The sequence below is a fragment of the Nannocystis pusilla genome, assembly GCF_020073745.1.
GTDB lineage: Bacteria > Myxococcota_A > Polyangia > Nannocystales > Nannocystaceae > Nannocystis > Nannocystis radixulma.
Genome location: NZ_JAIRAU010000001.1, coordinates 920326 through 977711, shown reverse-complemented (window position 1 = coordinate 977711; position 57386 = coordinate 920326). Strand labels below are relative to the sequence as shown.

Here is a 57386-nt window from a genome sequence, read left to right as displayed (position 1 = left end):
CGCGCGGGTCTGGTCGAGGTGGAACACCGCGTCGTACTGCTGCGGCAGGCGCGTCTCGAAGTAGTGGCTCATCCGCTCGGTGCGCGGGTGATAGATGACCCCGATCGCCCGGTGCAGCCGCGGCTCGACCAGGCCGCCGGCCGCCTCGCCGAGGTCGCGCAGGTCGAGGTAGAAGCCCGGCAGGCCCAGCTCGTGGAACAGCCGCTCGTAGCTGCCGGGCAGCGACGGCCGCACGCGCATGCGCTCGGCCGGCCCGCCCCAGTCGGACGCCGCCGTCACCGTCCCGGTGTGCGTCGTGAAGCCGATCAGCACCGTGTCCGCCGGGTGGCGCTGGCGCACCAGCTGCCCGAGCGTGTGCTCGCCTGCCGCGCCGACCTCGCTCGCGCGGGCGTCGCCGACGTGCGAGTTGTGGGCCCACACCACCAGCTTCGCCGGCTCGCCCCGCCGCTCGCCGAGGCGGACGCGCAGCGCCGCGAACGTGTCGGCCATGTGTTGGTCGCGCAGGTTCCACGACGACACCCGGCCGCCGAACATCGACCGGTAGTAGCGCTCGGCGTTCGCCACCACGCGGGCGTTCTGCTCCGCGTGGAAGAACTCGTCCGCCGCCACCAGCCCGTCCTTGCGCAGCCGCTCGTCGCGGCTGCGCTGCAGCTCGACCAGCTGGCGCACCACCGCGTCCTCGCAGCCCTCGCTGAAGCCGAACGCCACCGCGTACCCGTAGCGCTGCGGCTCCTCGGCGATGTCCTCGAAGCAGGCGTAGCGGTCGCGCGCGCGCCGGGCCGCCTCGGGGTCCTCGCGGTCGAGGTACTCGAGCACCGCGGCGATCGACCCGTGCAAGCTGTACAGGTCGAGCCCGTAGAAGCCGACCTGCGCGGCCGCCGGCAGGCCCTCGTTGTGCGCCCGCAGCCAGCCGACGAAGTCGAGCACGTCCGCGTTGCGCCACATCCACGCCGGGAAGCGCTTGAAGTCGGCCAGCGACTCGACCGCGTCGCCGTCGCCGCCGCCGCCGTGGACGTAGCGATTCACGCGATAGGCGTCCGGCCAGTCGGCCTCGGCGCTCACCGCCGCGAACCCCTTCTCTTCGATGAGGCGCCGCGTCAGCAACGCGCGCAGGCGGTAGAACTCGTGCGTCCCGTGGCTGGCCTCGCCGATCAGGACGCAGCTCGCGTCGCCGATCCGCTCGAGGACGCGGTCGAAGTCGGTCGGTGCGCCGGTCAGGGGCTGGGCGATCGCAGAGACCGCGCGGCGCAGGCGTTCGTCGTTCCCGATGGCCATGGCATCCACTCCCATCCGTGCCAACCCCTCGCGCGAGGCAGCCGCGCACGCGATGCCCCTCAAACCTGGCCGCCGTCCGCCCGCCACGCAACCAGCCCCGGCCGCTCGTTCGAATCATCAATCCACACACCCGACGGCCTCGGCCGCGCGCGAGAGACCGACGACCGTGCTCGCGCCGCGCGTGCGCTTCCATGGCGAATGCACCGCCTGTCCGCGCGGACGAACCGCAACTGCCCCGCTTGCTCGTGCGCCCCGGGCGTCGCCTTGACAGCGAGCAGACCCGGCGACATGACCCGCCGGCATGTCGTTCGCACGCACGACCGCGCTCGTGATCGGTCTCGCCGTCTCGCTCGCGCCGGTCGGCTGCGAGAAGCCCGTCGGCGCCGAGGAGACGATCCCGCGCGAGATCGACATCCGCGCCGACGATCACGCCTTCTCCCCCTCACACATCGTCGCCGGGCCGGCCGAGCCGCTGGCGATCGCGCTGACGAACGACGGCACCGAACCTCACGCCATCGCGTTCGACCTGCCCGCCGGCCAGCAGCGCCTCTCCGAGCTGGCGCCCGGCCGCGCCGCGACGCTGACGTTCCGCGCGCCGGAGCAGCCCGGCGACTATGCCTATTACTGTCCGATCAACGATCACCGCCACCGCGGCATGGCCGGCACCCTCGCCGTGCTCGCCCGGCCGCAGGTGACGCTCGTCGAAACGGTGAGCGGCCTGTCGGCGCCGCTCGCCCTCGCGTTCCCCGACGACGGCAGCGATCGCTGGTTCGTCGTCGACCAGATCGGTCTCGTCTTCGTGATCCGCGGCGGCGAGCGCGAGCCGGCGCCGCTGCTCGACCTGCGCGACCGGATGGTCGAGCTCAACGACGTCTACGACGAGCGCGGCCTCCTCGGCCTGGCGCTCCACCCCGAATTCGCCGACAACGGCCGCCTCTACGTCTTCTACAACGCGCCGCTGCGCGAGGGCGGGCCCGAAGGCTACAATAGCACGCTGACGCTGTCCGAGCTCCGGATCTCCCACGAGGACCCCGATCGCGTCGACCCGGCGTCCGAGCGCGTCCTGTTGACCATCGACAAGCCGCAGTTCAATCACAACGGCGGCGCCCTGGCGTTCGGGCCCGACGACCTGCTCTACATCTCGGTGGGCGACGGCGGCGGTTCGGGCGACAAGGGCATGGGCCACCCCGACATCGGCAATGGGCAGTCGCGCGACACGCTGCTCGGCAAGCTCCTCCGCATCGACGTCGACGGGGCCCGGCCCTACGCCGTGCCGGACGACAACCCCTTCGTCGGCAAGGCCGGCGCCGACGAGATCTACGCCTACGGCTTCCGCAACCCCTACCGCTTCTCGTTCGACCAGGGCGAGGGTCACCGGCTGTTCGTCGGCGACGCCGGCGAGCACCGCTGGGAAGAGGTGAGCATCGTCGAGCGCGGGCAGAACATGGGCTGGAACATCCGCGAGGGCGCCCATTGCTTCGACCGCGACCACCCGCTGAAGGAGCCCGCCAAATGTCCCCGCGTCGGTGCCGACGGCGAACCGCTGGTGCCGCCCGTCGTCGAATTCGCCAACGCCAAGAACGGCGGCCCGGGCGTGGCGATCGTCGGCGGCCACGTCTATCGCGGCTCGGCGCTGCCGGAGCTGGCGGGGCGCTACGTGTTCGGCGCCTGGACTGCCCTCGAGGCCACGCCGAGCGGCGTCCTGTTCTATGCGGTGCCGCACGCCGGGGGCGAATTGTGGTCGATACAACGGATCGACGCGGCCGGGCGCGACGACGGTGATATCGGCCACTTCCTGCGGGGCCTCGCGCAAGATCCCGCCGGCGAGCTCTACCTCCTCGCCAGCGATCGGCCCGGGCCGACCGGCGACACCGGACGGGTGTTCAAGCTGCGGGCTCAACCCTGACTCGAGCGAATCTTTCGGCCGGGACCGGTATGATGATTGGCGGACGCTGCGCACCCCCGATGGGCCCGGCGTCGCTCGTCGATGTCTGGCACGAAAGGTTGGCGTTTCTGCGGTGTCGCCAGTGGCCCGCCGCCGATCCGCTCTCATGCTCTGCGCGCCACGGGCGGCCCTGAAGGCCGCCCATTCCGTCATTCACATCACACAGATCGAGGAGACAATCCCATGAGACCCAGCGAACGTCGCCACATGCAAGAAGAGCAGACCCACGGCCGCAGGCGGCCCCAGGAGCGAGAGGGCCGCGAGCGCGGCGAGGAGATGCGCTCGTGGTCGGGCCGCGACGAGCCCCGCCGTCATCGCTTCGAAGAAGAGGAGGGCATGGAGTACGAGGAGCGCCGCGCCGGAGAATTCGGCGAACAGGGCGGTTATGGCCGCTATGAGGGCCAGCAGGGCTATTACGGCGGCCAGGGCCAGCAGGGCATGTACGGCGGCCAGGGCCAGCAGGGCATGTACGGCGGCCAGGGCCAGCAGGGCATGTACGGCGGCCAGGGCCAGCAGGGTTTCGGCGGCCAGGGTTATTACGGCGGCCAGGGCCAGCAGGGCTTCGGCGGCCAGGGTTATTACGGCGGCCAGGGCCAGCAGGGCTTCGGCGGCCAGGGCTATTACGAGGGCCGCGGTCGTCAGTCGTACGGCCAGGGCCAGTACGGCGGCCCGCAGACCTCGTGGCAGGGCATGCAGGGCCAGCGCTCCGGCTTCGGCGGCTACGGTGGTTCGTTCGGCCGCGAGGGCTACGGCGGTCGCGGCTACGAAGGCATGGGCGAGGAAGGCGGCGGCTTCCGCGGCGGCATGGAAGAAGGCCGCGGCTACCGCGGCGGCATGGGCATGGAAGAGGGCCGCGGCTACCGCGGCGGCATGGGCATGGAAGAGGGCCGCGGCTACCGCGGCGGCATGGGCATGGAAGAGGGCCGCGGCTACCGCGGCGGCATGCACGAGCGCGAGCGCTTCGCGGGCCGCGGACCGAAGGGCTACCGCCGCGCCGATGACCGCATCAACGAGGAGATCTGCGAGACCTTGACCCGGCACCCCGCGGTGGACGCGAGCGAGATCGAGGTCAAGGTCGTCCAGGGCGTCGTCACCCTGAGCGGCACGGTCGACGACCGGCAGGCCAAGCGACTCGTCGAAGATCTGTGCGAGGACATCTCGGGCGTCCGCGAGGTCCAGAACCAGGTCCGGGTCAGCCAGGGCGGACAGGAGACGCGAGGTCAGGGCGAAAGGGCCACGCAGGGCCAGACCACGACCGGCCGCGGCCAGACCGAGCCGTCCATCACTTCCGGCGGTCGCACCCGCGAGGCGTGACCTCGCCTCCACCTCGCCGCCGAGATCGACGATCTCGGCGGCGCGGCCATGCGATGACCCTGCGATGCAGCGTCGCCTACGCCGCGGCGTGCGAATCGACGCTCTCGCCGGGCTCGACCAACGACAACGACAAATAACCCGTCGGCGCCAGGGTGGTCGCCAGCATGACCTCGTTGATGTCGTGATGCGCCAGCCAATTGTCGGCGCGCCGGTGCTCCGGCCGCGACCAGAACGCCTCGATGACCCCGCGCTGCGGCAGGTGCTCGGCCAGCTGCTCGAGGTGTCGCCGGACCGCCGGCATCGCCTCGTAGGGCCGTGGGTCCTCGCGGACCGCCGCGTCGAGCCGCGCCACGGCGTGCAGGCCGATCGCCAGCCCGAGCTCGCGGAACGCCAGGCGGTCGTGGAGCGGCCGCTCGAGCTGTCGCTGGCGCAGATACGCCGCCGCCCCCCGGCTCGCCGCCGCCAGCACCGGGACCAGCAGCGCCTCGCCCCCGGCCCCGCGGCGGATCAAGCGGTCGAGGCGCCACGCGTCCGTCATCAGCCCGCCGAGCCCCAGCGGATCGTCGGTGACCCAGTCGCGCCGATCGGCGATCGCGGCCATCTCGGCGACCTCCCGCGCCAGCGCGGGGCCGTCGCCCGGGTCACCACCGCCGGCGCGCAGCTGCAGGTACGTGACGAGCCCGTCGAGCGGGTCGTGATGACCCATCGACGGCACCAGCGGACGCCGCAGATCGATGCTCATCTTCCAGTACATCCGCCGCGTCCCGCCCGCCCTCGGCGCATACGTGAACGCGGCGTGCGCGGCGACGGCCAGCTCGCGCGCCTGGCGATTGCCGCTCGGGTCTCCGGTGAAGCGGCTCCACTGATCGAGCGCGTGCATCCACTTCGTCAAATAATGGTAGTATTGCCCGTCGCGTTCCCACTCGAGCTCCGGGTCGAACGGCTCGTCGGGCCCGCGTTCGGGCAGCGGCTTGCCGATCCGCAGGCCGCCGCGGGTCGGGTGCGCCTCACCTGCCTCTTCGGACAGACCGCTGATCCACCCCGTGCGCGGATCGTCGGGCCGGTGGCGGCCGAGCACGTGGTGGACCTGCTCGACCAGGCGCACCGCGAGCCCGCGCAGCGACGCCGACCCGCCGCCGCCGCCGAGCCCGAGCAGGTTGCAGACCGCGAACGCATCGGTCCACAAGTACCGCCGCGCCGGCTGGTCGCCCGTGAGCCCGGTCCGCGCGGCGAAATCCAGCATCAGCCTGGTGGCCGCCTCGTCTCTGCCGGGTTCGCTCATCGTCCTCCTCCTCGGACCGCGAAGACATAGCAGCGACAGCGGACCGACTCGCTCGATCGCCAGCGATTCGCACGGGTTCGTAACCACCGTCGGCGTATCGTCCAAGTCGTGCTCGCCGGGGCGGACCCCGCGCCCTTGCTGCCAGTTCACGCCCGGCGAGCGCAGCCGATCGTCGGCCATGCACGACTACCCCGGCACGCGGCGCGGTTCGTTCACCCCCGTCACGCTCCGCGCACACCGATCGCCGTCGCGCCCCCATCACCTTGCGAACAGCCGGTTCGCTTCACGATGTTGCGCCCGCGCGTTCGCCGAACGCCACCACCACCTCGCGTTCGTGCGCGCTTCGCAGCGTCGCGCGGAAGCGCACCCTCGCTGCGACCGCGGCCCCGGGCCGCGGTGTTACCCTCGCGCGCATGGTCCGTGCCGCCCTCGCGCTCGTCCTGCTCCTCGTCGCGTGCAAGCAGACAGGTGGCGCTGCCTCGCCGCCGCCCGAGGTACCGCCCGCCTTCTTCGCCGCCGGCTCGAACATCCTCACCTTCGACGACCGCCCCGTCGTCCAGCAGGCCGCGCAGGAGCTGGAGAAGAACCCCGCGCTGCACGTCCTCTTGATCGGCCGCACCGACTCGCGCGGCAAGGTCGACCAGAACATGGAGCTCGGCCTCCAGCGCGCCCGCGAGATGCGCGAGGCGATCCTCCTCAAGGCGGCGGGCAAGGTCGACCCCACCCGCGTCCACATCGGCTCGCGCGGTCAGGCCGAACCGACCGGCGACAACAACACCGAGGAAGGCCGCGCCGCCAACCGCCGCGTCGAGTTCTTCTTCTACTACCCCGACGGCACCCCGCTGAAGTCGCGCTTCACCGGCCCGATCGTCATCGAGGGCGAGGACCCCGAGCCCGCCCCCTCCCCGGCGCCGCCGAAGTGACTCTCAGGACATGTCCTTTTAAACATCCGAGTCGACGGCCCCCACGGCGCCCCTCGCGCCGCCGACGCCGACGCGGAACTTCCTGCCCGGCGCGGGAACACGCAGGTCGGCACAGGCGTTCGGGCGCAGCCCATGCACCGAAGAGACGTCCTGACCACCCTCCTCCTCCCCGTCGCCGCCGGCGCCTGCGACCGGGCCGGCGACGCTTCGCATGAATCGCCCGGGATCCGGCTGCTCACCGAGTTCTGGGCCAGGGTGTACAACCCGCCGCAGGACCTCGACACCATCGATCGCCTGTGCACCGAGGACTTCATCCTCACCACCGCCGGTACGGACGTCGTCGGGCGCGCCGCCTTTAAAAATTGGGTGCGCTCGTTCAGCGCGAAGATCCGTGACCTCCGGCTGACGAGCCGCGACATGTTCAGCAGCGCCGACGGCACCCGCGTCGTCTCGCGCTGGGTCGTCACCGGCTTCAATCAGGGCATCCTGAACACGCCTGCCGACGACCGGCCGATCGAGTTCACCGGCATCGCCGTGTGGGAGGTGCGGGACGGCAAGCTGGCGCACAACTGGGTCGAGCGCAGCGCCCACGAGCTGGCCCAGCGGCTGGCCCAGCCCGGCCCGATGTGACCGGCGGCCGCGCACACGACGTCGTGCGACAGATGTCCCTCGGGACATCTGTAGTCACTGCGGCAACATGCAGAGCCCCACGTTCTCGAGCCCGGGCGGCGCCGCCCCTTCCTCGAACCACGGGATGCACTCCAGCCCTTGCCCCGGGCAAGTGTTCGCCAGCGAGGTGTCGCAGAACGGCAGGCAGCAGCCGATCACCTGCGGGTCGCACTCGTCGGCCAGCGTCGCGTCCGCGCAGATGAGCCCCGGGTCGCACGCGTTGACGTACTCGCACGGGTCGAACACCTGGCCCGCCTCGCCGCTGGCGTCGAGGACGCAGACGAATTCGCCCGTGTTCGGGCTGGAGATGCACGTGTCGCCCTCGGGGCAGTCCTGCAGCAGCGGATCGCAGTTCGGGATGCACAGGATCAGCACTCCATCGCCGGACAGCGCGCAGGTGGTGTTGGGGGGCTCGCACGCCGGCGCCTCGGGCGAGCCGACGCACATGGCAGTGCACGTTCCCTGCAGCGTGTCCAGGTCGATGTCCCAGCACATCAGGTGCTTGTCGCACGTGTCCTCGCCGCTCACGCCCGAGCCGATCGCCTGGCACGGCTCGCCGAACTGATCGGGGTCGGGCACGATCTGCACGCACTTGGTGGCGTTCCACGCGCTGCCGCCATCGTTGGCGTACGGCATGCATTTATGTCCCTCGGGACAGTCCTCGGTCCACAGGTCGCACTCCTTGATGCCGCCTTGGTCCCCCTCGACGATGAACAGCGACGTCGTGTCGCTGCCCGTCGCCGTCGGGTCGGGCACACCGCTCGTCGGCCCCACGCCCGTCGTCGGCTCCGCCGGCGTCGTCGCGGTGAACGTGCCCGGGTAGGTCCCCCCACCGCTCGTCGTCTCCGGCTCCGCGCTCGTCCCGGGCGGCCCGGCTGACGTGGTCGCGTCGTCGGTGGCGCTGGCCTGAAAGTCACCCGGCTCGCGCAGCGCGCAACCGGCGAGGAGGAGGAGCGGGAGCAGACGGATCGACATGGCGGGTATCACCTTCTGTGTCTGAGAGAACATGTCCGAAAAGTCATGGTTGAAAGCATGGCCCGACGTCATCACGGCAGCCCGCACGTCCCGACGTTCTCGAACCCGGGCGGCGCCTCGCCGTCCTCGTACCACGGCAAACACTCCTGCCCCTGCCCCGGGCACGCGTTCGCCAGCGAGGTGTCGCAGAACGGCAGGCAGCAGCCTGAAGCCTGCAGATCGCACTCGACCGCGCTCCCGGGGCTCTGACAAAACAAGCCCTTGGCGCACTCGTCGACGAACTGGCACGGATCGAACACCTGCCCCTGCTCCTCCCCCTCGAAGACACACAGGAATCTGCTCGAGTCCTGCGGATTGGGAACGCAGTCATCGCCGCCGGGGCAGTCCTGCAGCAGCGGGCTGCACATCGGCAAGCACAGCGTCAGCACGCCGTCACCCGCGACGTGGCAGGACGCCAGCGGATCGACGCAGCCGGGCGCGTCGGGGCTGCCGGTGCATTGTCCCACGCACCCCCCCACGCCGTCGACGACGTCCCAGCAAATCATCCCCACATCGCAGCTGTCCTCGCCGCTCACGCCGGAGCCGACCACCGTGCACTGCTCATACAGCCCGTCGGGCTCCGACACGACCTCGACGCACTTCAGGCTCTCCCACGAGAAGTCGCCGTCGCCCGAGTACGGCATGCACTTCTGTCCCGACGGACAGTCCTGCACCCAGGGGTCGCACTCCTTGACGCAGCCGCCGCCGTCCGGGATCACGATGAACGACCCCGTCGTCTCACCGCCGCTCGTGGACGCGTCCACGCCCGAGGTCGTGGCGCTGGACCCCGGCCCCGTGGTCAATTCCCCCGCCGTGGTGAGCCCCGGCCCGGACACCTCCGGCTCCGACGACGACGACGTCGCGGCCGTCCAGCCACCGACCGCGCTCGACGTCCCGTCCCCCTCGCTGTCCGCGACATCCCCCGGCCGCCGCAACACGCACGCGGCGAGCAGGACCAGCGGGAGCAGGCGGTGAGATGAAATGTTCATGAGGACATGTCCCTTCAAACAAGTCATGGCAACCCGCAGCTCCCGACGTTCTCGAACCCGGGCGGCGCCACGCCGTCCTCGTACCACGGCAAACACTCCTGCCCCTGCCCCGGGCACGTGTTCGCCAAGGAGGTGTCGCAGAACGGCACGCAGCAGCCAGAGGCCCGCGGATCGCACTCGGCCGCCACCTCGGGGCTCCGGCAATACAGGCCCTCGTCGCACGAATTGGCGTACTCGCACGGATCGAACACCTGCCCCTCCTCCCCGCTGGCATCGAGGACGCACAAGAACCGGTTTGGGTCCTGCGGATTGGGGATGCACAGTTGGTCACCGAAGCAATCCTGCAACAAAGGGCTACACATCGGCAAGCACAGCGTCAACACGCCGTCGCCGCCGATATGGCAGTCCGCCCCCGGATCGGCACAGTCCGGCGCGTCCGGGCTGCCGATGCACATGCCCACGCAATGGCCCACGCCGTCGATGAAGTCCCAGCACATCAGCCCCACGTCGCAGCTGTCCTCGCCGCTGACCCCCGAACCGAACACCTCGCACGGCTCATAAAGGCCGTCAGGCTCCGGCACCACGTCGACGCACTTCAGGCTCTCCCACGAATAGTCGCCGTCGCCCGAGTACGGCATGCACTTCTGTCCCGGCGGACAGTCCTGCACCCACTGGTCGCAGTGCGGAGTCCCATGACCGCCGTCCGGCGGCACGATGAACAACGAGCTCGTCTCGCTCCCGGTGACCGCCGACGTCGCGTCGATCCCACCCGTCGTCGTCGGCCCGGGCGCTGCCGTCGTCGTCCCCGGCCCACCGCCGCTCGCCGAAGCCTCGCCGCCGCTCGTCGTCCCCCCGTCGGTCTCCCCGCCCGTGGAGCCCCCCGGCTGCCGCAGCACGCAGCCCACGAGCACGAGCGGGAGCAAGAAGACGAATGTCCTGTTCATGTGAGCATGTCCCTTCATTCATCCCCTACGGCAGCCCGCACACCCCGACGTCCTCGAACCCCTGCAGCGCCTCGCCGTCCTCGTACCACGGCAAACACTCCTGCCCCTGCCCCGGGCACGTGTTCGCCAGCGAGGTGTCGCAGAACGGCGAGCAACAGCCCGCGATCCGCGGGTCGCACTCGCTCGCCAGCTCCGACTCCAAACAATACAGCCCCGGGTCGCACGCGTTGGCATACTCGCACGGGTCGAACACCTGCCCCTCGTCCCCGCTGGCGTCGAGGGCGCACAAAAAGTCCTTCGGCTCGTCCGGGTTGGGAACGCAGACATCGCCCGGCTGGCAGTCCTGCAGCAGCGGGTTGCACATCCGCAGGCACAGCGTGATGATCCCGCTGGCCGTCTCGACGCAGCCAGCCCCCGGATCGGCGCAGTCCGGCGCGTCCGGGCTGCCGATGCAGAAGCCGATGCACGTGCCGATCCCGTCGTCCACGCCCCAGCAGATCATCCCGACGTCGCAGCTATCCTCGCCGCTCGCCGCCGAGCCGAACACCTCGCACGGCTCGTACAACCCGTCGGGATCGCGGACGACGTCGACGCACTTGAGGCTCTCCCAGTGGTTTTGGCCGTCACCCGCGTACGCGTTGCACTTCTGGCCTTCGGGACAGTCTTGCACCCACTGGTCGCATCGCTCCTTGTCGCCGGCATCCGGCAGCTCGATGAACACCGAGCCGGTCGTACCGCCGCTGCTGGTGCTCCCGCTCGTGGTCGGCTCATCGACCGCTCCGCCCGCCGTCGCCGACCCCCCCGTGGTGCTGCCTGCTCCCGTCGTCGTCGTCGCCGCGCTCCCGCCCCCTCCGAGATCGTCCGGCCCGGCGCACCCGCCGAGCCACGCGAGCGCCAGCAAGCGCCCTGATCGTCCGGACATGTCCCGAAGAACCTGCATGAAAGCGCAGAACCGCTGGCCCGCCCGCCGCGCGCCTCAAAACCAACATACATGATGATCCTCCACAGCAACGGCCGTTAAGGAAATAAAACACAGGTTAGTTTTACCAGACTATCGCGCGGAACCGCGCCTTAAGCCGACGTTTTCACGACATAAACAACATGTCTCAAAGGCCATCTTACGAGCCCGCCGCGCTCAGGGCCGCGCGTCCAGCTCCCGCAAGAACCCCGCGGCGACCGCCGCAGGCGCCAGCCCGTCGCGATCGACCGCCGCGTTGAGCCTCCGCATCTGCGCCGCATCGATGCGCCCGGCCAGCGCCTGCAACGCCTGCAGCGCCGCAGGATATTCGTGCACGAGGCGCGGCCCCGCCAGCACCAGCGCGTCGTACGGCGGCAGCGCCGCGCGGTCGTCGACGAGCGGCACCAGCTCGTACGCGTCGAGGCGGCCGTCGGTCGAGTAGCCCAGGATCACCTGCACCTCGCCGGAGCGGGTCGCCTCGAACAGCAGCGACGGGTCCATGCTGCGCTCGCTGGCGAACCGCAGCCCGTACGTCGCCACGACCGCCTGCCACTCCGGGCGGTGGAACAATTCGTAGTCGCCGCCGACCGTCCACCCCGGGGCGTGCCGTGCGAGATCGCCGATCTGCTCGAGCCCCAGCGCCTCCGCCTGCGCGCGCGGCAGCGCCACCACGTACGTGTTCTCGAACCCGAGCTCGGCCGCCACCGCGATCCCCTCGCGCGCCAGCGCCTCACGCACCTCGCGGGTCGCCGCCGCGCGGTCGCGGGGCACGTCGGTGCGCCCGAGGATCACCGCCCGCAGCGTCCCCACGTAATCGACGTACGCGTCGATCTCCCCGCTGCGCAGCCCGTCGAACACCACCGTCGACCCCAGCGAATCGAGCGTCGTCGCCGGCAGCCCCGTCGCGCGCTCCAGCACCCCGGCGACGATCCGGCTCAGCACGTACTGCTCGGTGAACGGCTTGGCCCCGACCACCAGCGGCCGCGGCCCGCCGCGCGCCGCCTGTCGCAGCGTCGGGAGCGACGCCGCGATCGCCAGCCCCACGAGTCCCACCAACCCCGCGACCACCAGTCCTCGCCGGCGCCGCCGCGCCCCGAGCTCGAGCAGGTGCACCAGCCCGTCGAGCAGCAGCGCCAGCGCCGCCGCGGCCGCGCAGCCGACCAGGATCGCCGCGTAGTTGCGCGTCTGCAGCCCGCCGAAGATGAAGTACCCCAGGCTCTTCGCCCCGACCGGCGTCGCCAGCGTCGCCGTCCCGACCGTCCACACCGCCGCGGTGCGGATCCCCGCGATGATCAGCGGCAGCGCCAGCGGCAGCTCGACCCGGCGCAGGCGCTCCCGCGCGTCCATGCCCACCCCGTCGGCCGCCTCGAGGATCGCCGGATCGATCGTCGAGAGCCCCACCGTCGTATTGTGCAAGATCGGCAGCAAGCTGTACACGAACAGCCCGAGCACCGCCGGCAACCAGCCGATGCTCGGCGCCCCGACTGCCGCCAATGCCGGCACCATGAATGCCAGCAGCGCCAGGCTCGGCACCGTCTGCAGCGCGCTCGCGACTGCCAACAATGGCCGCCCCGCTCGCGGCCGGCGCGTCGCCAGCACCCCGAGCGGCACGCTGACGACCACCCCGCCCGCCAGCGCCGCCAGGCTGAGCTGCAGGTGCGCCGCCAGGTACGTCGGCAACGCCGCCAGCAGCTCGTTCACGGCCCCTCCGCCAGGCGCGCGCGCGCGGCCGCGGCCTGCTCGAGCGGCTCCGTCAAGAGCGCCCGCACCTCGTCATCCGCCGGCGCCTGCGCCAATTCACGTCCGCGGCCGACCTGAATGATTCGCCCCGCGCGCATCACCGCGATCCGGTCGCCGAGCAGCAACGCCTCGACCACGTCGTGCGTCACGAACACGATCGTCAATCCGAGTCGGCGGTGGATCTTCGCCAGCGCCGCCTGCAGGCGCGCGCGCGTGCGCGAGTCGAGCGCGCCGAACGGCTCGTCGAGCAGCATCACCCGCGGCTCGGCCGCCAGCGCCCGCGCCACCGCCACCCGCTGGGCCTGCCCGCCCGACAGCGCCGCCGGCGAGCGCCCGCGGAAGCTCGCCGGCTCGAGCTCGACCAGCTCGAGCAGCTCGTCCACCCGCGCCTCGATCCGCGCCCTCGGCCAGCCCAGCAGCGCCGGCGTCACCCCGATGTTCTCCGCCACCGTCATGTGCGGGAACAGCCCCAGGCGCTGGAACACGTAGCCCACCCGGCGGCGCAGCAGCGGCGCCGGCATCGAGCGCACGTCCTCGCCCGCCAGCGACACCCGCCCCGACGTCGGCTCCACCAGTCGATTGATCGTCTTGAGCGCCGTCGTCTTGCCCGACCCCGACCCGCCGAGCAGCACCAGCAGCTCGCCCTCCGCCACCGCGAGCGACACCTCGTCGATCGCCACCACCTCGCCGTGGACCTTGCGCACCCGCTCGAGCGCGATCATCGACCGCGCGGTCACGCCGCTCTCCGCAGCACGTTCGCCAGGTAGGTCCTCGCCTCGCGGGCCCCGGCCACCAACCTCGGCCCGATGCGCTCGCGGATCTCGCAAGGAATCGCGGAGTGCTCGAGGTCGACGTCGACGTGGCGCTCGACCAGCGCGAGCAGCTCCGCCGCGTCCGGCAGCCTCGCGTTGGCCGGCCCGCGCAGCCCGCGAGCCGCACACGCCGCCAGCAAGATCGTCGCCTCCTCCGGCCCGCCGATGCACTCGAACGGCTGCCGCCCCTCCGTCGCCCGCAGCGCCGCAAACTCGGCCGCCAGCCGCGGGTTTGCCAGCAGCGAGTCGTCGCCGAACGTCCGCCGCACCACCTCGCGCGGCAAGAACGCCGCGCAGCCCAGCCACACGTACAGGCACTTCGGGCAGCGCAGACACCACGGCTTGCGCAGGTTGCACGAGTGCGTGAACGCCACGTCGTCCGCGTCGCCGCGCAGCAGCCCGAAGATCACCAGATCGTCGATCGGCTTCAGCACGCTGTGGTACGAGAACCCGCGCAGCAGGTGCCGCCGGATATACGCATTCAGCAGCGACTCCGCCGCCGCCGACTTGCCCCATTGATGATTGATCTCCTCCCCCGTGCGCTCCCAATAAAGCTGCCCGTGGTCCGCGCTGCGCTCGTGTCCGAGAGAGATCGCCCGATGCCCGTGCTGCAGCGCGATCGGCAGCGCCGCGAAGATCGAAGTCGGCGTCTCGGCCGCGCACAGCGTGCCGACCGCGAGCTCGGGGTGGAGCCGCAGCACCGGCGAATCGAGGAAGTCCTCGAGGATCCACTGGCGGAAGTGTCGGCGCGGCCGACAGCGGGCCACCAGGCCGTCGAGCAGCGCGTGCTGGACCGCCGCCGGCCCGTAGATCGACGACGAGTAGCCGAGGCTGTCGTAGCTCACGCCCGCCCGCTCGAGCAGCCGCATCGCCACCAGGCTGTCCTTGCCGCCGCCGCAGAACAGCAGCGTGTCCACCGGCGCCTCCACCCCCGCCACCAGCGGCTCGCCGTCCTCCGTCGCACCCCCCGCGACCTCCGGCCCGAAGTACGCCGGGTCGTCGTTCTCGTAGCGCCACTGCGCCCACACCTCGCGGAAGAACACCCGCCACAACCTCGACAATGCCGGCGTCCAGAAGCGAGCGTACGCCCCGAGCTCGAGCCGGTCCGGCCGCAGGCTGCACAGCTTGGCCGCCTCGAACGCCGCCACGTGGAACAGCAAGCGGCGCAGCGACTCCTCCGAGTGACTCGCCGCCAGCGCGTGGAGGTCGACGTCCGCGTACCAGTACGTGCTCGCGAACTCGAGCTCCGCGAACACGAAGCTGAAGCGGACCGCGTGGCGGGCGACCGCGAGGCCCCGCAAGCTGAGCACGCGCGCGCCCGGCATGAGCGTTCGTCGTAGCGACCCCGCGCGTCCCCGTCCACTGGCCGTGCGTTCAGAGCCGCACGACTGTAGCGATCGACCGCACCGGCGCCCGTCCGCCGCGCTGTCAGCATTCGCCCGTCTGTTCGCCGCCGCAGCGCGCCCGCGACGGCGCCCCCGCCACGCCCGCGACGAGCGCGTCGAACAGCGCCGGGACCACCGGCAAGCTCGGGTCGGTGTACGCCGCCCACTGCGACGCCGGCTCGAGCGTCGCCGCCTTGAGCACGTGGTTCATCCCCTCGATGATCGTCAACTGCGCGTCCGGAGCCGCCGCCGCCAGCAACTTTGCGTCCTTGACGCTCGTCTGAATGTCGGTCGTGCCCTGAACGATCGCCGTCGGGATCGCCAGCGACGCCACCTCGACCGACGGATCGTACTTGAGATACGAGATGAGATACGGCTGCACGCTGGGCCGGAACGCCTCGTAGAGCGCGGGCGACACCTCGTCGACCTCGACGCCGGCCTCGAGCGCGTCGAGGATCGCATCGGCCTCGGCGAACAGCACCGCGGACAGCTGCGCGCTTAGCTGCTCGCGGATGACCTCGCCCGCGGGCCGGCCCAGCCCGGCGATCGCCACGAACGCCGCCGCCGGGCTCTGCTTCGCCGCCAGCATCCCGATCAGCGAGCCCTCGCTGTGCCCGGCGATCGTCACGCCCGTGAAGCGCTCGTCGGCGGCGAGCTTCTCCACCCACGCGGCTGCATCGTCGACGAGCATCTCGAACCGCAGCCCCTCCTCCGACACCGGGGTCTGGCTCGCCCCCACTCCGCGCTTGTCGAAGCGCACGCTCGCAACGCCGCGCTCGGCCAGCCCCGCGGCGACCTGCTTCAACGAATCATTGGCCCCCGGCAGCAGCGGGCTGTTCCCGTCGCGATCGGTCGGCCCCGAGCCCGCGTGGATCAGCACGACCGCGAAGGGCCCGCAGCCCGCCGGCAGCTGCAGCGTCCCGTCGAGGTCGCCCGTGGCCGTCTCGAGCACGATCGGCGACGCGCTCGCCCCCGGACAGTCCTCGCCCTTCGCGTCGCACGCCCCGGCCACCAGCGCCCAACCGATCAGCCTTGTTCGCACACCTGCTGCCATCGACGCGAAGTCCTGAACCCGACCCGCGCGCGCGTCAACGCGACCCGTCACTCCTCGCGCGTGATCGTCCACTCCGCCCGCGACTGCACCGTCAGCGCACCGTCGTCGCCGCGGCCCATCACCGTCTGCGTCACCGTCACCGCGGCGGGCAGCGTCGGGTCGCGGCGCAGCGCCCAGCGGACCGCGCGCCGCACCTCCGCCGCGCTCGCCACCTCGCCGAGCACGTGCGCGCTGGCCGGTCGACGGCGGCCGTAGCCGTCGCGCCCGAGCGTCTGGACGGGCGGGTCGTGCCACTCCGGCACGTGCAGTCGCAGCCGCTCGAGCGGCACCGGCGCCCCGCGCGGATCTCGCGCCTCGTAGTGGGCAAGACGAGCGATCGCCCGCGAGAACATCGAAGGCAGCGAGAACGGGTACAGCTCGCGTACGATCGGTGGCACCACCACCAGCAGCGACGCAAGCCCGGCCACGAACCACCGCTCCCAGCCCGCCCCGTGCTCCGTCGGCGCTCCCGACATCGCCAACTTCTCCGCCAAATGATTTTGATTTTCAATGCTGAGAAACATCACGGCGCGCGCCCTTGACGCCCTCGGCGTCGCCGCCGATCAATTTGAAATCAGTTTTCAATATCCATCGGCGCTGCTCGTCCTCCTCATGCTGCTGACCGCGACCACTGCCCAGGGTGCTCCGCCGCGCGCGGCGAGGGTCGTCGTGCGTCCGCCGAAGGAGAGCAAGACGGTGGTCGTCACCTCGGCGCGGACCGAGCAGGCCATCGGCGACGTCGCCGTCTCGACGCGGGTCGTCGACCGGGCCGCGATCGAGGCCTCGGGCGCCGAGACCCTCGCGGGCGTGCTCGAGGAGCAGCCCGGCCTGCAGATCCTCCGCAGCTTCGCCGGCGCCGGCGGCGTCGGCGTCCAGATGCAGGGCCTCGACTCGAAGTACGTCCTGATCCTCGTCGACGGCCAGCGGGCCACCGGCAGGGTCGGCGGCGTCATCGACCTCTCGCGATTTCCGGCCGAGGACATCGCCCAGGTCGAGATCGTCAAGGGCCCCGGCAGCTCGCTGTACGGCGCCGACGCGATCGCCGGCGTCATCAACATCATCACGCGTCGGGCCGCGCGGAAGTTCGAGCTCGACGCGCGGGCCCGCTACGGCAGCTTTCACACCTCCGACCTCAGCACCACCATCGGCGGCGCGCGGGGCCGCTGGAGCACCCGCTGGAGCGCCGGCTGGCACTACACCGCCGGCTTCGACCGCGACCGCAGCACCCCCTCGACCACCGGCAGCGCCGGTCACTCGATCAACGCCTCGCAGCGCACCGACGTGCGGGTGCGCCGCGACGTCACGATCGGCCTCATGGCCGACTACCAGCGGCGCGACCTCCACGGCATCGACAGCAACGCCGCCGGCGCCGTCTTCGATCGCAACAACCTGACCCAAACGACATCCGTCACCCTGATGCCGGAGATCACCTGGGACGCGCCCGCGCGGCTCAAGCTCGTCGCCCACCTGGCCCACTTCGACGACAACTACGTCCTCGACCAGCGCAAGTCCGACGCCCTCGACCAGCGCCAGCACACCAAGGACACCCTCGGCCAGTTCGGCGCCCAGTACGACCACATGATCGCCGGCCGGCACCTCTTCAGCGCCGGCATCGAGACCCAGCTCGAGCACCTCTCGACCCCGCGCCTCGCCACCGCCGCCAGCGACCGCCAGCGCTTCGCCCTCTACGCCCAGGACGAGTGGAAGGTCGCCCTGAAGCCGCTCGTCGTCGTCGTCCCCGGCGCGCGCCTCGACCTCGACTCGCAGTTCGGCGGCTACGGCTCGCCGCGCCTGGCCGTGCGCATCGACCCCGCCGAGGCCCTCACCTTGCGCGCCAGCGCCGGCCTCGGCTTCCGCGCCCCGGCCTTCCGCGAGCTCTACCTCGCCTTCGCCAACCCGGCCGCCGGCTATCGCGTCACCGGCAACCCCGACCTCAAGGCCGAGACCGCCCGCAGCGCCACCGCCGGCGTCGCCTGGCGGCTCTCCCCCGGCCGCACCCTGACCGTCGATTACTTCCACCACCGCCTCAAGGACCTCATCGCCCTCGACGCCAACACCCTGACTCTCGGGTCAGACAACGCCTTCCAGTACATCAACGTCGGCGCCGCCCGCAGCCAGGGCGTCGAGGCCGCGCTCGCGCTCAAGTTCACCGACGTCGTCGACGCCGAGGTCAGCTACACCTTCACCGACGCCCGGGACCTCGAGCTCAAGCGGCGCCTGCCCGGGCGGCCGATGCACCACTCGAGCGCGCGCGTGCGCTGGAAGCACCCGCGCTCCGGCACCTCCGCCCAGCTGCGGGCCGCCGTGTTCGGCAAGCAGTTCTTCTACGCCGACAACGACGGCGACGGCGTCGAGGAGCCGCTGCGCATCGCCCCCTACGCCAACGTCGACCTGCGCGTCGGCCAGGAGATCCTCGGCGGCCGCATGACCTTCTTCCTCGGCGTCGACAACCTGCTGAACGCCGGCGACGCCGCCTATCTCCCGCTCGTACCCCGCCTGTTCTACGGCGGGATCTCGGCCCGGATCCGCTCCGACCTGCCCAAAAGGACACGCAAGCCATGACCCGCCATTTGCTGCTCCTCTCGCTGTCGCTCGCCGCCACCCTGCCCGCCTGCACCACCGATTCGCCGTCCGACACCACGGGCGGCGACGAGCTGCCGCAGGACGGCCCCGTCGTCACCGAGGACCTCGGCGACGGCAGCTACGAGACGATCGTCGAGGCGACCAGCGAGGACGAATGGACGTACTTCGACTTCGAGTCGAAGCGCCACGTCGAGCCCGCCGACCCGACCGACGACGCGGTGTGGGACCTCGCCGCGCTGCGCTTCAACGTCAAGTCGAACGGCGGCACCAGCGGCAAGGGCGGCGTCGAGGTCGCGATCCTCGACGGCACCAGCTTCGACGCCGTCACCGCCGTCCCGCAGGGCGGCTGGATCAGCGACGACGCCAGCGCCCCCGGCATGGGCGGCGAGATGGCCAACGTCGAGCCCGGCTACGCCTTCGACAACTGGTTCGACTACAACATCATGGACCACACGCTGTCGCCCAAGGCCGATCGCGTGTACGTCGTCCGCACCCCCGAAGGCAATCACTACAAGCTCGAGATGCTCGGCTTCTACGACGACGCCGGCACCCCCGGCTTCGTCAGCTTCCACTGGGCCGCCCTGCCCGCCTCGTGAATCCGATCCAAGCTTCCCCACGCCCCGGACGAAATCGCCCATGCACCCCGCCACCTCGCCCCAGACGCCCTCCCTCGCCCAATCCTGGCGTGACCTCCGCGCCAGCGAACCGAAGCTGCGGATCCGCGACGCCGCGACCCGCCTCGGCGTCAGCGAGGCCGAGCTCCGCGCCACCGAATGCGGCGCCACCACGGTCCGGCTCGTCGACGACTGGCCGGCGATCTTGCGCCGCCTGCCGCTGCTCGGCGAGGTCATGGCGCTGACCCGCAACGAGAGCGCCGTGCACGAGAAGATCGGCGAGTACCCCGAGCCGGAGATCAGCGGCCCGCACTGCCTCGTCCACGGCACCGGCCCGATCGACCTGCGGATCTTCCTGTCGAAGTGGGCCCACGGGTTCGCCGTCGAGGAGGACGGCAAGCTGAGCCTGCACTTCTTCGACGCCCACGGCGACGCCGTGCACAAGATCTACGCCAAGGAGAAGACCGAGCTGGCCGAGTACCGCATGCTCGTCGACATCTTCCGCTCGGAGGATCAGCGCCCCGGCATCGCCCTGACCCCGCGGCCCGCGCGAAAGGCCGACACCCCCGACGCCGAGCTCGACGTTTCCGCGTTTCAGGCCGGTTGGCGCGGCCTGCGCGACACCCACGATTTCTTCGGCCTGCTGCGCAAGCACGGCGTCTCGCGACTGCAAGCGATGCGCCTCGCCCCCGCGGGCTTCGTCCGCCCCGTCGCCAGGGACAGCATCGACACCGTCCTCAACGCCGCCGCCGCCAGCGAGCTGCCGATCATGATCTTCGTCGGCAACCCCGGCTGCCTGCAGATCCACACCGGCCCGGTCCGCAAGATCGTGCCGATGGGCCCGTGGATCAACGTCCTCGACCCGGGCTTCAACCTCCACCTGCGCCGCGACCACGTCGCCAGCGCCTTCGTCGTCGACAAGCCCACCGACGACGGCACCGTCACCTCGCTCGAGCTGTTCGACGCCCACGGCGACAACATCGCCCTCCTGTTCGGCGAGCGCAAACCCGGCCGCCCCGAGCTGCCCGCCTGGCGCGAACTGCTGAATACGCTGGGCTGTGCCTCCGAGGACATGTCCTGAGAGACATATCCTGAGAAACATTCAGTCGATTCGCCCGCGCCGACGTGCATCATCCGCGCGGGCGAGTTCGTCCAACGACATGACGACGACATCGACGCGACGGCCGGCTACCACTCGTGGGTCCGCGCCTCGGTCTCGTCGCAGAAGCCGCAGGAACGGTGACCGCGGTAATCGTCGTCGCGGACATACTCGAGGGTGTAGTCGACCTCGGTCACGGCCGCGCCGTCGCGAGTGATGGCGATCGTCACCTCCCTCGGCCCACGCGTCTCGCTGTAGCTGCCGTCGGCCTCGCTCCCGGACGTATCGGCGGCCCGCAGGTAGAACGCGCCGATCGGGCTCTTCGGGTTCCAGTCGCCGTCGTCCGCCTGCACGAGGCTCAGCTCGAGCTGCCACGCGATCGTCCCGCTGACGTGGGTCGGTTCGCCGCACTCGCTGTCCTCGTAGGTCGCGCCGACCTGGCACTCGACCGTGAAGCTGTCGTCCTCGAGCGCGATGGAGACCACGTAATTGCCCGCCGTCACGGTCGCGTCGCCGGCGGGGCGACCGGTCCATTCGAAGCCGCCGCCGCAGGCGATCTCGTCGCAGGCATGAACGCACGCGGTGGTCGCCGTGGTGAGACCGACGGCAGCGGCACAAGCAAATCCAAGCAGACGCCAGAACATGAGCGATCCATAGCACGTCGCCCGCGAAGGCGCCGCCCGATCCGCCGGGCGGCGCGGCCTCGGCCCCATGTCCCCATGACCGCCCCCGCCCCGCCTACTCGAACGCGACCACGAACCAGTCGTACTGCCCGTTTTGAACTCGTAGCCGGTGTTGTCGACGAGATCCTGGCGGAGGTGCCGCCGGCCCGAAAGACCGAGGCAATCGCGCGGCTGCAGGCCGAGCGACGGCGCAGGGCTCAAGATGACCGCTCGCCCGCTGGCGGACGCCGCGTTCGCGGCCACGCTTTCACCTGCGGCCGTGAGGGGACGAGCATCCGATGCAGCGAATGACCGGACTCGACGCCAGCTTCCTGTACATGGAGTCTCCGTCCGTGTCGATGCACGCCGTCAGCGTCATGCTCGTCGACGTGTCGAACATGCGCGGCGGTTACGCCTTCGAGCGCGTGAGGGGCCTGTTCGAGCGCCACCTCGTGCCGGGGCTCCGACGGCGCATGGTCGAGGTCCCGTGGAACCTCCATCACCCGGTGTGGATCGACGATCCGGACTTCGACCTCTCGCGTCACCTGCGACGGGCGACCCTCGCCCCCCCGGGCGACCAGCGGGCCCTCGAGTCCCTGGTCGGCGAGGTCCTCTCGACGCACATGAATCGCGCGCACCCGCTCTGGGAGATCACCGTCGTCGAGGGCCTGCGAGGCGGCCGGGTGGCGCTCATCTGCAAGGTGCACCACGCGGTCATCGACGGCGCGGCCATGGCCACGGTGCTCGAGCGGGTGATGAGCAGCGAATACGACGCGCCGGACATCACGCCGGCGTCCAGGGCATCGGCCTCCGAGCCGATCCCGGGCGCTCGCCGGTTGATCGTCGACGCGCTCCGCGATCGCCTGCGCGGCCTGCTCCGGCTGCCGCGCCTCGTCGCGCAAACCGCCCGCGCCGGTGTGCGCCTGCTTCAGCGCACGCGGGGTCAGGGGCTCTCGCTCCCCTTCACGGCCCCGCGCGCCTCGTTCAACGCCCGGCTCACGCCGCGACGCAGCTTCGCCGCCGTCGACCTGCCGCTCGCCGACGTGAAGGCGCTCAAGGCCGCGCTTGGTTGCACGCTCAACGACGTGGTCCTCGGCATCGCCGCCGCCGGGCTGCGACGCTGTCTGGATCGCCGCGGTGAGGTCCATCGCCGGCCCTTGCTCGCCTGCATCCCGGTGGCCACGGGTGGACCGGAGGACGCCCGGCTCGGGGGGAACAAGGTGTCGAGCCTCCTCGTCTCGCTGCGCACGGATCTCGCCGATCCGCTGGTCCGCCTGCGGGAGATCCACGCGCTCACGGAGTCGGCCAAGCACGCGCACGACCTCGAGATCGGCGGCTTGCTCGAGCAATGGACCGAGTACGCTCACCCATGGCTGGCTCGTCTGCTCATGAGCCGCGTGCTCCCCCGTCTCCCGCGACCGCCGGTCAACCTCGTGATCTCCAACCTCCGCGGGCCCACGGACACCCGGTACCTCATCGGGGCCTCGCTCGAGCGCCTGTACCTCGGCGGACCGCTGGTCGAGCAGCTCGGGCTCAACCTCACGCTCTGGAGCTACCGCGAGACGGTACATCTCGCCGCGGTGACCTGCCCGGACGTCGGCCTCGATCCGCACGAGCTCCTCCGCGACTGCGAGCACGCGCTCGCCGAGCTCATCGCTGCCGTCCGCCCCGACCCCGCTGCGAACCCGCGGAACCCGAGGCGGGTGCATTCACCGCGGCGCCCCGCCGGACGTGCTCACGGCCAGGCTCGCCGGTCCGCGAAGTCGACGACGAGCGGCCCGAGGCGAACCATCGGGTGAGCACGAACGCAAGCCGGTGACGGAGCCGTCGGAGACCGAACGGCGAGCGACGCGCCCGGCGACCTCACGGGAATCGGCGCCGCCCGTGGCGAGCTCGACCTCGCAAACAGCCGCGCACCCTTCCATCGGGCCGCTTCCGCGTCCTCACCGGCCTCGTCGTCGGCTCCTCCGGGATGTCCGAGCCCGGGGCGGACGACTCCCGGCCTCCCGCGGCGACATCGCCCGCAGTCCGACAGCGGCTGACCTGCTCGCGCAGCAGCCGCCTGCCGGCGCGGGGGTGGCTCGGCCCCTCGCACGAGGCGATCCGATCCATGCCTGGTGTCGCATGGAAACGAACACGGATCGTCGAGAACAGGCTCGCAGACTCATCCTGGCCGCTGCGGTCGTGGCCGCGTTCTATCTCTGTTGGTTGATGCTGAGGCCCTTCGTCGACGTGCTCCTCTGGGCGGGAGTCTTGACGCTCACCTTCAACCCCGTGCATCGGCGGCTCCTCGCGCGCACGAACCGGCCCAACCTGAGCGCGGGGTTGACGACCCTGTTCGTGATCGTCGCCATCGGCGTGCCGATGGGTCTCGTGACCTGGGCGGTCGTCCGCGAGATCACGCCGACGGTCGGGCTGCTGCAGACGGCCATCGGTCAGCTCCTCGACCCCGAGTCCGAGCTCACCGGGCCGACGATGCGGTGGTTGGGCCAACACGTCGACCTCGAGCAGATCCGGCATCAGATCAGCGAACAGCTGCAGGCGCTCGGCCTGCAGCTCGCCAACACGACTCTCGGCGTCCTCGGCGACGTGCTCGGCCTGGTGGTTCGGGCGCTGTTCGTCGTGTTCGTCATGTTCTACCTGTTCCGCGACGGGCGGACGGTGCGCGACGCCCTGGCGGGCGCGATCCCGCTGCAGGATCTGCAGACCCGGGAGGTCCTGCGACGGATCGGCGAGGTCGTGGACGCCAGCGTCAACGGCGTGCTCGTCATCGCCACCCTGCAGGGCGTCCTCGGCGGCCTGGCCTTCGCGGTGCTCGGCGTGCCCTCGGCCGTCATCTGGGGCGTGGCGATGATCTTCCTGTCGTTGATCCCGCTCGCCGGCGCGTTCGTGGTGTGGATCCCGGCCGCGATCTACCTCGTCGTGTCCGGCGCGTGGATCAAGGCCATCCTGCTCGCGCTGTGGGGCATCTTCGTCATCAGTTTGGTCGACAATTTCCTGCGGCCCCGGCTCGTCGGCAAGCGGGCCAAGCTGCACGAGCTCTTCATCTTCTTCGCGGTGCTCGGCGGCCTGCAGGTGTTCGGGCTCATCGGCCTGGTGCTCGGGCCGGTGGTGCTGGCGATCGCCCTCTCGCTCTTCGAAGCCTTTCGCCACCCCGCCGACGCCCCGGCCCCTGCAGTCGGCCGATGAATGTCCGTAAGGACATGTCTAAAAGAACATCTGCAGCCCGAGGCTCCAGCCGATCGTGTAGTCGCGGATCGGCGTGAACGGCAATTGAATCGAGCCGACCAGCGAGCCGCGGGGGTGGAAGTTGTAGGCCACCGCCGTCAGGGCGGTGGCGCGGAACGTCCCGATCTCGCGGAACAGCTCGCCCGCGCGGTTGCCCGGGCAGAACTCGCGCCCGCCCTCCGGGGCCGCGCACCAGGCCGCCAGGCGCGTGTCGAGCAGCAGGCCGAAGCCGAGGTTGACCTTGCCGCCGGCCAGGCGCGCGCCGACCTGGCCGCTGACGCCGAAGTCGAGCGCCACCCCGGCGCGGCGGATGTCGACCGCCGAGATCGCCAGCGTCTGCCAGTACCACGTCATGTACGTGCGCGTGAACACGGCGTACGGCGCGATCGCCACGATCGGCCCCGGGTCGACGGTGAAGCGGACCGTGCGGGTCGGGATCGACCCGTTGAGCCCGACCGTGAAGACGCGGTGGATCAGCTTGCTCGCGTGCGGCGTGAACCGCAGCTGCACCCGCGTGTCGCCGTAGCCGACCCGCGTCTCGCCGTTCGTGTCGGCGGCGCGGAACATCAACAGCGGCGCCTGCAACGCCATCGACAGCCACGGCCGCGGCGCGTACTCGCCGACGATCGACAGCGAATCCATGGTGCCCGGATTGAGGCCGAAGCCGGTGTACACGAATTCATTGATCAGCAGGAGGCGCGTGTTGGCCCGCCCGCCGGCGCCGTTGAGGCTGTTGATCGTGCGCACCCCCTCGGACGCGCCGTGGCCCGGCACGTGGTGCGCGCGCGCCAGCGCCGGCGCGAGCAGCAGCGCCGCCGCCAGCGGGCGCAGCAGCCACGCCGCGGCCGCGCGAGCGATCACCGCCCCCCCTTGATCGCGTGGCACTCGACGCACCCGCGGCGGTCCTTCGCCATCCAGTCGGCGACCAGCGGCGGGCGGATCACCTTGTTCATCTCGACCATGTGGCGCTCGAGCGTCGCCGGGTCCATCCCCACCATGCGCTTCGCCATGTGCGACTCGAGCTCATGGCACTTGAGACAGGCGCCGCGGGTCGACTGCGACGTCATCGCCCCGTGGTGCTCCTCGGCGCGGATGTTGGGGGCGAACGCCGTGATGCAGCCGGAGTTCGCGCCCGCCAGCGCCGCCGCCACGAGCACGGCCGCGGCCACTCCGCCGGAGGCGAACCTGGCCGGCCTCGGCCGTGCGGCGCTGCGGGACACCATCTCTGCCGTGTAACCGATCGCGCTGCCTCCTGCGCCGCAGCGGCCGGCAAACCCCGCTCCTGCGACATCGGGTCGCATCGCCGCGACCGGCGCCGCGTGCGACAGCCCGACGCATGTACACCGTCGCCGCGCCGCGCCTATCTTGTCGGTCCCTGCCATGATCCGCGCCGCCCGCTCGCTCCCCGTCCTGCTGTCCACCGCGTTCCTCGTGGCCTTCGCGGCCGGATGTCACGGTCACGACGACATCGGCAAGCCGTGCGACAACGCCGAGCAGTGCGCCGAGGGTCAGGTCTGCGACTTCCACGACGGCAAGGGCACCTGCCAGGAGCCGCACGGCCACGGCAGCGAGGGCGAGACCCACTCGACCGACGACCACGCGACCGACCACGAGCACGCGACCGACGACGAGCACACGAGCACGGGCGGCGACCCGACCGAGACCACCAGCACCACCGGCCACGAGCACGGCGAGACCGAGCACGAGCACACCAGCACCGGCGACACCTCGACCGGCTAGCGCCGCGACCAGGTCACGGACATGTCCTTCAAGACATGTCCCGAACCGCAGCCCGCGCCCGCGCTCCCGCGCCGTCGCCGACTTTCTTTGTCTCCCCGCCGGACCGGGTATCCTGCGCGGCGTGTCCGCTCGCCCGCTCGTCCTCGGCCTCCTCGTCGCGTTCGCCGTCGTCCCGGCCGCCCGGGCCCACGACTACTGGCTCGAGTTCTCGCCGCTCGCGCCCGCGGCCGGCGGCCCGATCGCGCTGAGCCTGTGGGTCGGCGAGGACTTCGCGGCCGAGGCGCAGAAGGCGATGGAGCTGCGGCGGCTCGTCTCGCTGCGGCAGATCACCGCGCTGGGCGAGCTCGACCTCCTGAGCCAGGCGCGCGACGGCGACCGCCCCTTCATGGGCCTGCGCCTCGGCGGCCCCGGCGGCTACCTGTTCGGGCTCGAGCGCGACGCCTCGCACGTCGAGCTGAAGCCGCTCAAGTTCAACCGCTACCTCCGCCACGAGGGCATGGGCGCCGCGTTGGCCGAACGCAAGCGCGCCGGCGAGCGCTTCGAGCCCGGGCGCGAGCGCTACACCCGGTACCTCAAGGCCTTCGTCCGCGTCGGCGACCCGGTCGACGGCGTCTCGACGCGCGTGCTCGGCCATCGCCTCGAGCTCGTGCCCGAGCGCGACCTCGCCGGCGTGCACCCGGGCGACCGCCTCGGCGCGCAGCTCCTCTTCGCCGGCGAGCCGCTGGCCGGCGCCCGCGTCGAGGCCTTCTCGCGCGGCCCCGACGGCCGCGTCGCCGCCCAGGAGGCCACCACCGACGGCGACGGCCGCGTCACCTTCCGCCTCGACCGCGGCGGCGCGTGGCTGCTGCGCGCGGCCCACATCCGGCGCTGCGCCAACTGCGAGGGCGCCGACTGGGAGAGCTTCTGGACGTCCTACAGCTTCGCCGTGCGCTGAGGCGAATCATCGCATGTCCCGCAGGACATGCCCCGACGGTCATGCGATGATTCGCGCCCTCAGCCGGTCGCGCGCCAGCCGCGGAGCACCGGCGGGTGGCCGCAGCTCGCGCGCGAGCGGTAGCGCAGCTTCCCGGCCACCCCGGCGATCGCCGACTTGTGCGCCTCGTAGTCGTCGGCCGCCAGCAGCAGCCCGACCTGGCGCTCGCCCTGCGAGCGCACCTCGGCCAGCAGCAGCGGCGCCAGCGGGCCGGTCAGCGCCTCCCGCAGCTCGGGCGTGCCGACCTCCGGGCTGTCCTCGGAGACAGTGTACAATTGGACATAAACTTGCGGACAGCTGGTGTCCCCGGCCCGCGGGCTGCGGCGCGGCAGCAGATCCTGCTGGGCCGCGTGGATCTGGCCGTCGTCGTGGAGCGCCAGCGGGGCCGCGGCCGCGCGGGTGCGCAGCGCCGCGTGGTGCGGCGAGGCTGTCCCATCGGCCAGGAGCAGCTGGGCGCTGACCCACAGCTCGCCGGCGGCGTCGAGGCCGATCGCGCGCGGCGACGGCGTGAGCTCCTCCGCCGGCGCCGGCTCGGACGCCCACGCGCCGGCGGCCGCGTCCCAGAACCACGTCGCGCCGGCCAGCTGCACCGGCGCCAGCTCGACGCGCTCCCACATGTCCCAGTCGCCGCCGGCGTGGATCCGCCACAGGCTGTCCCTGGGGCCCTCCTCGTCGATGACGGCCCAGATCAGCGGCTCGGCGGTCTCGGCCAGCGCCACGACCGCGCCGCGCACCGGCGGGGCGTCGAGCAGGCGCCACGACGTGCCGTCGAAGCGGGCCACGTAGGGCACGAGCACGTCGTCGATCTCGACCCCGTCGCCGATGAGCACCTGGCCGCCGCTCTCGACCAGCGCCTCGATCTGCCGCGGCGCCCGCGACTCGATCGCCGGCAGCGGCGCGAAGATCCCCAGCGCGTCCTCCGGGCCCCAGCGCAGCACCCCGCTCGACGGCGCCGCCGCGCCCGCGCTCACCGACGCGAACAGCTCGCCGCTGGCGAGGCCGGCGACCCGGCTCGGCCGCAGCACCTCGCTCAGGCCCGGGACCTCGAGCCGCGGCCGGGCCGGGCGCGCCCCCTCGTCGTCGAGCACCACCAGCGCCGCGTCGCCGGCGGCGCTGCTGCGCAACGCGATCGCATGACCCTCGGGCCATGTTGCATAGTCCAGGTAGTACGCCCCCGGAGCGTCGGGCTCGGGCTCGTGCGGTGCCCACGAATTCTCACGCCGGCGATACACCCGGTGCGCGGGATCGTCCCCCTCGCGGCTGGTCGTCAGCCACAGCGCGTCGTCGCGGCCGCCGATCGCCCGCACGTGCCAGCCCGCCTGCGGCTCGGCCGGCTCGAGGCCCTGCAACCAGGCTGTCTCTTGGACCAGGTTACCATCGGCCCCGGCGCGCGCCAGCATCACCCCGCCGGCCGCCACCATCTCGCCGTCGCTGAGGCGGTGGAGCGAGATCGGGCCGCGACGGGTCGCCACGGGGTGCAGCTCGACCCTCACGGTACGGGGCGCGCTCGGGCCGTCGTCCACGACCTCGGCGGGGGCGGCCGCCGGCTTGGTGAGGACCTGCGCCGCCGCGGCCTCCTTGGCCGGCAAGGGAGCGTGGCTGTCGCAAGCGCCCAGGGCGACGGCGGCGAGCAGGGCGAGGCGCGAGGAGGAGAGGGCCATATGATCGCTCCCCCCCATCGTACCGAAAAACGCCCGCGGACGGGCGGCTGATCGGCTCTGTCCGCCCCGCCGCGGCCCTGGCGCCCGGGGCCTGCGAATGAAGCGCGCCCACGCTCAATCGGCGTGGAGGATCACGCGCTCCCAGGTCAGGTCGCTGTTGAGATACTGCGCCGCCCCGCAGCGGAAGCCGCCGCTCAGGTTACCGGCGCTGGAGTGGAAGCACAGCCGCCGCTCCCCGTTGTCGCCGTTGAGGTCGCAGCTGGTGCGGTTGAGCAGGTCGCCCTCGCCGGCGAAGCCCCACGAGTACGCGTCGCTGTAGTACCAGGCCGACCCGTTGGCGTTGGTCGGCGTGTTGCTCATCCCCGTGTCGGCGGTGACCGAGGCGCGCGGTCCGTGGGCCAGCAGCGTGTACGTCCCGCTGCCGACCGGGCGGCACGCCAGCATCAGGTTGGCCTTCGAGCACTGCTGCAAGATCTGCGTGAACGACGTGCCGCTGTGGCCGAACAGGTCGATGTGGCACACGTCCCAGCCGACCAGCGCCCCGGTCGGCACGTTCTGCTGCGGCCCGAACGCGGTGTACTTGTTGATCACCGTCTTCGTGCAGTCGGGCTCACAGCCGTCGCCCGCGATCTGATTGCCGTCCTCGCACTCCTCGACGCCGATCCACAGGATGCCGTCGCCGCACACCGCGTTCTTGCAGCTCGCGGTGCACGCGTCGGTGTTCTCGGCGTTGGCGTCGTCGCACTCCTCGACGCCCATCATGACGATGCCGTCGCCGCAGCCGGCCAGCGTGCACTGGCTGGTGCACGCGTCGGCGTCGTCGGGGTTGCCGTCGTCGCACGCCTCGATGCCGAGGTGGACCACGCCGTCGCCGCACTCGGCGATCGTGCACGCGTTGGTGCAGTCGTCGCCGTCGGACTGGTTGCCGTCGTCGCACTCCTCGACGGCGGCCAGCACGAAGCCGTCGCCGCAGGTGGCGAACACGCACGAGTTGGTGCACGCGTCGTTGTTGAGGATGTTGCCGTCGTCGCACGCCTCGCCGGGGTCGAGGTTGCCGTCGCCGCACCTGGGCCCGTCGGTGGTGTTCTGGCTCCCGGTGCCCGCGGTCGCGTCGTCGGTGGTGGTGCCGTCGTCGGTCGTGGTCGCGTCGCCGCTCGTGGTCGTGGTCGCGGGCGCGGTCGTCGTCAACTCGGTCGTCGTCGTCGTCGCCGGAGCGGTCGTCTCGGTCACCACCGCGCCGGTGTCGAGCTCACTCCCCTTGGCGCAGCCGACGGCAACCAGCAGCACCCCGAACCATGCGCTTCGCATGGCCCAACTAGACCACTCGAGCCGCGAGTTGACAACGTTCGCGGCCGCGCAGACCGGGCGCGCAGGCGCGCGAGCACATGTCCGCAAGGACAGACGCCCCCCCTGCGTCTACCACAACCCGACCGCGCGCAGGTGTTGCAGCGCCCGCTGCAGCACCTCCTCGCGCGAGCCCTCGCTCGCGATCTCCGCGGCGATCGCCGCGTGCTCCGGCCGCAGCGGTTGCCACGCGCGACGCGCGTGCTGATACACCGACACGTCGGCATCGGAGACGTCGCCTGTCCTGCGGGACAGGCGCGCGACGACCGTGGCCTCGTCGGCGGTGCACACCAGGATCTGCGCCTGCACGCCGAGCGCCGCCGCCAGCGCGACGAACGGCGCGCGCTGAGCGTCGAGCTTGAAGTTGGCGTCGACGACCACGCGCTCGCCCTCCGACAGGCGCGCCTCGGCCAGCTCGCGGCACACCTCGTAGGTGCGCTCGGTCCAGGCCGGCGTGTACACCGAGGCGTCGGCCGGCGCCTCGGTCGGCAGGCCGGCGAGCTGCTTGCGCACCGCGTCGGAGCGGACCCACACGAAGCCCTCCTCGGCCAGCGCGCGCGCCAGCGTCGACTTGCCGGTCCCCGGCAGCCCCATCACCAGCAGCAGGCACGGCGCCAGCGCCGGCGCCTGCAGCTCGCGCAGCGCCAGCAGCAAGTACCGCCGCGCGCGCCCCCGCGCCGCCGCGGCCTGCTCCTCCGGCACCTCCGGCTCGCACGCCTTGAACGCCTCGACCTTGGCCCGCACCGTCGCGCGGTAGGCCACGTACAGCGGCAGCAGCGCGCGCCCCTCGCTCACCTCGTCCTCGGGCGCCGCCGCGAAGTACCCGTCGCACAGCGCCTCGGCCAGGTCGCGCCGGCCCGCGTCGCGCAGGTCCATCACCAGGAACGCCAGGTCGGCCACCGGGTCGGCGCAGCGGAACTGCTCGCCGAACTCGATGCAGTCGATCACCACGATGTCGTCCGGCGCCTCGCGCTCGGGGAACCAGTACACGTGCTCGAGCCGCAGGTCGCCGTGGGTGTCGCGCGGCACGTGCCGCCGCGCCCGCGCGTCGATCGCCGCGTGCACCCGCCCGAGCGCCTCCTCGGTCGCGCGCTCGACCCGCGTCAGCAGCAGCTCCGGCACCACCCCGAGCGGCGCCAGCTGCACGAAGTTCTGCCGGCAATTGCCGGCCACCGCCGCGAACGTCGCCCACGCCGAGACCGCCGGCCCGCGCCGCGCCCGCGCGTGGAAGCCCGCGATCGTGGCCCCCAGCCGCTGCAGGAGCGCCGCGTCGGCCTCGCCGGCGGCGATCCGGCTGCCGAGCCGGGCCGCGTCGGGCAGGCGGCGCATGTGCACCACCCAGTCGATCACCTCGAGGTCGCCGCCCTCGTCGAGCTCGCGGCCGACCCGCAGCTCGTCGCCCACCTGAACGATGGGCAATGTCCCCAAGTACACGTCCGGGGCGAGCCGCCGGTTGAGCTCCACCTCGAGCTGGCAGAAGTGCCGCCGGCGCGACAGCGTCGAGTAGTCGAGGAACTCGAGGTCGACCGGCTTCTTCAGCTTGAAGACCTCGTCCTCGATCAGGAACACCACCGACACGTGCGTCTGCACCACCTCGACCCGGACCCCCGCGTCGCGCCCGAAGGCGCGGGGGTCCGAGAGGGCGGCGATCAGCGCGGTGAGCTCCATGGCGTGCTCGAAGGCTGCCACGGCGAGGCCCCGCCCGTCCACGTGCGACTGTCACGATCGCCCGAGCACCGCCGATCGGATCACAGCGAGCGCTGCGCGCCGCGGACACCTGTCGCGGCGCACGGACTCACGCGGCCCGCGGACACCTGTCGCTCGCGTCACGCTACGGCAGCAGGCGCAGCGCCTGGACCCGCCGCACCACGCGTTGGTTGACGTCGGGCACGAAGCAGGTCGAGTGCTCGTGCGCCCCGACGTCCTCCGCCAGCGCCAACCGCGGCGGCGCCGCGCCGGCCCACTGCGCGCCGACCCCGGCGTCGAGCCCCTGGGCGCTAGCGATCGGCACCGTCCCGTCGCCGCCGCCGGCCGCAGGCACCGCGCGACGGCCGGCCGGCAGGTCCCAGCGGTACGCGGTCTCGGTCGCCATCCCCGCCGCGTACAGCATGAACGTGCGCGGATGCGCGTAGCCGCCGAGGACCTGGTGAAACGCCTGCGCCGTGGCGACCCCGGCCCGCAGCGTCGCGCGGTAGGCGTCCCACCGCGCCAGCGCCCGGGCCGCGCGCGCGCGGTCCGCCCTGAGCCGCAGCTCGTGAAACTCCGGGAAGCGCCCGTCCCACTCGTCGTCGAGCTCGATCAGCCGCGCCTCCGACGCCCGCGTGATCGCGTCCGGCGCGTCGCCGAGGCCCTCCTCGAGCAGCCTCGCCAGCTCGGCCGCCGGCAGCTCGGGCACCACGCTGCGCGGCCCGCCGCTGAGGTAGTCGGCGTAGATCTGCGCCGCCGGCACCACCTGTCCCGAAGGACCGGTGAGCCAGCCCTCGTACGCGTGGTTCGGCATCAGCTGCAGCGGCCCTCGGTGCCGCTCATGATCATCGTGTAGCCCCACCAGGTCCCGCCGAGGATCCCGGCGAAGATCTTGCCCTCGAGCCCGGTCGCCCTCTCGTTGGCGAGGCCCTCGACGAACCGGCGGTAGACCACCACCGCGCCGTTGCACGGCTGGACCACGTGGACCACCCCCTTGACCAGGTTCGCCACCCCGCAGCCGGCCGGCGCGCAGGCGTAGCGGGCCACCAGGCCGCCCATGCTGTGCGTCACCAGCACCACCTTGTCGACCCCGCCCGTGCTTGTCGAGCACGTGGCGGATCCGCCGCGCCAGCAGCGTCGCCCCGTTCGAGACCGTGCGCCGCCTCAGCGGCCCGATCTCGTGGGCCAGGGACCTCGAGAAGATATGGCGCGCGGTCGACCCGAACGGCGACCCGAACTTCTACGGCCGCCAGCGCGGCTGGGGCGGGGTGTCGCAGAGCTATTATTACGAGATCCTCAAGGCGCTCGAGGTCGCGTTCAACAGCGGGTCGTACGCGGCCGGCGAGCACCCGGTGTACGCAGGACATGAACACCGACGTCGTCCGCGACACCTCGCGCAAGAGCGGTCGCGACGACACGAGCACGATCGGCCGCCACCAGACCGACGACGTCGGCGTCGACCGCAAGGCGAGCGTCGGCAACAACGAGACGCTGTCCGTCGGCGTCGACCAGTCGCTGACCGTCGGCAACGACCAGACCATCTCCGTCGGCACCAGCCAGAGCCTCAGCGTCGGCGTCGATCAGAGCGAGACGGTCGGCGCCAACCAGACCGTCTCCGTCGGCGCCAATCAGTCGACCACCGTCGGCGGCAGCGACGACGCGCCGCGAGGGCGCCGGCGTCCCGCGACCTCCCTCGCGGGGCTATCGCAGGGCCGTCCACCCCTGAGCGACCGCCATCAGCCGGCGCGCCGGCCCGCGGCCTTCTTCGCGCTCGCCTTCGCCTGCTTCTTCGCGCCCGTCTTCGCCGCCTTCTTCGCTCCGGCCTTCGCGCTCGCCGCCTTCGCCTGCTTCTTCACCCCCGCCTTCGCCGTCTTCTTCGCCCCGGCCTTCGCGCTCGCCGCCTTCGCCGCCTTCTTCGCCCCGGCCGAACCTGCCTCTTTCGCCATGCCCTTCGAGCCCTGTCTCTTTGTCTCTGTCCCTTCCGCCATGCCCTTCGGGCCACCCTGCCCGACCAGCGCGCCGAGCCTCTTCGGCGCCACCGCGCGGTAGCTCTCGTCGATCCACTCCGCCAGCAGCGCGATCGGCAGCGCCGCCGCGATCGGGAACACCGCCGTCACCCAGCCGCTCTTGCCGAGCCCGTAGCCGGTCGGCGACGCGAACGGCAGCAGCAGCGCCGCCCCGTGCGAGGCCGGCAGCTTGCAGGACAGGCTGAGCGTGCCGGGCTCGCCGCCCATGAACAGGAACGCCTTGCCGCGGACCTTCACGGCCGTGTGGCCCCACGGGAACTCCTCGACCGCCTCGGGATAGGCGAGCGCCAGCGCACGCAGCTGTTCTCCGCCGGCTCCGATCGCTTGCTTCGTCATGACGACCTCACGCGCGTTTTCAACCGTTGCAGTCTCACGCGCCGCGCGGCCTGTCAAGCGCCCGCGTTTCGCTACCATCGCCTCGCCGACGCCGCCATGAAGCACAAGTTCTATATCGACACCCACAAGGGCGCCAACGCCCTCGCCGTGCTCGCGCTCATCGCCTGGTTCGACGCCTGGCACAACGAGACCGCGTGGATCTACCTCGCCCTCCACGGCACCTACGGCCTGCTGTGGATCTGGAAGAGCCGGCGCTTCCCCGACAAGCAATGGGAGCAGGAGGTCGGCCTCGGCTACGGCCTGCTCACGTGGGCCACGCTGACCCTCTACTGGGTCGGCCCGTGGATCATCGTCCGCGACGACCTCCACACCGCCCCGTGGCTGCTCGCCCTGTGCGTGGCGATGTGGGGCCTCGGCGTGTTCCTCCACTTCGCCTCGGACATGCAGAAGCACATGCACCTCGAGCTCACCCCGGGCACCCTGCTCACCCGCGGCCTGTGGGCCCGCTCGCGCAACCCCAACTACCTCGGCGAGCTGCTGATCTACACCAGCTTCTGCCTGGTCTCGCGCCACTGGGCGCCGATGCTGGTGCTCGGCGTCATGTTCTTCGGCGTGTGGCTGCCCAACATGCTCAAGAAGGACGCCTCGCTGGCCCGCTACCCCGAGTTCGCGGCGTGGAAGGAGCGCACGAGCCTCATCATCCCGGGCCTGCTGTGAGCGCACGGACGCGCGCGCCGGGCCGCCTTCATCGCCGGCCCGGCTCCGTGTCACCGGTGAATCACGGATCGACGGGCAGCCCGCTCGGCACGCGGAGCGGGATCAGGTGCGAGAAGTCGGCCCCGTTGTCGTCGCTGAGCGCGTGCAGGAAGCTGACCAGATTGTCGAGCGCGAGCGGCCCGCCGATGTTCACGGTGTAGAGCAGCGGGTCGACCCCCTCGGCGATGATCGCCTGCCGGTTCTCGAGGAACTGCGAGTGCATCGCCACCTCGTCCACGCTCTCGGTGATGTCGTAGCCGAGCAGCGCCAGCACCGGGAATCGGTAGTGGCGGAGGAAGTCCTTGATGTCGTTGTAGTGGCTCTGCCGGCCCCACGGCCCGGTCAGCATCACGTTGCGCAGCGGCGGCGTGCGCCAGGCGTACTTGTCGGCCGGGTCGCCGGAGATCCGCATGCGCCCGAAGTCGTCGAGCCCGCCCGGACCGTCGCCCCCGGGCACCGTGCCGCCGGGCCCGAACTGCGGCTGCAGCGTCTTGTGAAAGTCCTCGTCGGTAAACGCGTTGCCCGCGTGGCACGACGTGCAGTTGCCGAGATCGGAGTCGAGGAAGCGCCGCGCGCCGGCCAGCTGCGCCAGCGTCAACGCGTCGTCGTCGGCCTCGACCACCCCGGTGGCGGGGTCGATGCGGCCGACGAAGCGGTCCCACGGCGTATCGTTGGAGAAGAACGCGCGGAACTCGTACGCCGCGATCGCGTTGCCCGCGTACGCGAAATGCATATCCGCGAAATCCACGCCCGGGTAGGCCGCCTCGAACATGTCGACGTACTCGGGGATCTCGCCGAGCCGCTCCATCATCTTGCCCCACGCGCACACGACCAGCCCGAACGGCGGGTTGTCCTGCGGACATTCGGTGGTGAACTCGTTCTCGCCGGGGAAGCCGAGCATCTCCTGGTCGGTCACCTCGGGCATCATCGCCTGCCCCGCGGCCACCAGCATGTTCGGGTCGAACGCGTCGTCCTGCCACTCGAACGGGATGAACGGCCCGCCGAGCGGGGTCACGTACCCCTCGGCGTTGAGCGGCACCTTGTGGTCGACCGTCAGCCCCAGCTGCAGCTTGTGGAGATTCCACAGCGGCTGAGTGGTGCGCCCGCCCACCGCCGCGCCGACGCGCTCCGGCCCGATCCCGACCCCGTGGACGCCGCGGTTCATCGTCAGGCGATCGGTGGTGCCGAGCCGCGGGTGATGGCACGTCGAACAGGAGACGTCCATGTTGCCGCTGAGGATCTTGTCATAGAAGAGCGCCTCGCCGAGCTCGAACAGCTCGTCGGACACCGGCGGCGGCAGCTCGAGCGGCTCGATCCCGTTCTCCTCGATCAAGTCGCGCACCTCGTCGACGAGCCAGCTCCGCAGCAGCTGCCCGGGCGCGAGCACGCCCGTGAGCCCCTCGGCCCCGATCAGCTCCTGATTCGTCGTCCCCGCCGCGCGCGCGGTCGCTTCCCCGGCGACGCACACGAAGGCCGTGATGACCGACATCGACAAAACCGCCACAATACGATGCTTCAGCATGATACTCCCAAGCAGGATTCCGACGCGCCGCCCCGATACCGCCGGGCTGCGCGCCAGGGTTCTCTTGTCTGGCAATGTGCCACCTGTTCGTGAGACTTCGAACGCGCGTGCCCCACGCGCGAGGATTCGCCCGCGAACGCCTCGCGGCTCAAAAGAGTGATTCTTCGATCATCTCACGGCCTCGCTCCTCGCGTCAAGCCGCGTCCCGGGTGCCCACAATCGAGGTTCGCCCCACGGGCCCTGAAGTTCGCCCCACGGGCCCTGAGTTTGCCGGATCTTCGTCAGATGCATTTCCCGGCGGGCATCTGCTCGGGCGTGCGTACGCAGGTCTTCACGCACGATTCCTCACGCACGAGCCTCCGTCTTCGAAAGGCTACCCGTCCGTCCGCAAGCGCTGTCTTCACGGCCGACGCTGCCCACATTCGCGAGCCGGCTCGACAGCGATCTCTCCGGTATTTCCGCAACAAGCTCCGTGGGGCCGGCGTGCACGTTCGCCGGCGTGCGCGTGCACGCCGTGCGATCGTGACGACATGGCGGGGCCACGCACCGTGCCCATCGCCTGCGCGTGGCCCTCGACGTTCGCAACACCTGATATGCGTAACGAATCGCCGAACGGATCTCGAAAAGTTTCTCGCCCCTTCGACTCGCCCGCGTGAGCCGTCTTCCTCCCGCGCGCACGCTCCGGCCTCACTCGCATCTCGCGCGGATCTGCGACCGACGACGCTCCTCCTCTTCTGTAATTGCGGTCGTGATTCTCGGCTCGCCTTCGCGCTCCACCGCGGGCTGTGGCGTCAGCAACATGTCTCGCCGCGACCGACGGCGCCGCGGCGAATCATCGCCGTCGGCGGCGCTTCGCGGGCGAACATGGTTCGACGCCCAGCTCCTCGGCTCCGCCCCTCGCCTGCGCGGCCCGCGTCGACGTCTGCGTTCACTCGCGGCCGCGCCCGCTCAGGGCTCGAGCTTGCGGTGCGTGAAGCGTCGCTTGCCGGGTCCGTAGTCGGACGCGACTTGCCCGCGGCCGCGCAACAGCCAGCGATATGTCAGCAGGCCCTCGGCGCCGACCGGCCCGCGGGCATGCAGTTTGCCCGTCGAGATCCCGACCTCGGCCCCGAGCCCGAAGCGATAGCCGTCGGCGAATCGCGTGCTCGCGTTCCAGAACACGTCGGCGGCGTCGACCGCGGCGAGGAAGCGCTCGGCCGCCGCCGCGTCGGCGGCGACGATCGCCTCGGTGTGCCTCGAGCCGTATCGGTCGATGTGGGCGAGCGCGTCCGCTTCGCCGTCGACGTGGCGGATCGCCAGCACCAGCGCCCCGTACTCGTGGCCCCAATCGGCCTCCGTCGCCGCCACCAGCTCCGGGTGGCGCGCCCGCGTCCGGTCGCACCCGCGCAGCTCCACCCCGCGCCCTTTCAGCGCCGTCACGCACGCGGCGAGGGCCGCCTCGGCCCCGTCCTCCCACAGCAGCGCCTCGATCGCGTTGCACGCCGCCGGGTAGCCGCACTTGGCGTCGACCGCGATCGTGGCCGCCATCGCCGGCTCCGCCGAGGCGTGGAGGAACAGGTGGCACACGCCCTCGGCGTGACCCATCACCGCGATCCTGGTGCTGCGCTGGACGTGGCGCACGAACTCGTGCCCGCCGCGGGCGATCACCAGGTCGAGCACGTCGTCGAGCGCCAGCATCGCCGTGATGTCCTCGCGCTGCTCGAGCAACGTGATCGCCGCCGCGCCGACGCCGTGGCGCTGCAGGGCCCGCTGCATCAGCTCGACCAGCGCGCGGTTGCTCTCGCGCGCCTCGCTGCCGCCCTTGAGCAGCGCCGCGTTGCCGCTCTTGAGGCACAGCCCGCCGATCTGCGGCGCCGCGTCGGGCCGGGCCTCGAACACCACGCCGACCAGCCCCAGCGGGCACGGTACCTGCTCGAGCACCAGCCCGTCGTCGAGCTCGCGGCGCAGCCGCGCCTGCCCGAGCAGCTCCGGCATCGCCGCCAGCTGGCCGAGCCCGTCGGCCACGCTGTCGAGCTTGGCGACGTCGAGCCCGAGCCGCTTGAGCCGCGCCGGGTCGAGCTCGCCCGCCGCGGCCGCCGCCCTGGCTGCCGCCACGTCGCGGGCGTTGGCCGCCAGCAGCCGCTCGCGCTCGCGCGGCTCGGCGAGCGCCGCCGCCACGTCGCGCAGCAGCGCCGCGCGGGCCGGACCGGACAGCGCGGCCAGCTGCCGACCGGCCGCCCGGGCCGCCAGCGCCAGCGCGCGCACCCGCTCCGGCTGTCCCTCGTGACCTGTCGCCTGCGTCATGTCCCTCTCACCCTGTCCTTTTGAGCATGTCCCGATCGACCTGTCCGCGCGGGCATCTGCTCACACCTCGGTCAGCGCCAGGTTGTCGCGGGTGACCACCGCGTCGTAGCCGCAGAAGCCGAGCACCCCGGCGATCTCGCTGCTGTGGCGGCCCGCCAGGCGGCGGCACTCCTCGGCCGCGTAGTTGACGAGCCCGCGCCCGTGCACGCGCCCGCTGCCGTCGCGGATCTCGACCAGGTCGCCGCGCGCGAACTCGCCGTCGACGCGGACCAGCCCGATCGGCAGCAGCGACGCCTTGCGCTGGTGCAGCGCCGCGATCGCGCCCTCGTTGACGACGAGCCCGCCGCGGGCCTGCCCGCCCGAGGCGATCTGGCGCCGGTGGGCCGAGCGGCGCTGCTGCGGCGGCACGTAGGTCCCGCGGTCTTCGCCGGCCAGCGCGGCCACCAGCGCCCCCGGCAGGTGGCCGCTCGTGATCAGCACCCCGATCCCCGCCTTGCTGGCCAGGCGGGCCGCCTCGAGCTTGCTCGTCATCCCGCCGGTGCCGCCGGCCGACGTCCCGGCCGTGCGCGCCAGCGCCTCCTCGCTGACGTCGGCGAGCTCGGCGATCCGCCGGGCCTCCGGGTCGGTGCGCGGGTTGGCGGTGTAGAGCCCGTCGACGTCGGTGAGGATGACCAGGAGGTCGGCGTCGACCGCCACCGCCACGCGGGCCGACAGCCCGTCGTTGTCGCCGAACTCGAGCCCCGGCCCGGCCGCGCCTTGATTGCGGCGGTACTCGATCAGCTCGCGCACGCTGACGCTGTCGTTCTCGTTGAGGATCGGCACCACCCCGAGCTCGAGCAATCGCATCAGCGTGGTGCGCACGCACAGCGCCCGGTCGCGGTCGGCCAGGTCCTCCTGGATCAGCAGCACCTGCGCCGCCTTGACCCCGAGCTGGCCGAACAGCTGGGTGTACAGCGCCATCAGATGGCCCTGCCCGACCGCCGCGCAGGCCTGGCGCAGCCCCAGGGAATCTGGCCGCTTGCTCAGGCCGAGGACCCGCTGGCCCATCCCGACGGCGCCGCTGCTGACCACGATCACCTCGCGGCCCTGGCGGTGCAGGTCGCACGCGCCCTCGACCAGGCTCGACAGGCGCCCGAGCGCCAGCCCGGCCTCCGGGTGGGTCACGACCCCGGTCCCGAGCTTGATCACGATCCGCCGCGCCCCCGCCACCTCTCGCCGATTCATCGCACCGCCCTCTCGGGCCCCGCGCCGACAATGATCATAGCGCCGGCGCGCGTGCGGCGGCGGCGACGACCAGGTCCGCGTGCGGATCGCCGGCTCGTTCGACGCACCGTCGTCCATCGACGCTCGTGAGACCGTCGCCGTCACCGCCGGCACCTCCTTTATTGTCGCAGTCACCGAGCTCCTGCTGTCGAGCGAGGTCGTCACCGTCGACCCGCCCGACATGATCCTCGTGCCGCCGCCGGCGCGGTACCAGGATCACTGCTGCCGTCCGCCCCGGCGACGCCGGCGGCAGCGGCGTCGAGTGCATCAGCATTGTCCCGATCCCCCCTGCCGCAATGAATGTGACAGCGGGCGAGCGGCCGGCTCGATGGCGGGTGAATGTCAGGTCGAACGGCCTCTGGTTGTTGGGGCCCGGCGTTCCCTGCACATACAGGCTGCTGCACATTAGCATCCCTGTGCATGCAATCAGCATCGGCCCTTCGGGTTGTGAACGCTGGCACACCCTCTCGGGTCGTGACACGCGTCATCACCGACTGTAAATCCTGTTAGCTACTTCACAATACAACAGCGTAAACCCAGCCCAGCCCCGCCGATTTCAGACCTTGAGGCGGGCGGCAGGAGTTTCACGGTTTGTGTTGACATGCAGCGGATGGGCAGGCTATGTGCGTGCTCATGCACCGACTTGGGTGTACGTACAAACGTAGCATCTGAGGAACGCTGTCAACCCGTCGTCACGGGCCCCCATCGGGCCTGAATGGGATGACGTCCGTATACCGCGGCGGGGGCGATTCGCGGCGAACCCGCAAGAGGGCAACATGCGCAGGAGTGCTTGGATCACCATTTTGGGTGCCGTGGCTGCACAGGCGGCGATCGTCTCCACGGCCGAGGCCGGTCCGAGTGACGCGGTATTGGTCGGAGTCATCCGCGACGCGAGCACCGGCGAGGGCATCGAGGGGGCGCTCGTCATCGTCACGGGCGAGAAGATCCAGGGCGAGCGCACGATGACGACCAACGTCAGCGGCCTCTACCGTATTCCCAACCTCCCGCCCGGCACCTACGACATCGCCGTGTTCGCCAAGGACTACGGCGCCGGCAACAAGCGGACGGGCCTGCAGCTGCGCGCCGGCACCACCATCCGCGTCGACATGACGCTGGTGCGGTCGGGCACGCGCGAGGTGATCGAGGTCGCCGTGCCGGCGCCGACGGTCGACGTCGGCAGCAGCGCCACCGGCCTGTCGGTCGACCGCGAGATGGCGCAGCGGGTGCCGATCGCCATCCCGACCGGCAAGGGCGCCGCCAATCGTTCGTTCGAGGCCATCGCCGAGGCCACCCCCGGCGCGCGCAACGACACGTACGGCACGAGCATCGCCGGCACCACCTCGCCGGAGAACAAGTACTACGTCGACGGCCTGTCGGTGAACGACCCCGGCTTCGGTCTCAACGGCACCGGTCTCTCGATGGAGTTCCTCGAGGAGGTGCGCATCGAGGCCGGCGGATACATGCCGGAGCACGGGCGGTCGACCGGCGGTGTCATCAACGCGGTCACCAAGAGCGGCTCCAACGAGTTCCATGGCAACGTTTGGGCCTACTACACGCCCGGCCAGCTCGAGGGTCGGCGCGAGATCGCCCGCCGCGAGGGTGACGCGATCGTCACCGAGCGCAACCTCAATTGGATCGGCGACGCCGGCTTCGACCTCGGCGGGCGCATCATCAAGGACAAGCTGTGGTTCTACGGCGGCGTCAGCCTCGCGCGCACCGTCTACGACCTGACCAGCTCGTGGAACCGGGTGGTCGTCGACCCTGACGGCAACGCGCTGATCGACCCCGACACCAAGTTCACCGCCACCGAGCGCATCGCCGGCACCACCCAGCGCTTCAAGGCCCAGGGGACCACCGTCCAGGCGCTGGGCAAGCTGACCTACTCGCCCAACAAGCGCAACACGCTCGAGCTGCTGGCGATCTACGCCCCGAGCCTGTCGGGCGGCAACGGCACGTTCGGCATGAACGCCCAGACCGGCCAGCCGGAGGTCTTGAACCTCGTCGGCGACTACGGCGCGCTGGCCCGCAAGTACCGCGACAACGCGACCGACCTGCAGTTCAAGTGGAACTGGCGCGACGACGAGGGCAAGTGGAACTTCGACACGATCCTCGGCTGGCACCACCAGCTCAACCAGCGCAACGCCGTCGACGGCACCGGCGTCGGTGACACCACCGGCCTGGCCGGCACGCCGAGCGTCGTCTATCGCCGGAGCAACAACTTCTACGACCCTGACGGCAACCTGCTCGCCGTCGACGATCCGCGTTATCGCCAGGTGCACTCGCTGACCGACCTCACGCCGCTGCCGTCGGGGGCACCGGGGGGCGCGTGCGACCCGATGACCTACACCTTCGTCGATCCGACGTCGATGGACGCGCAGACGCGCAGCGTCATCTGCCCGATCCGCCAGTGGACCTCGGGCGGCCCCGGTCTCCTTTACGATCGGCGGCTCGACCGCTTGCAGGCGCGCGAGATCGTCACCCGGCTCGCCCGCGGCGCCGGTCACCACGTCATCAAGTTCGGCGTCGACTTCGAGTACACGCAGTACAACAGCAACCGCGGCTACAGCGGCAACCAGATCTACCGCGAGTCGACGAGCGGCACCAACTTCGCCGACTTCCGCATGTACTCGTTCCTCAGCGCGCCTGACGAGGCCAACGTCATCCGCAACCTGAACTGGAACGTCATGTCGACCACGATCGGCGGCTTCCTTCAGGACAGCTGGTCGATCATGGACAAGGTCACGTTGAACGCGGGCCTCCGCTACGACGCCCAGCATTTGTTCAGCGGCGACCGCACGCTGGCGATGGCGCTGCCGAACCAGTTCTCGCCGCGCGTCGGCCTGATCTGGGACCCGACCTACGCCGGCAAGGCCAAGCTGTTCGTCAATTACGCCCGCTTCTTCCAGAGCGTCCCGCTCAACCTCGCCGACCGCGCCGGCACCGGCGAGCCCGGCCTGCAGTCGTTCCACAACGCCGTCGGCCCCGGCGCGTGCAACGACCCGTTGGCCCCCGGCGCCAACGACCCCGGAGGCGCGTGCACCACGGACGCCAATCGTCTCCCGATCGGCGGGCCCACCGACCCTGACCAGCGGTGGGCGCTGGCGAGCGCCGGCAAGACCCCGATCGACCCGCGGCTGCGGCCGCAGTCGAGCGACGAGATCGTCGGCGGCGGCGAGTACGAGATCATCACCGACACGCGCCTCGGCGTGCAGTACACCCACCGGTGGCTGCACCGCGCGATCGAGGACATGAGCCGCGACGAGGCGGCCACCTACTTCATCGGCAACCCCGGCTACGGCATCGCCAAGGACTTCCCCAAGGCCAAGCGCGTCTACGACGCCGCCACGATCTTCATCGAGAAGCGGTTCTCCAAGCACTGGATGATCACCGGCAGCTACACGCTGTCGTGGCTGCGCGGCAACCTCGCCGGCCTGTTCCGCCCGGAGACCGGCCAGCTCGACCCCAACACCACCTCCGACTTCGACCTCATCTCGCTGCTCGAGAACCGGTCGGGCTACCTGCCGGGCGACACCCGCCACTCCTTCAAGATCTTCGCCGCCGGCGAGATCGTGCTCGGCAACGGCCAGTTCCTGCGGCTCGGCGGCGCGTTCCGGGCCCGTTCGGGCGGTCCCACCAACTTCCTGGCCTCGCACGTCCTCTACGGCTTCGACGAGTCGTTCATCCTCCCGCGCGGCAGCGGCGAGCGGTTGCCGTGGAACTTCTCGATCGATCCGACGATCGGCTACACCAAGATCCTGCGCAAGGACCTGCGCATCACCGTCTCGATGGACGTGTTCAACGTCGCCAACTTCCAGCAGGCCCTGGCCATCGACGAGCGCTACACCTTCGACGAGGTCAACCCCGTCAAGGGCGGCACCATGGAGGACCTGAAGATGCTCACCACCACCTCCGGCGCCCCGGTCACGGTGAACCCGAACTTCGGCAACCCGACCATCTACCAGCAGCCGCGGCAGTTCCGCTTCGGCATTCGTCTGTCCTTCTGATCGATGAGGTCTCCGATGCGCAATCAACTCCGAGTCCTCGCCACCGGCGCTCTCCTCGTCGTCGTCGGGGGCAGCTGCACGCAGCCGACGATGAACTGCACCACCGCGCACCTCTACTACGCGGCGAAGTACGAGCTCACCTCCGGCGACAAGGACTCGCCGTGCGCCCAGCAGAAGGGCGACATCCTCGGCATGCAGACCTACTTCGCCACCGGCGGCATCAACGGCACGGCGAAGTTCAGCGAGCCCTCGGCGGCGATCCGCCCGCAGTACGCCGGGCTGCTGGTCGTCGAGGCGCAGGAGTACCCCGTCGACGTGCCCGGCTTCACCGGCGAGAAGGGCGTCGAGCACTGGCCCAACGCGGTCGGCGACTTCGAGAGCGGCAACCCCGACGGCGACGACCTGTGCCACGTCGAGGACCTCGTCTCGGCGTTCGAGCGCCCCGAGCTGCCGGCCTACACCATCGAGGACGACCCGGCGACCGAGGATGTCGACGAGACGACGATGGTCCCGGCCACCCCGGCGATCTCCGTCCGCTACGAGTGGAGCAACGCCCGCTGGCTCAACACGCCCGACGCCCAGGGCACGCAATTCGAGGCCGACCTGAAGTTCACCCAGGACGGCTGCACCGCTGAATTCCACGTCACCGCCGTCTCGCCCAACGTCGCCTGCGTCACCGACGAGGACTGCACCCTCGACGGCAACGGCATCAACCCCGACTTCGCGGTCGAGTGCGACAACAGCATCAACGACCCGCTGAACCCGGACGTCGTCGACGACCCCATGACCCCCGAGGACGAGACCACCGACTTCGGCCTGTGCGTCCTCGCCCGACCGATCCCCTCCTACGAATAGCGAACGCGGAGCGACCACCCATGCGACGCCCGAATCACAGCACGCTGCGCAGCCTTCCGATCGCCGCCTGCGCCATCGCCTTCCTGTTCGCCCAGGCGCCCGCGTTCGCTCAGGCCCCGCCGGCCCCCGCGCCCGCCAGCCCTGCGCCTCCGGCTGCGCCCGCCTCTCCCGGCCCTGCGCCCGCCTCTCCCGGCCCTGCGCCCGCCTCTCCCGGCCCTGCGCCCGCCTCTCCCGGCCCCGCGCCCGCCTCTCCCGGCCCTGCGCCCGCACCGGTCACCAGCCCGGCCCCGCCCGCGCCGGAGCCCGCGCCGGAGCCCTCCGCCGATCCCGGCGCGTGGAACCCCGCCGCCACGCAGCCCGTCGAGGCCGCCCCGCCGACCGAGCCGGCCCCGCCGACCGAGCCGGCCCCGCCCGCCGAGCCCGAGGTCGCTGGCCCGCCGCCCGGTCCGACCCCGCCGCCCGCGGCGCCCCCGGTCGACACCGCCCAGGCCAAGAAGATGCGCGCAGCCGGCGTGGGCACGATGATCGCCGGCGGCGTCGTCTCGCTGGCGGGCTTCGCGGTCACCCTCGGCTTCACGGTCCGCGGCAACAAGCTCGAGCGCGACCTGATCGGCGCCGAGGACAGCTTTCAGCTGTCGGACTGCAGCCGCGTCGACTCGAACGAATGCAAGGGGCTGACCGCGGAGCGCGACGAGATCCGCGAAGGCATCCTCAACGCCGATCGCATGACGGCGGTGGGCGGAGGGATCCTCGTCGGCGGCATCCTGGTCACCGCGATCGGCGGAATCATCTATCGCGTCGGCGTCAGGCGCCTGACCAACGCCGACGTGGCCCGCGTGCGCGTCAACCCGACCTTCGGCGGCCTGTCGATCTCCGGCCGCTTCTGAGGCCGCTCCGGTTCGAATTCGAGCGTCCTCACACCGGGGCGAGCGCCGCGGCGGCTCCGCGGCGGCGCGGCGCGGGCATACTCGCCCCGTGCAGTTCGCCATCCTTTGCTACAACGACGAGAAGGTCGTCACCTCCTGGACCCAGGCGGAGGACGACGCGGTCATGGCTCGACTCGCGGTGGTGCACGACCGGCTCACCGCCGAGGGCAAGCTCGGGCCCGCGATTCGCCTGCGACCGACCACCAGCGCGAGGACCCTGCGCAAGACCCAACCGCCGGTGGTGCTCGACGGCCCGTTCGCCGAGACCAAGGAGCAGCTGCTCGGCTTCTACATCGTCCATTGCGAGACCCACGACGAGGCCCTCGACATCGCCCGCGAGCTGGCGATCGCCAACCCCGGCGGTTCGTACGAGGTGCGCCCGATCTCCCTGTTCCTCCCGGGCCACATGACCTGAACGCAGCGCCGTCATTTCACTGACGGCACCCGCTGCCGCGCCGCCGACATTCGTCGCGCACGGCCGCGCACGGCCGCGCGGGCCCGCGTGGGCCGAGATCGCCGCGACGCGTGACCTGCAGCGCGACAAGCTACCTGGTGGTGCGCAAGCTCGGCCAGGGCGGCATGGCGAACGACAATCCGTCATGGCGCGGCGAGCCCGACGTCCGATGATTCGCACGAACACGATCGATTCGTCGATCGCGGCGAGAGCAAGCGCGATATTTGCGCCACATTGCGCGCGTGTTTTCGCGCCCCTCGCCGGCGATGCCCGCAGCTCGTGACTCGGGCGCCCACTTCCTTTACACGGGGAATTGTCCGCCATGCCGCGCTACCTCGTCACCGCCGATCCGGTCGCCACGTTCCAGCCGCGCTTCGACACCAGCCTGCGGCTGATGGCGGAGCTGCTGGCGCGCGGCGTCGAGGTCGACTACTGCGACCTGACGCTCACTGACATGTCCCTCAGGACAGACGCGTGGCTGGCCGCGCTGCCGGTCCAGCGGGTGCAGTGGAGCGATCCGACGCGGCCGCCGTACGTCGGGCTCGGCGAGGCGCGCAGGGCCGCCGCCGCCGACTACGACGTCCTGGTCCACCGCAAGGACCCGCCGGTCGACGCGCGCTACCGCGGCTGGGCCGCCCGCTTCGCCGCGCTCGCCGGGCGGATCTTGCAGATCAACGAGCCGGCCGAGGTGCTGCGGCACTCCGAGCACCTGCTGCCGGTGCGCTTCCCGGAGCACGCGATCCCCACCGTGCACTGCCGCGATTTCGCGGCGCTGCGCGAGGCGGTGCGCGCCCAGCCGGGCGAGGCCGTGGTCAAGCCGATGGGCGAGTGCAGCGGGATCGGCATCGGCTTCTTCCGCCCGGACACGCCTGAATCTGTCCTTTGGGGCTGGTGGCAACAATACGGCGAGGCCGTGGTCCAGCCGTATCAGGACGCGGTGACCACCCGCGGCGACCTGCGGATCTTGACGATCGGCCGCCACGTCCTCGGCAGCGTCACGCGGCTGCCCCGCCCCGGCTCGCGCCTGGCCAACCTGCACCAGGGCGCCTCGTTCCACGCGTTCGAGCCGACCCCGCGCCAGCTCGCGGCCGTCGCCGCCGTCACCGCGGAGCTGGTGCCGCGCGGCCTCTACCTGCTCGGCCTCGACTTCATCGGCGACCTGCTGTCGGAGATCAACTTCACCAGCCCGTCGGCGATGGTCCAGATCGGCGAGGTCATGCACAAGCGCCCCGAGGTCGAGCTCGTCGACGAGATCGAGGCGCTGCGCCGCGGCTTCACCGCCCGCGCCTGAGCGGCACGGGCGAGCTCGACGGAGCCGCGTCGATCCGCCCGCGAGCTCGACAGCTCGCTCGCGTCGGCGAACCAGTCGGCTCAGGACTCGTCGATGAGCGCCTCGAGCACCGGAACGTGGGTCTCGCTGCGGCGGAGCAGGTCGCTGCGGATCAGCGCACGGATCTGGGGCGTCAGCTCGTGGTCGGCCAGGGCCCGGCGGTAGGCCTCGACCTGTCGCGCCTCGTCCTCACGGAGCGCCCGCACGGTGACCGCCAGCTCGACGCCCGCGTCCGCCGGCTCGCGCGCGGCGGTCGAGGCCGGCGCGGCGTCGCCGTGGCGCAGCAGCAGGCCGCGCAGGACCTGGACGGAGCGGCTGTGATCGACGCAGAGCTGCCGCAATTGCGGGCCGGCGGCCTGGCCGTCGAGTCGGGCCAGCGCGCCGCGGTATGTCTCCACCGCGGACAGCTCGGCCCGCAACAGACTGGTCAAGGTCTCGGGCGTATGTCCGGGGTGCGGTATCATCGACGTCGTCACGACGATGCATTAGCGCGCGCGGCCGCAATGTCAAGACCACGGCGACGGCTCGGGGCGGACGCGACGGTCTCGCGGCTGCGTCCGCCGGCGCTCGCTGTGTCGCTCACTCGAGGTCGACGCCGAGCGAGGCACAGCGTTCACGGCTGACGAGGATGAGCCCTTCCTCATCATCGGGCTGGTTGCCCGGCGTGACCCCGCTGCCGCCCTCGGGGTTCGTCGGCTCGGTGGGAGTGGTCGGCTGACCACCGCCGGGTTCGGTCGGCCCGGTGTCGGGCTTGGCCGGCTTCTTGCCCGGCTTTTTGCCCGGCTTGTAGCGCGCCGTGTCGCAGACGACCGCGCCGTTGCTCATGAGCCGGCACGCGCGGCCCTCGGCCATGGCCTCGACCATCAGACAGAGGTCGAGCTCGATGTCGATCGCCGCGTCGCGACCCCCGTCGCCGGGCGTCGTCGGCTCGGGTGTCGTCCCGGGCGTCGTCTCCGGCGTCTCCGGCGTCGTCTCGGGCTTCGCGGGCTTCTTGCCCGGCTTCTTGCCGGGCTTGTGCGAAGCCTCCTCGGCCGGCGAGGCCAGCGGCCCCGCGGAGGCGGCGATCGGCATTGCGAACGCGACCGCAGGCAACAACACGAGAAGATTGCGCAACATGAGAGGTTCCTTTCTTGCGAGGCGCACCGACGGGCCAATTCCCGCGGGGCGCTTCGTGTGCAATCATGTGTAGTCCGCCGGAGTACGCAATGACTCGTAGCGACGATATTCGACGCGCACGAATCCATCCGGCCGAGAGCGCCGGGCGAGCAACATGTGCGCGGGTGAATACCGCGACCAGGAGCCGCGCGCGAATGATCGCGTCGACGCCGCCCGGCGGGGCACGCGAGGACTGCGGCGACGTCCTATGGTCATTCCGCGCCGCGGCCGTCGCCGCCGTTCGACCGGCCGGCGGGCGTGCGCCGGCAGCTGGCCGTTCGCATGGCGCCGGCGACCGCTGCGCGATCGGGCGGGCACGCTCCGCGAGCTCGCCGCGGCGCCCGGGCGGCCGCCGGGCGGCGATTTTCGGCCCGGCGCGACGGGGTGTCGTCATTTCGTCCGCGCCGCAGTCGCCGCGTATCGAGCGAGCCGCCGGGCGAGTCCACGGGCGCGATCCATCCCCCCGGGCCGGCCGCAGCGCCCGATCGATCGCGCGACTGCGCCTCTCGCCGATCCGCGCCGCGATCGCCACGCGCCGCCGGCGAGCCGGCGAGCGTGCGCCCGGTCGATCGCGCGACTGCGCCTCTCGCCGATCCGCGCCGCGATCGCCACGCGGCGGGCCGGCGAACGTGCGGCCGCTCTGCTCATCGCGGTGAGGTTCGATCGCCGGACCGGCGAGCGTGCATGTCCGCCGGCGGTCCGCCGCGTCGGTCATCGCCGCGGCTCGATCGCCGGGCCGGCGAGCGTGCATACCCGCTGCGGGGTCCGCCGCGCCGATCGGCGCGGTTCATCCGGCCGGGCGTGCGAGCGTGCATGCCCGCGCCTCGTCGTCGCTCGCGCCGGAGTCACCCGCGCACGCTGGTTCGGCGACGGCGGACGAATCGACGGCAGTCCGCGCTGCGATCGTCGCGGAGGCGGTCGAGACTTGCGGGCCCGCAGCATCGCCGTCATAGCATGGACGTGTCGGATGCTCGCCTCCAGCCGTCGACCCACGACCTCCTCGGCCGACACGGCGGCGCGCTCACGACATATGCAATGATGATCGACCGCGCCGACTCTCGGCGGCGCGTCTCTCGCCCGGCGGGGCGGCAAACAAGCGTCTCCGCCGCCTGCTCCCTGACACACCCTCCCAAGACGGCCAGGAGAGACAGGCGGCGGAGACGTCCCTTTCAATTCCGGCGGGCCCATGCACACGCCCCTCGATCACCTCGATCGCGCAGGGGCCGGCTCGCCGCGGTCGGAGCGGTGGCTCGCCGCTCTCGACCTCTTGTTCGCAGCTCGCGGCCTCGATTGGTGTGGTCTCCGCCCGGCGCGGCAACGCCGGTCGCAGTAGCTCCAATCAGGCCCGGGCGCCATCACACGTCGCTGGCCAGGTTGAGCTCGAGGCAGGTCTGGGTGTCGACGAACAGCATCTCGTCCTCGTTGAAGTTGTGGTCGTCGTCGTCCCAGTTGCCCCAGCCCGGACCGAACCCCTGGTTGCCCCACGGGCCCCAGCCGCCCCAGCGGGTCTTCTGGGCGGGCGAGCAGAACAGGGCGCCGGAGCCGTCGCACTGGCTGCGGCAGGTCGCGTCGTCGTCGGCGACGGCGCAGTTGGCGAGACAGGTCGGGCCCGTCAGGGTGTCACAGTCGTAGGCGCGGTTGCTCTCGCCGGTCTGGACGAAGATCTGGGTCTGGACGCAGACCGCGAGCAGCAGGTCGTCATCGATGCCCTGGTTCCACTGGTCGCCCCAGCCGACCGGGTTCGGCTCGATGGTGAGGGGGCGCGCCATCGACGGCGAGGACGCGATGATCGGCAGGGCGAACGCCAGGGCGGGGCACAGCATCAGGATCTTGCGAAACATGGGGAGTTCCTTTCTTCTCTCGGAGAGCACCGCGGGCTGATTCCGGCGGCGCGTCGGTTCGGAATATTCAGTGGGCCCAGAGCGGGCGCAATGCCGAGTTGTGGCGAATCGCATGGTCGAGCCCGCGCCGAACAGCCGCAGATCGCCGGCAAACCGCTTCAGCTCGCCCGAATTCGCGGTTTCTCCTGCTCCGCGCCGGATCCCGGCGGTGGCGGCGTCCGCGGCGTCTCACCGCCGATATTCGCGACATTCTTCGCCGCCGCCCGCCGCGCTGACGATTGTGCATAGCGCGGCGAATCGCCGCCGCCGTCGCGACGTCCGCTCGCCCGCCGGCGCAAGTGCAGGGCATCATTGATGTTGCGGCGCGGCCGCGGCGGACCGCACGGAGGGCTCCGCGCACCGACGCGGCGACGAACGCCGGGACCGCCGTTTCGCTATGTACATATGTCATTTCATCACACACGTCGTCGCGGGTGCCACATTATTCATAGTACCCGGCGGCGCCGGCCCTCGTCGCGGCCGGCCCGCCCGCCCGCGCGAGCCGGCCGATCGGCCCCGGATCGCCTGGACATGTCCCTCGGGACACTGTGTTGATTCGCCTCGCGCGCTCTCTCGCGGCTCGCCGGCGCCGCCGCGGCGATCGAGCCCCACGCCGGCTGCGTTGCTCGCCGGCCACACATTCGCTCGATATGCTCCCTCCTCGCGCCTTCCAGCGCGTCGAAGCCCGGCGCGAGGACTGCTCGAAATGACCCAGTCGCGGCACTGAGCGCCGCACATGCCTCTTCAGGCATGTCTTTAAAACCATGCGCGACCGGCGCGACGACCTCGACAGGGGCCGCCTCGCCGGTCACGGCGCTCGCAGGGGTTGACGATTGCGGCGTCCGGCCCCCGGTTGATTCGCCGGCGCCCGGCTGCTTCACGCGCCTGGGTCCGGTGTCAGGGCCGCCGCGATCGCAGATCGGGGGTGATGACCCACTGGCGCGCGCCCGCGACCGCGCCCATAGTTCCGCCCGCTCTCACCAAGGACGAACACGATGTACGCCAGCCCGAGCCACCTGCCCCAAGAAGCACGTCAGAAGATCACCGCGGCCCTCCAGAACGTGCTCGCCGACGGCCTCGACCTGCACAGCCAGATCAAGGTCGCCCACTGGAACATCAAGGGCATGCACTTCGCCGCGCTGCACCCGCTGTTCGAGACGTTCGCGGTCAGCCTCGCCGCCCACAACGACACCGTGGCCGAGCGCGCGGTGACCCTCGGCGCGCAGATCCACGGCACCGCGCGCCACGTGGCCAAGACCTCGCGCCTGCCCGAGTACCCGCAGGACACCACCCGCGACCTCGATCACGTGCGGCTGCTCGCCGAGCGCATCGAGTCGTACCTGGTCGGGCTGCAGGACGGGCGCAAGGTCGCCGAGCAGCAGGGCGACGTCGACACCGTCGACATGTTCACGGCGATCATCACCGAGTTCGAGAAGCACGGCTGGTTCCTCCGCGCCCACCTCGACCGCTGAGCCGCCGCCGCCGCGCTAGTCGGTGCCGCCGATCTCGATGTTGTACTTCACCGTCATCGGCGGGCCGTTGTAGGTCGGGAACTGGTGGTCGGCGATCGCCTTGCGCACGCAGGGCACGATGCCGAACACCGTCAGGTCCGACGACGCGGTCACCGATACGGCGTCGGCCTTGCCTGTCTTTCCGACCAGGCTGATCATGAGGTCGAGGCGGCCGCCCTTGAGGCTGCCGTTGTTGTAACAGGCGGCGACCGCCAGGCACTCGTTGATCGCGTACTCGACCTCGCGCATGTTGGCGTTGAGCACCGGCTCGTTGAGCTGCTCCTCGCCGGCGCTCCAGTCCATCACGCGGGGGCGGTTGGGGTCGAACTGGGCGATCTGGCTGTCGTCGACCGGACGGAACTTCTTCGGCAGCTGATTGCGGTCGAGGGTGCACTCGCCCCACGAGGTGATCGGCGGCCGCATCGGCACCTCCTCCTGCACGACCGCCTGCGAGGTACAGATGTCCTGCGAGTAGTCGACCACGCAGGCGTTCCCGTCGCAGCGGGTGCCGCGGCCGCACATGCCGCCGCATTCGCCCGTCGGCGCATTCGAATCGCTGGTTCGTTTGCAAGCGGTCGGGGATATCGCGAGCCCCACGAGACCGGCCAGGATCAGGGTCGTTCGCATCACCGCCCAGCCTATCACCGTCGGCCGCGCCTCGCGTGCCGCCGGCGTCACCGACTATTTTCGCGCTGCGAGACGGTCTGCTCGTTCGGACAGGTCCGCCGCCCGCGACGCGGACACTCGACCGCGCCGCGCGAGCCTCTCGCGTCGCGTCGGGAGAAAGGCCGGACGCCGGGCGAGTCCGCCGGCGAAAACCAGCCGACGCGCCCGCAGTCGCGGGGCCTGGTGTGTCCCACACGGGCGCACCGGCGCAGCGTTTGCGACGGGTCAGGCGGCGCTCTGCCGCGCGATGCGGGTGCGCAGGCTGGTCGGCAGGGCTGTGATCGCCTGCACCAATTCTTGGAGCTGCGGGTCGCCGTGGCCGAGCGGGACGTCGACGAGCAGCAGGCCGATCGAGGCGATGGTCGCCAGGCTCTGGCCGGTGATGTTGACCGACGAGTCGCCGAGCACCCGGTTGATCTTCGACAGCACGCCCGGGACGTTGCGGTGGAGGTTGACGATCCGGCAGCCCGCGCGCACCGGGCCGGCGTCGAGCGCCGGCAGGGTGACGCCGCCGAGCGTGGCGCCGGTGTCGAGGTAGTGCGACAGCGCGACGGCGACCTCGCGGCCGATGCTGGCCTGCGCCTCCTCGGTGCTGCCGCCGATGTGCGGGGTGAGGATCACGCCGTCGAGGCCGCGCAGCGGGCTGTCGAAGACGTCTCCCGCGCGCGCGGGCTCGCTCGGGAACACGTCGATGGCGGCGCCGCCGAGGTGGCCGGCGACCAGCGCGTCGCGCAGCGCGTCGATGTCGACGACGCCGCCGCGCGAGGCGTTGATGAGGGCCGCGCCGCGCCGCATCGCCGCGATCTCGTCGGCGCCGATCATGCCGCGGGTGTGCTCGGTGTCGGGCACGTGCAGGCTGACGAAGTCGCTGAGCGACAGCAGCTCGATCAGGCTGACGCACGGCTGGGCGTTGCCGAGCGGCAACTTCGAGAGGACGTCGTAGTAGCGGACCTTCATGCCCAGCGCCTCGGCGAGCACGCTGAGCTGGCTGCCGATGTGCCCGTAGCCGACGATCCCCAGCGTCTTGCCGCGCACCTCGTGGCTGCCCTCGGCGCTCTTGTGCCACAGCCCGCGGTGGCAGGCCGCGCTGCGCGCGAAGATCTGGCGCGCCAGCATGATCACCTCGCCGAGCACCAGCTCCGCGACCGAGCGGGTGTTGCTGAACGGCGCGTTGAACACCGCGACGCCGCCCGTCTGCGCGGCCGCGAGGTCGATCTGATCGGTGCCGATACAAAAAGCGCCGACGGCCTCGAGCTGCGGCACCTCGGCGAACACCCGCGCCGACACCCGCGTCTTGCTGCGGATCCCCAGGATCAGCGGCCCGTCGTGCGGCAGCCCTCGCAACGCCTCGATCAGCTGCGCCTCCGCCAGCGCCCCCGGCACGGGGTGGACGACGACGCCGCGGCGGGCGAACTCCTCGTGCGCGGTCGGGTGGATGTTCTCGAGCAGCAGGGCGTGCGGGCTGTTCACGGCGCGAACGATGCCCGAGGCCCGCGGTCGCCGCAACTCGCCCTCGGCCCCGGCGGAGACCGCGGCGGGGCATGACGGAGGCGAGCCGCGCGTCCCGAGTCCACCTCGTCGCGGCGGCGTACGAGTCGAGGGCGATCTCCCACGCCGCGTGTGTCGCGATACCTCTTCACGATCGACGGGGGCGACTCGAGGGCGATCTCCCGCGCCGCGTCTGTCCGAGCCGACCTCGTCGGAGCGGCATGCGAGTCGAGGGCGATCTCCCGCGCCGCGTGTGTCGCGATACTTCTTCACGATCGACCGGCGGCGACTCGAGGGCGATCTCCCGCGCCGCGTGTGTCGCGATACTTCTTCACGATCGACCGGCGGCGACTCGAGGGCGATCTCCCGCGCCGCGTGTGTCGCGATACTTCTTCACGATCGGCGGGGGCGACTCGAGGGCGATCTCCGGTGCGAGTCGACCGCGCTGCATCGACAGCAGCGGTACGAGATCCCGCCGCGGCGCTCGAAGTCAGCGCGATCTCTGCGGCGCAAACTCGCGGGCGAGCGGGCGCGCCAGCCTGGCGCGGCCACACGGTCTTTGCTAGGCCTGTCCGCCTCTTGCTCGACAAAGGCAAGCTTCAGCGGCTGCAGCGGGCGCTACGGCCTCACCTCGCGCACGGATGGGAGCGAGCGGTGTTCGCCGCGCCGCAGACCGGCGACGGCGAGGCGGGCGAGCGCGCCGAGCGGGTCCTCGCCGGGCCGGGCGCCGGCGTCGCGCCGACCGCCGCGCAGGTCGACGCGCTGCTGGCCGCCGCGGGCGAGGCCGCCGCGGCCGGGTTGTGGAAGCAGACGCTGGTGCTCGACCCGCGCCGGCGCGTGCAGGTCGACGCTCGCCACGGCCGCGCCACCACGCGCACGCTCGACGAGAGCGCCGCGCTCAAGGTGATGGGCGGCAAGGAGCGCTCGCTGCGGCCCGACACCAGCGCGGCGCTGCTGCGCGAGATCGGGATCATGAACGCCGACGGCAGCATCTCGGCGACGCATGCCCGCAAGTACAAGCAGATCTGCCACCTGGCCACGCTGTGCGAGCCGGTGATCGATCGCCTCGCCGGCGTGCGGTCGATCGATCCGGCCGCGCCGCTGCGCGCGCTCGACCTCGCGTGCGGCAACGCCTACCTGAGCTTCGTGCTGGCCGAGGTGCTGCGACTCCGCGGAGTGCCGCTGCGCCTCCACGGCGTCGACGTGCGCGCCGACGTGGTCGCCCGCAGCCGCGAGAGGGCCCGCGCCCTCGGCCTCGCGGCAGACGACGATGCCGCTCCGACCGGGGTTGCGAAGGACGCGGCGACGCCAACCGAAGCGACGGCGAGCACGCCGGGCGAGCGGTCCGCGACGGCCGAGGCGACGCGAGCCGCGGCGGGCGAGGCGACGCCGACCGGGGCCGCGTCCGCGGCAGGACGCGCCGGCCTGTCGTTCGCCCAGGCCGACATCGCCGGGGCCGCGCGGACGGCCCCCGCGCAGCTGGGCGGTGTGCCCGACCTCGTGCTCGCGTTGCACGCCTGCGACACGGCGACCGACGAGGCGATCGCGCTGGCGATCGAGCTGGGCGTGCCGGCCCTGCTCAGCGTGCCCTGCTGCCAGGCCGAGCTCGCGGCCCAGCTCGCGCGGGCCGACGCGGGCGCCCAGCCGCTGGCGGCGATGGTCGACCACGGGCTGCTGCGGCGCGCCTATGCGGATGTCCTCACCGACAGCCTCCGGGTCGCCGCGCTCGAGGCCTGCGGCTACGACGTGACCGTGCTCGAGTTCGTCGGCGGCGAGCACACCCCCAAGAACCTGCTGATCAAGGCCCACCGCCGGCACCCGCGCGCCCCGGTCGACCCCGGCCGCTGGCGCCTCGAGCCCCTGCGGGCCCGCTGTGCTGCGCTCGGGGTCCGCCCTACTCTCCTGCGCCGGCTGGCTGCGATCCAGGGGGCGACGCCTGGTATTTGACCGCTTGACTGGATTTTCGACCGCGAGTCGAAAAAATCTGCCCGCCGATCCGCTCGCGAACCCCTCGGCGCCCTCAACTTTGCCCATGAGCGGCCCTGCGGTGATGCGCACGAGCGTTTCCCAATTCGGAGCCTGCACCCTCGAGCCCTACCCCGATAGCGCGCGAATTCCGCAGAGCACGGGTGCCGCTCTGTCCGCGTAAGGCTCGGAACCGCGCAGACCCGCGAGCGGAAACATACATTGGGTCCGTGGTGATCAAATTCGAGAAATTTTCGACGCTCGATCGAAAAACAGATCTCGGGTCGAAATCGTGAGCGCCGGAGAGTTCGGGACCGAGTCGGCTCGCCGAGCCTGTGAACGTCGGTCGAAAAAGCGCACCCGCCGCGCGCGGCGGCTCGTGCGGGTGCCGGGCGCCGGAAAAACTCAGGCAGCCGGCCCGGGCGCCGAAAAACCCGAGCAGTCCAGCCGCAACTCTCCAGGCCGGCGCCGCAACAACCGAGCAGCCGGACCAGGCCCCGAAAAACCCAGCAGCCCAGCCGGCGACGCGCCAGCCCGGCGCCAAAACTTGGCAGCCCGGCGCCCAAAAACCCGAACAGCCGGCCGGCAGCTCGCCAGCCCGACCTCACCGACCGAGCACGTCACCCGCCGCGGCCACCTGGCCTCTCGACCAGGATGCCACCGCGACCGCATCGGCGACCGGCTGCAGGACCACGCGCGCGAGCCCGCGGAGGACCGGCTCGCCGGCGATGGCCGCGGCCAGCGGCGGGCTGTGGGCGTAGTAGAAGCGCACCAGATCGACCCCCGTCGCCGACTTCTTTAAAAAAACGTCGCGGAAGCTCCGCAGGGCGGCGACCTGGGCCGTCCACGGCGCCCCGTAGGCGGCGGTGGCGAGGAAGCAGAAGCCCTCGACCGTCTGGAATTTCTGGGCCACCGTGGTGACCTCGACCGACGCGAGCGCGCTGCGCTGGGCGCAGCGGTCGGTGTAGACCACGCCGAACTGGTAGGTGTAGTCGCCCCACAGCTCGCGGACCGTCAGGGTGCTGGGCTGGC

At 71.4% G+C, this 57386-nt stretch carries 48 protein-coding genes and 2 pseudogenes (2 of these 50 only partly in view); 20 read left to right on the top strand and 30 right to left on the bottom strand.

What is annotated here, in order from left to right; translation table 11 throughout:
- Positions 1-1275, bottom strand: the 5' portion of a protein-coding gene (locus K7C98_RS03845; RefSeq protein WP_224190128.1) for an erythromycin esterase family protein. 72 nt of this gene lie to the left of the window's left edge; the window shows 1275 of its 1347 coding nt (coding positions 1-1275); it begins with the start codon at positions 1273-1275; its stop codon lies off the left edge, out of view.
- A 301-nt stretch (positions 1276-1576) separates the two neighbouring features.
- Between K7C98_RS03845 and K7C98_RS03840 the strand changes: the two genes are divergently transcribed.
- Entirely contained in the window at positions 1577-3181 is a 1605-nt protein-coding gene (locus K7C98_RS03840; RefSeq protein WP_224190127.1) for a PQQ-dependent sugar dehydrogenase, read from the top strand.
- Between the two features lie 246 nt (positions 3182-3427).
- Entirely contained in the window at positions 3428-4534 is a 1107-nt protein-coding gene (locus K7C98_RS03835; RefSeq protein ID WP_224190126.1) for a BON domain-containing protein, read from the top strand.
- Positions 4535-4610: 76 nt separating this feature from the next.
- Here the strand turns inward: K7C98_RS03835 and K7C98_RS03830 are convergent, their stop codons facing one another.
- Complete coding sequence (locus K7C98_RS03830) at positions 4611-5816, bottom strand: hypothetical protein (RefSeq protein ID WP_224190125.1); 1206 nt, start codon at positions 5814-5816, stop codon at positions 4611-4613.
- Positions 5817-6229: 413 nt separating this feature from the next.
- Between K7C98_RS03830 and K7C98_RS03825 the strand changes: the two genes are divergently transcribed.
- Entirely contained in the window at positions 6230-6739 is a 510-nt protein-coding gene (locus K7C98_RS03825; RefSeq protein WP_224190124.1) for an OmpA family protein, read from the top strand.
- Positions 6740-6871: 132 nt separating this feature from the next.
- Positions 6872-7369, top strand: coding sequence for an ester cyclase (locus tag K7C98_RS03820; RefSeq protein ID WP_224190123.1), 498 nt, complete (start codon positions 6872-6874; stop codon positions 7367-7369).
- Positions 7370-7423: 54 nt separating this feature from the next.
- Here K7C98_RS03820 and K7C98_RS03815 read toward each other — a convergent pair whose 3' ends face one another.
- From K7C98_RS03815 to K7C98_RS03775, 9 genes are all read right to left on the bottom strand, one after another.
- The gene (locus K7C98_RS03815; RefSeq protein ID WP_224190122.1) at positions 7424-8416 is read right to left on the bottom strand and encodes a ribulose phosphate epimerase; all 993 of its coding nucleotides are present in this window, start codon (positions 8414-8416) and stop codon (positions 7424-7426) included.
- Positions 8417-8454: 38 nt separating this feature from the next.
- Entirely contained in the window at positions 8455-9411 is a 957-nt protein-coding gene (locus tag K7C98_RS03810; protein ID WP_224190121.1) for a hypothetical protein, read from the bottom strand.
- 23 nt (positions 9412-9434) lie between these two features.
- A complete protein-coding gene (locus K7C98_RS03805; RefSeq protein ID WP_224190120.1) occupies positions 9435-10355 on the bottom strand; it encodes a hypothetical protein in 921 nt (306 codons plus the stop codon).
- Positions 10356-10380: 25 nt separating this feature from the next.
- On the bottom strand, positions 10381-11277 hold the full coding sequence (locus tag K7C98_RS03800) for a hypothetical protein (RefSeq protein ID WP_224190119.1): 897 nt from the start codon (positions 11275-11277) through the stop codon (positions 10381-10383).
- A gap of 213 nt (positions 11278-11490) precedes the next feature.
- A complete protein-coding gene (locus tag K7C98_RS03795; protein WP_224190118.1) occupies positions 11491-13014 on the bottom strand; it encodes an ABC transporter permease/substrate-binding protein in 1524 nt (507 codons plus the stop codon).
- Positions 13011-13790 carry an ATP-binding cassette domain-containing protein gene (locus tag K7C98_RS03790; RefSeq protein WP_224190117.1) on the bottom strand — a complete coding sequence of 260 codons (780 nt, stop codon included), beginning with the start codon at positions 13788-13790 and terminating at the stop codon, positions 13011-13013. Before K7C98_RS03790 ends, K7C98_RS03795 begins: the two co-directional genes overlap by 4 nt.
- Positions 13787-15190 carry a hypothetical protein gene (locus K7C98_RS03785; RefSeq protein WP_224190116.1) on the bottom strand — a complete coding sequence of 468 codons (1404 nt, stop codon included), beginning with the start codon at positions 15188-15190 and terminating at the stop codon, positions 13787-13789. The genes K7C98_RS03790 and K7C98_RS03785 overlap by 4 nt, the downstream gene beginning before the upstream one ends.
- Before the next feature lie 103 nt (positions 15191-15293).
- Positions 15294-16292: an alpha/beta hydrolase gene (locus tag K7C98_RS03780; RefSeq protein ID WP_224190115.1), complete on the bottom strand. Its 999-nt coding sequence runs from the start codon at positions 16290-16292 to the stop codon at positions 15294-15296.
- A gap of 59 nt (positions 16293-16351) precedes the next feature.
- A complete protein-coding gene (locus K7C98_RS03775) occupies positions 16352-16819 on the bottom strand; it encodes a hypothetical protein (protein WP_224190114.1) in 468 nt (155 codons plus the stop codon).
- A 34-nt stretch (positions 16820-16853) separates the two neighbouring features.
- Between K7C98_RS03775 and K7C98_RS03770 the strand changes: the two genes are divergently transcribed.
- From K7C98_RS03770 to K7C98_RS03760, 3 genes are read left to right on the top strand one after another with little or no spacing between them, the layout of a single operon-like run.
- Positions 16854-18905, top strand: coding sequence for a TonB-dependent receptor plug domain-containing protein (locus K7C98_RS03770; RefSeq protein WP_224190113.1), 2052 nt, complete (start codon positions 16854-16856; stop codon positions 18903-18905).
- Positions 18902-19522, top strand: a complete 621-nt coding sequence (locus K7C98_RS03765; RefSeq protein ID WP_224190112.1) for an HmuY family protein — start codon at positions 18902-18904, stop codon at positions 19520-19522. Before K7C98_RS03770 ends, K7C98_RS03765 begins: the two co-directional genes overlap by 4 nt.
- Positions 19523-19562: 40 nt before the next feature.
- Positions 19563-20621 carry a hemin-degrading factor gene (locus tag K7C98_RS03760; protein ID WP_224190111.1) on the top strand — a complete coding sequence of 353 codons (1059 nt, stop codon included), beginning with the start codon at positions 19563-19565 and terminating at the stop codon, positions 20619-20621.
- Between the two features lie 107 nt (positions 20622-20728).
- Here K7C98_RS03760 and K7C98_RS03755 read toward each other — a convergent pair whose 3' ends face one another.
- Complete coding sequence (locus tag K7C98_RS03755; RefSeq protein WP_224190110.1) at positions 20729-21283, bottom strand: hypothetical protein; 555 nt, start codon at positions 21281-21283, stop codon at positions 20729-20731.
- 326 nt (positions 21284-21609) lie between these two features.
- Between K7C98_RS03755 and K7C98_RS03750 the strand changes: the two genes are divergently transcribed.
- Together K7C98_RS03750 and K7C98_RS03745 are read left to right on the top strand one after the other, a co-directional pair.
- Positions 21610-23100 carry a WS/DGAT/MGAT family O-acyltransferase gene (locus K7C98_RS03750; protein WP_224190109.1) on the top strand — a complete coding sequence of 497 codons (1491 nt, stop codon included), beginning with the start codon at positions 21610-21612 and terminating at the stop codon, positions 23098-23100.
- A 325-nt stretch (positions 23101-23425) separates the two neighbouring features.
- Complete coding sequence (locus K7C98_RS03745) at positions 23426-24490, top strand: AI-2E family transporter (RefSeq protein ID WP_224190108.1); 1065 nt, start codon at positions 23426-23428, stop codon at positions 24488-24490.
- An 18-nt stretch (positions 24491-24508) separates the two neighbouring features.
- On the opposite strand, the gene K7C98_RS03740 is transcribed toward K7C98_RS03745, so the two are convergent.
- Positions 24509-25390 carry a hypothetical protein gene (locus K7C98_RS03740; protein ID WP_224190107.1) on the bottom strand — a complete coding sequence of 294 codons (882 nt, stop codon included), beginning with the start codon at positions 25388-25390 and terminating at the stop codon, positions 24509-24511.
- Positions 25387-25752: a hypothetical protein gene (locus K7C98_RS03735; protein WP_224190106.1), complete on the bottom strand. Its 366-nt coding sequence runs from the start codon at positions 25750-25752 to the stop codon at positions 25387-25389. The genes K7C98_RS03740 and K7C98_RS03735 overlap by 4 nt, the downstream gene beginning before the upstream one ends.
- Positions 25753-25909: 157 nt before the next feature.
- Here K7C98_RS03735 and K7C98_RS03730 point away from each other — a divergent pair, with 157 nt between their 5' ends.
- Positions 25910-26269, top strand: a complete 360-nt coding sequence (locus tag K7C98_RS03730; protein WP_224190105.1) for a hypothetical protein — start codon at positions 25910-25912, stop codon at positions 26267-26269.
- A 121-nt stretch (positions 26270-26390) separates the two neighbouring features.
- The gene (locus tag K7C98_RS03725; RefSeq protein WP_224190104.1) at positions 26391-27203 is read left to right on the top strand and encodes a DUF4198 domain-containing protein; all 813 of its coding nucleotides are present in this window, start codon (positions 26391-26393) and stop codon (positions 27201-27203) included.
- 59 nt (positions 27204-27262) lie between these two features.
- Here K7C98_RS03725 and K7C98_RS03720 read toward each other — a convergent pair whose 3' ends face one another.
- The 5 genes and pseudogenes from K7C98_RS03720 to K7C98_RS03700 all read right to left on the bottom strand — a co-directional run.
- Positions 27263-28903 (bottom strand): hypothetical protein, encoded by a 1641-nt coding sequence (locus K7C98_RS03720; protein WP_224190103.1) that lies wholly within the window; start codon positions 28901-28903, stop codon positions 27263-27265.
- 114 nt (positions 28904-29017) lie between these two features.
- Positions 29018-30211 carry a DUF4215 domain-containing protein gene (locus tag K7C98_RS03715; protein WP_224190102.1) on the bottom strand — a complete coding sequence of 398 codons (1194 nt, stop codon included), beginning with the start codon at positions 30209-30211 and terminating at the stop codon, positions 29018-29020.
- A 108-nt stretch (positions 30212-30319) separates the two neighbouring features.
- The gene (locus tag K7C98_RS03710) at positions 30320-31936 is read right to left on the bottom strand and encodes an AAA family ATPase (RefSeq protein ID WP_224190101.1); all 1617 of its coding nucleotides are present in this window, start codon (positions 31934-31936) and stop codon (positions 30320-30322) included.
- Between the two features lie 142 nt (positions 31937-32078).
- Positions 32079-32747 carry a hypothetical protein gene (locus K7C98_RS03705; protein ID WP_224190100.1) on the bottom strand — a complete coding sequence of 223 codons (669 nt, stop codon included), beginning with the start codon at positions 32745-32747 and terminating at the stop codon, positions 32079-32081.
- Positions 32747-33019: pseudogene (locus K7C98_RS03700) on the bottom strand (hypothetical protein); the annotation flags it as partial. The gene K7C98_RS03705 and the pseudogene K7C98_RS03700, both read right to left, overlap by 1 nt.
- A 279-nt stretch (positions 33020-33298) precedes the next feature.
- Between K7C98_RS03700 and K7C98_RS45430 the strand changes: the two are divergent.
- Positions 33299-33580: pseudogene (locus K7C98_RS45430) on the top strand (bacteriophage T4 gp5 trimerisation domain-containing protein); the annotation flags it as partial.
- Between the two features lie 89 nt (positions 33581-33669).
- Here K7C98_RS45430 and K7C98_RS03690 read toward each other — a convergent pair.
- Positions 33670-34296, bottom strand: coding sequence for an MmcQ/YjbR family DNA-binding protein (locus tag K7C98_RS03690; protein ID WP_224190098.1), 627 nt, complete (start codon positions 34294-34296; stop codon positions 33670-33672).
- A 96-nt stretch (positions 34297-34392) separates the two neighbouring features.
- Between K7C98_RS03690 and K7C98_RS03685 the strand changes: the two genes are divergently transcribed.
- Complete coding sequence (locus K7C98_RS03685) at positions 34393-35013, top strand: DUF1295 domain-containing protein (protein WP_224190097.1); 621 nt, start codon at positions 34393-34395, stop codon at positions 35011-35013.
- A gap of 61 nt (positions 35014-35074) precedes the next feature.
- Here the strand turns inward: K7C98_RS03685 and K7C98_RS03680 are convergent, their stop codons facing one another.
- The 4 genes from K7C98_RS03680 to K7C98_RS03665 form a co-directional block, all read right to left on the bottom strand.
- A complete protein-coding gene (locus tag K7C98_RS03680) occupies positions 35075-36541 on the bottom strand; it encodes a cytochrome-c peroxidase (protein ID WP_224190096.1) in 1467 nt (488 codons plus the stop codon).
- 981 nt (positions 36542-37522) lie between these two features.
- Entirely contained in the window at positions 37523-38857 is a 1335-nt protein-coding gene (locus tag K7C98_RS03675) for a glutamate-5-semialdehyde dehydrogenase (RefSeq protein ID WP_224190095.1), read from the bottom strand.
- A gap of 60 nt (positions 38858-38917) precedes the next feature.
- Positions 38918-40081: a glutamate 5-kinase gene (gene proB / locus K7C98_RS03670; protein ID WP_224190094.1), complete on the bottom strand. Its 1164-nt coding sequence runs from the start codon at positions 40079-40081 to the stop codon at positions 38918-38920.
- 34 nt (positions 40082-40115) lie between these two features.
- Positions 40116-40553, bottom strand: coding sequence for a hypothetical protein (locus K7C98_RS03665; protein ID WP_224190093.1), 438 nt, complete (start codon positions 40551-40553; stop codon positions 40116-40118).
- 343 nt (positions 40554-40896) lie between these two features.
- On the opposite strand from K7C98_RS03665, the gene K7C98_RS03660 reads away from it, so the two are divergent.
- The 5 genes from K7C98_RS03660 (at position 40897) to K7C98_RS03640 (ending at position 47650) form a co-directional block, all read left to right on the top strand.
- On the top strand, positions 40897-44124 hold the full coding sequence (locus K7C98_RS03660; RefSeq protein ID WP_224190092.1) for a TonB-dependent receptor: 3228 nt from the start codon (positions 40897-40899) through the stop codon (positions 44122-44124).
- 15 nt (positions 44125-44139) lie between these two features.
- On the top strand, positions 44140-44979 hold the full coding sequence (locus K7C98_RS03655; protein ID WP_224190091.1) for a hypothetical protein: 840 nt from the start codon (positions 44140-44142) through the stop codon (positions 44977-44979).
- A 20-nt stretch (positions 44980-44999) separates the two neighbouring features.
- Positions 45000-45866 carry a hypothetical protein gene (locus K7C98_RS03650; protein ID WP_224190090.1) on the top strand — a complete coding sequence of 289 codons (867 nt, stop codon included), beginning with the start codon at positions 45000-45002 and terminating at the stop codon, positions 45864-45866.
- A gap of 88 nt (positions 45867-45954) precedes the next feature.
- Positions 45955-46320, top strand: a complete 366-nt coding sequence (locus K7C98_RS03645) for a YciI family protein (RefSeq protein ID WP_224190089.1) — start codon at positions 45955-45957, stop codon at positions 46318-46320.
- Between the two features lie 361 nt (positions 46321-46681).
- Positions 46682-47650, top strand: a complete 969-nt coding sequence (locus K7C98_RS03640) for a hypothetical protein (RefSeq protein WP_224190088.1) — start codon at positions 46682-46684, stop codon at positions 47648-47650.
- A gap of 80 nt (positions 47651-47730) precedes the next feature.
- Here K7C98_RS03640 and K7C98_RS03635 read toward each other — a convergent pair whose 3' ends face one another.
- The 3 genes from K7C98_RS03635 to K7C98_RS03625 all read right to left on the bottom strand — a co-directional run bounded on the left by K7C98_RS03635 (position 47731) and on the right by K7C98_RS03625 (position 50685).
- Positions 47731-48120, bottom strand: coding sequence for a hypothetical protein (locus K7C98_RS03635; protein ID WP_224190087.1), 390 nt, complete (start codon positions 48118-48120; stop codon positions 47731-47733).
- A gap of 148 nt (positions 48121-48268) precedes the next feature.
- The gene (locus K7C98_RS03630; RefSeq protein ID WP_224190086.1) at positions 48269-48805 is read right to left on the bottom strand and encodes a hypothetical protein; all 537 of its coding nucleotides are present in this window, start codon (positions 48803-48805) and stop codon (positions 48269-48271) included.
- A 1394-nt stretch (positions 48806-50199) separates the two neighbouring features.
- Entirely contained in the window at positions 50200-50685 is a 486-nt protein-coding gene (locus K7C98_RS03625) for a hypothetical protein (protein WP_224190085.1), read from the bottom strand.
- 1034 nt (positions 50686-51719) lie between these two features.
- Between K7C98_RS03625 and dps the strand changes: the two genes are divergently transcribed.
- A complete protein-coding gene (gene dps / locus K7C98_RS03620; RefSeq protein ID WP_224190084.1) occupies positions 51720-52196 on the top strand; it encodes a DNA starvation/stationary phase protection protein Dps in 477 nt (158 codons plus the stop codon).
- A gap of 15 nt (positions 52197-52211) precedes the next feature.
- Here the strand turns inward: dps and K7C98_RS03615 are convergent, their stop codons facing one another.
- Positions 52212-52862: a hypothetical protein gene (locus tag K7C98_RS03615; RefSeq protein WP_224190083.1), complete on the bottom strand. Its 651-nt coding sequence runs from the start codon at positions 52860-52862 to the stop codon at positions 52212-52214.
- A gap of 264 nt (positions 52863-53126) precedes the next feature.
- Entirely contained in the window at positions 53127-54371 is a 1245-nt protein-coding gene (gene serA, locus K7C98_RS03610) for a phosphoglycerate dehydrogenase (RefSeq protein WP_224190082.1), read from the bottom strand.
- Between the two features lie 672 nt (positions 54372-55043).
- Between serA and K7C98_RS03605 the strand changes: the two genes are divergently transcribed.
- The gene (locus K7C98_RS03605; RefSeq protein WP_224190081.1) at positions 55044-56336 is read left to right on the top strand and encodes a class I SAM-dependent methyltransferase; all 1293 of its coding nucleotides are present in this window, start codon (positions 55044-55046) and stop codon (positions 56334-56336) included.
- Between the two features lie 622 nt (positions 56337-56958).
- Here the strand turns inward: K7C98_RS03605 and K7C98_RS03600 are convergent.
- A protein-coding gene (locus tag K7C98_RS03600) for a CFI-box-CTERM domain-containing protein (protein WP_224190080.1) crosses the window boundary here: on the bottom strand, positions 56959-57386 show its final stretch. Its footprint extends 1267 nt past the window's final position; only the last 428 of its 1695 coding nucleotides appear in the window; the start codon falls outside the window, past its right edge — the gene reads right to left on this strand; its stop codon occupies positions 56959-56961.

Coding starts and splice junctions, on each gene's coding strand:
- K7C98_RS03840 (WP_224190127.1), top strand. CDS start 1,577: ATGTCGTTCGCACGCACGACCGCGCTCGTGATCGGTCTCGCCGTCTCG.
- K7C98_RS03835 (WP_224190126.1), top strand. CDS start 3,428: ATGCAAGAAGAGCAGACCCACGGCCGCAGGCGGCCCCAGGAGCGAGAG.
- K7C98_RS03830 (WP_224190125.1), bottom strand. CDS start 5,816: ATGAGCGAACCCGGCAGAGACGAGGCGGCCACCAGGCTGATGCTGGAT.
- K7C98_RS03825 (WP_224190124.1), top strand. CDS start 6,230: ATGGTCCGTGCCGCCCTCGCGCTCGTCCTGCTCCTCGTCGCGTGCAAG.
- K7C98_RS03820 (WP_224190123.1), top strand. CDS start 6,872: ATGCACCGAAGAGACGTCCTGACCACCCTCCTCCTCCCCGTCGCCGCC.
- K7C98_RS03815 (WP_224190122.1), bottom strand. CDS start 8,416: ATGTTCTCTCAGACACAGAAGGTGATACCCGCCATGTCGATCCGTCTG.
- K7C98_RS03810 (WP_224190121.1), bottom strand. CDS start 9,411: ATGAACATTTCATCTCACCGCCTGCTCCCGCTGGTCCTGCTCGCCGCG.
- K7C98_RS03805 (WP_224190120.1), bottom strand. CDS start 10,355: ATGAACAGGACATTCGTCTTCTTGCTCCCGCTCGTGCTCGTGGGCTGC.
- K7C98_RS03800 (WP_224190119.1), bottom strand. CDS start 11,277: ATGTCCGGACGATCAGGGCGCTTGCTGGCGCTCGCGTGGCTCGGCGGG.
- K7C98_RS03785 (WP_224190116.1), bottom strand. CDS start 15,190: ATGCCGGGCGCGCGCGTGCTCAGCTTGCGGGGCCTCGCGGTCGCCCGC.
- K7C98_RS03775 (WP_224190114.1), bottom strand. CDS start 16,819: ATGTCGGGAGCGCCGACGGAGCACGGGGCGGGCTGGGAGCGGTGGTTC.
- K7C98_RS03770 (WP_224190113.1), top strand. CDS start 16,854: ATGCTGAGAAACATCACGGCGCGCGCCCTTGACGCCCTCGGCGTCGCC.
- K7C98_RS03765 (WP_224190112.1), top strand. CDS start 18,902: ATGACCCGCCATTTGCTGCTCCTCTCGCTGTCGCTCGCCGCCACCCTG.
- K7C98_RS03760 (WP_224190111.1), top strand. CDS start 19,563: ATGCACCCCGCCACCTCGCCCCAGACGCCCTCCCTCGCCCAATCCTGG.
- K7C98_RS03755 (WP_224190110.1), bottom strand. CDS start 21,283: ATGTTCTGGCGTCTGCTTGGATTTGCTTGTGCCGCTGCCGTCGGTCTC.
- K7C98_RS03750 (WP_224190109.1), top strand. CDS start 21,610: ATGACCGGACTCGACGCCAGCTTCCTGTACATGGAGTCTCCGTCCGTG.
- K7C98_RS03745 (WP_224190108.1), top strand. CDS start 23,426: ATGGAAACGAACACGGATCGTCGAGAACAGGCTCGCAGACTCATCCTG.
- K7C98_RS03735 (WP_224190106.1), bottom strand. CDS start 25,752: ATGGTGTCCCGCAGCGCCGCACGGCCGAGGCCGGCCAGGTTCGCCTCC.
- K7C98_RS03730 (WP_224190105.1), top strand. CDS start 25,910: ATGATCCGCGCCGCCCGCTCGCTCCCCGTCCTGCTGTCCACCGCGTTC.
- K7C98_RS03720 (WP_224190103.1), bottom strand. CDS start 28,903: ATGGCCCTCTCCTCCTCGCGCCTCGCCCTGCTCGCCGCCGTCGCCCTG.
- K7C98_RS03715 (WP_224190102.1), bottom strand. CDS start 30,211: ATGCGAAGCGCATGGTTCGGGGTGCTGCTGGTTGCCGTCGGCTGCGCC.
- K7C98_RS03705 (WP_224190100.1), bottom strand. CDS start 32,747: ATGCCGAACCACGCGTACGAGGGCTGGCTCACCGGTCCTTCGGGACAG.
- K7C98_RS03690 (WP_224190098.1), bottom strand. CDS start 34,296: ATGACGAAGCAAGCGATCGGAGCCGGCGGAGAACAGCTGCGTGCGCTG.
- K7C98_RS03685 (WP_224190097.1), top strand. CDS start 34,393: ATGAAGCACAAGTTCTATATCGACACCCACAAGGGCGCCAACGCCCTC.
- K7C98_RS03680 (WP_224190096.1), bottom strand. CDS start 36,541: ATGTCGGTCATCACGGCCTTCGTGTGCGTCGCCGGGGAAGCGACCGCG.
- K7C98_RS03675 (WP_224190095.1), bottom strand. CDS start 38,857: ATGACGCAGGCGACAGGTCACGAGGGACAGCCGGAGCGGGTGCGCGCG.
- proB (WP_224190094.1), bottom strand. CDS start 40,081: ATGAATCGGCGAGAGGTGGCGGGGGCGCGGCGGATCGTGATCAAGCTC.
- K7C98_RS03665 (WP_224190093.1), bottom strand. CDS start 40,553: ATGCTGATTGCATGCACAGGGATGCTAATGTGCAGCAGCCTGTATGTG.
- K7C98_RS03660 (WP_224190092.1), top strand. CDS start 40,897: ATGCGCAGGAGTGCTTGGATCACCATTTTGGGTGCCGTGGCTGCACAG.
- K7C98_RS03655 (WP_224190091.1), top strand. CDS start 44,140: ATGCGCAATCAACTCCGAGTCCTCGCCACCGGCGCTCTCCTCGTCGTC.
- K7C98_RS03650 (WP_224190090.1), top strand. CDS start 45,000: ATGCGACGCCCGAATCACAGCACGCTGCGCAGCCTTCCGATCGCCGCC.
- K7C98_RS03640 (WP_224190088.1), top strand. CDS start 46,682: ATGCCGCGCTACCTCGTCACCGCCGATCCGGTCGCCACGTTCCAGCCG.
- K7C98_RS03630 (WP_224190086.1), bottom strand. CDS start 48,805: ATGTTGCGCAATCTTCTCGTGTTGTTGCCTGCGGTCGCGTTCGCAATG.
- K7C98_RS03625 (WP_224190085.1), bottom strand. CDS start 50,685: ATGTTTCGCAAGATCCTGATGCTGTGCCCCGCCCTGGCGTTCGCCCTG.
- dps (WP_224190084.1), top strand. CDS start 51,720: ATGTACGCCAGCCCGAGCCACCTGCCCCAAGAAGCACGTCAGAAGATC.
- K7C98_RS03615 (WP_224190083.1), bottom strand. CDS start 52,862: ATGCGAACGACCCTGATCCTGGCCGGTCTCGTGGGGCTCGCGATATCC.